This is a genomic window from Pectobacterium jejuense (assembly GCF_026800125.1).
GTDB lineage: Bacteria > Pseudomonadota > Gammaproteobacteria > Enterobacterales > Enterobacteriaceae > Pectobacterium > Pectobacterium jejuense.
In genome coordinates, this window is sequence record NZ_JAPQKX010000002.1 from 57,672 (window position 1) to 115,342 (window position 57,671).

General features: G+C 49.8%; 53 protein-coding genes and 1 pseudogene (2 of these 54 cut by a window edge). 21 read left to right on the forward strand and 33 right to left on the reverse strand.

All coding sequences use genetic code 11. The annotated features are described in order from the left end of the window. From NXT09_RS03830 to NXT09_RS03840, 3 genes are all read left to right on the forward strand, one after another. Positions 1-421 carry the 3' portion of a hypothetical protein gene (locus tag NXT09_RS03830; RefSeq protein ID WP_268578929.1) on the forward strand. It extends 308 nt beyond the left edge of the window, so only the last 421 of its 729 coding nucleotides appear in the window; the start codon falls outside the window, past its left edge; its stop codon occupies positions 419-421. A gap of 384 nt (positions 422-805) precedes the next feature. Beyond that, positions 806-1,009 carry an Arm DNA-binding domain-containing protein gene (locus NXT09_RS03835; RefSeq protein WP_268578930.1) on the forward strand — a complete coding sequence of 68 codons (204 nt, stop codon included), beginning with the start codon at positions 806-808 and terminating at the stop codon, positions 1,007-1,009. 28 nt (positions 1,010-1,037) lie between these two features. Then, complete coding sequence (locus tag NXT09_RS03840) at positions 1,038-1,403, forward strand: WYL domain-containing protein (RefSeq protein ID WP_240346323.1); 366 nt, start codon at positions 1,038-1,040, stop codon at positions 1,401-1,403. A gap of 452 nt (positions 1,404-1,855) precedes the next feature. On the opposite strand, the gene NXT09_RS03845 is transcribed toward NXT09_RS03840, so the two are convergent. The 6 genes from NXT09_RS03845 to hisN form a co-directional block, all read right to left on the reverse strand. Further along, a complete protein-coding gene (locus NXT09_RS03845; protein ID WP_268578931.1) occupies positions 1,856-3,232 on the reverse strand; it encodes a phospholipase D-like domain-containing protein in 1,377 nt (458 codons plus the stop codon). Then, positions 3,232-3,969 carry an AAA domain-containing protein gene (locus NXT09_RS03850; protein ID WP_370690902.1) on the reverse strand — a complete coding sequence of 246 codons (738 nt, stop codon included), beginning with the start codon at positions 3,967-3,969 and terminating at the stop codon, positions 3,232-3,234. Before NXT09_RS03850 ends, NXT09_RS03845 begins: the two co-directional genes overlap by 1 nt. Then, the gene (locus NXT09_RS03855; RefSeq protein WP_268578932.1) at positions 3,942-6,674 is read right to left on the reverse strand and encodes an AAA domain-containing protein; all 2,733 of its coding nucleotides are present in this window, start codon (positions 6,672-6,674) and stop codon (positions 3,942-3,944) included. Before NXT09_RS03855 ends, NXT09_RS03850 begins: the two co-directional genes overlap by 28 nt. 311 nt (positions 6,675-6,985) lie before the next feature. Next, on the reverse strand, positions 6,986-7,270 hold the full coding sequence (locus NXT09_RS03860; RefSeq protein WP_268578933.1) for a hypothetical protein: 285 nt from the start codon (positions 7,268-7,270) through the stop codon (positions 6,986-6,988). 16 nt (positions 7,271-7,286) lie between these two features. Continuing rightward, positions 7,287-7,673, reverse strand: coding sequence for a VOC family protein (locus NXT09_RS03865; RefSeq protein WP_014915486.1), 387 nt, complete (start codon positions 7,671-7,673; stop codon positions 7,287-7,289). 49 nt (positions 7,674-7,722) lie between these two features. Next, entirely contained in the window at positions 7,723-8,523 is an 801-nt protein-coding gene (hisN, locus tag NXT09_RS03870) for a histidinol-phosphatase (RefSeq protein ID WP_268578934.1), read from the reverse strand. Between the two features lie 251 nt (positions 8,524-8,774). On the opposite strand from hisN, the gene NXT09_RS03875 reads away from it, so the two are divergent. From NXT09_RS03875 to NXT09_RS03885, 3 genes are all read left to right on the forward strand, one after another. After that, positions 8,775-9,740 carry a threonine/serine dehydratase gene (locus NXT09_RS03875; RefSeq protein WP_268578935.1) on the forward strand — a complete coding sequence of 322 codons (966 nt, stop codon included), beginning with the start codon at positions 8,775-8,777 and terminating at the stop codon, positions 9,738-9,740. Then, a complete protein-coding gene (locus tag NXT09_RS03880; protein ID WP_268578936.1) occupies positions 9,737-10,678 on the forward strand; it encodes a Rossmann-fold NAD(P)-binding domain-containing protein in 942 nt (313 codons plus the stop codon). The genes NXT09_RS03875 and NXT09_RS03880 overlap by 4 nt, the downstream gene beginning before the upstream one ends. Positions 10,679-10,808: 130 nt before the next feature. After that, positions 10,809-11,432, forward strand: a complete 624-nt coding sequence (locus NXT09_RS03885; protein ID WP_205550326.1) for a helix-turn-helix transcriptional regulator — start codon at positions 10,809-10,811, stop codon at positions 11,430-11,432. Between the two features lie 87 nt (positions 11,433-11,519). On the opposite strand, the gene NXT09_RS03890 is transcribed toward NXT09_RS03885, so the two are convergent. Continuing rightward, positions 11,520-12,950 (reverse strand): 6-phospho-beta-glucosidase, encoded by a 1,431-nt coding sequence (locus NXT09_RS03890; RefSeq protein ID WP_268578937.1) that lies wholly within the window; start codon positions 12,948-12,950, stop codon positions 11,520-11,522. A gap of 34 nt (positions 12,951-12,984) precedes the next feature. Then, a complete protein-coding gene (gene ascF, locus NXT09_RS03895; protein ID WP_268578938.1) occupies positions 12,985-14,445 on the reverse strand; it encodes a PTS cellobiose/arbutin/salicin transporter subunit IIBC in 1,461 nt (486 codons plus the stop codon). A gap of 494 nt (positions 14,446-14,939) precedes the next feature. Here ascF and NXT09_RS03900 point away from each other — a divergent pair, with 494 nt between their 5' ends. From NXT09_RS03900 to NXT09_RS03915, 4 genes are all read left to right on the forward strand, one after another. Further along, complete coding sequence (locus tag NXT09_RS03900) at positions 14,940-15,965, forward strand: LacI family DNA-binding transcriptional regulator (protein WP_268578939.1); 1,026 nt, start codon at positions 14,940-14,942, stop codon at positions 15,963-15,965. A gap of 577 nt (positions 15,966-16,542) precedes the next feature. After that, complete coding sequence (locus NXT09_RS03905) at positions 16,543-16,731, forward strand: hypothetical protein (RefSeq protein WP_217451063.1); 189 nt, start codon at positions 16,543-16,545, stop codon at positions 16,729-16,731. Between the two features lie 80 nt (positions 16,732-16,811). Continuing rightward, entirely contained in the window at positions 16,812-19,352 is a 2,541-nt protein-coding gene (locus tag NXT09_RS03910) for an N-6 DNA methylase (protein WP_268578940.1), read from the forward strand. After that, positions 19,336-20,124 carry a retron system putative HNH endonuclease gene (locus NXT09_RS03915; RefSeq protein WP_268578941.1) on the forward strand — a complete coding sequence of 263 codons (789 nt, stop codon included), beginning with the start codon at positions 19,336-19,338 and terminating at the stop codon, positions 20,122-20,124. Before NXT09_RS03910 ends, NXT09_RS03915 begins: the two co-directional genes overlap by 17 nt. 232 nt (positions 20,125-20,356) lie before the next feature. Here NXT09_RS03915 and NXT09_RS03920 read toward each other — a convergent pair whose 3' ends face one another. The 4 genes from NXT09_RS03920 to NXT09_RS03935 form a co-directional block, all read right to left on the reverse strand. Then, positions 20,357-21,139 (reverse strand): N-formylglutamate amidohydrolase, encoded by a 783-nt coding sequence (locus NXT09_RS03920; protein WP_268578942.1) that lies wholly within the window; start codon positions 21,137-21,139, stop codon positions 20,357-20,359. Between the two features lie 249 nt (positions 21,140-21,388). Further along, the gene (locus tag NXT09_RS03925) at positions 21,389-21,574 is read right to left on the reverse strand and encodes a hypothetical protein (protein ID WP_226300792.1); all 186 of its coding nucleotides are present in this window, start codon (positions 21,572-21,574) and stop codon (positions 21,389-21,391) included. A gap of 223 nt (positions 21,575-21,797) precedes the next feature. After that, the gene (locus tag NXT09_RS03930; protein WP_268579184.1) at positions 21,798-22,304 is read right to left on the reverse strand and encodes a ClbS/DfsB family four-helix bundle protein; all 507 of its coding nucleotides are present in this window, start codon (positions 22,302-22,304) and stop codon (positions 21,798-21,800) included. 205 nt (positions 22,305-22,509) lie between these two features. Continuing rightward, on the reverse strand, positions 22,510-23,490 hold the full coding sequence (locus tag NXT09_RS03935) for an LLM class flavin-dependent oxidoreductase (protein ID WP_268578943.1): 981 nt from the start codon (positions 23,488-23,490) through the stop codon (positions 22,510-22,512). Positions 23,491-23,821: 331 nt separating this feature from the next. Between NXT09_RS03935 and NXT09_RS03940 the strand changes: the two genes are divergently transcribed. Further along, on the forward strand, positions 23,822-25,018 hold the full coding sequence (locus NXT09_RS03940; RefSeq protein WP_268578944.1) for a M20 peptidase aminoacylase family protein: 1,197 nt from the start codon (positions 23,822-23,824) through the stop codon (positions 25,016-25,018). A gap of 335 nt (positions 25,019-25,353) precedes the next feature. On the opposite strand, the gene NXT09_RS03945 is transcribed toward NXT09_RS03940, so the two are convergent. Next, positions 25,354-25,899, reverse strand: a complete 546-nt coding sequence (locus tag NXT09_RS03945) for a flavin reductase (protein WP_119889282.1) — start codon at positions 25,897-25,899, stop codon at positions 25,354-25,356. A gap of 319 nt (positions 25,900-26,218) precedes the next feature. Here NXT09_RS03945 and NXT09_RS03950 point away from each other — a divergent pair, with 319 nt between their 5' ends. The 6 genes from NXT09_RS03950 (at position 26,219) to NXT09_RS03975 (ending at position 32,057) form a co-directional block, all read left to right on the forward strand. Beyond that, positions 26,219-27,547: an LLM class flavin-dependent oxidoreductase gene (locus NXT09_RS03950; RefSeq protein WP_240585417.1), complete on the forward strand. Its 1,329-nt coding sequence runs from the start codon at positions 26,219-26,221 to the stop codon at positions 27,545-27,547. A gap of 22 nt (positions 27,548-27,569) precedes the next feature. Continuing rightward, entirely contained in the window at positions 27,570-28,505 is a 936-nt protein-coding gene (locus tag NXT09_RS03955; protein ID WP_268578945.1) for an ABC transporter substrate-binding protein, read from the forward strand. Between the two features lie 73 nt (positions 28,506-28,578). Next, positions 28,579-29,550, forward strand: coding sequence for an ABC transporter substrate-binding protein (locus NXT09_RS03960; RefSeq protein WP_039529279.1), 972 nt, complete (start codon positions 28,579-28,581; stop codon positions 29,548-29,550). A 76-nt stretch (positions 29,551-29,626) separates the two neighbouring features. Continuing rightward, on the forward strand, positions 29,627-30,181 hold the full coding sequence (locus NXT09_RS03965) for a GNAT family N-acetyltransferase (protein WP_268578946.1): 555 nt from the start codon (positions 29,627-29,629) through the stop codon (positions 30,179-30,181). A gap of 82 nt (positions 30,182-30,263) precedes the next feature. Further along, positions 30,264-31,208 (forward strand): amino acid ABC transporter permease, encoded by a 945-nt coding sequence (locus tag NXT09_RS03970; protein ID WP_268578947.1) that lies wholly within the window; start codon positions 30,264-30,266, stop codon positions 31,206-31,208. Positions 31,209-31,232: 24 nt separating this feature from the next. Then, positions 31,233-32,057 (forward strand): amino acid ABC transporter ATP-binding protein, encoded by an 825-nt coding sequence (locus NXT09_RS03975; RefSeq protein WP_010285684.1) that lies wholly within the window; start codon positions 31,233-31,235, stop codon positions 32,055-32,057. A gap of 79 nt (positions 32,058-32,136) precedes the next feature. On the opposite strand, the gene NXT09_RS03980 is transcribed toward NXT09_RS03975, so the two are convergent. The 10 genes from NXT09_RS03980 to NXT09_RS04025 all read right to left on the reverse strand — a co-directional run bounded on the left by NXT09_RS03980 (position 32,137) and on the right by NXT09_RS04025 (position 45,731). Next, positions 32,137-32,586, reverse strand: coding sequence for a hypothetical protein (locus tag NXT09_RS03980; RefSeq protein WP_268578948.1), 450 nt, complete (start codon positions 32,584-32,586; stop codon positions 32,137-32,139). A 128-nt stretch (positions 32,587-32,714) separates the two neighbouring features. Then, entirely contained in the window at positions 32,715-33,413 is a 699-nt protein-coding gene (urtE, locus tag NXT09_RS03985) for an urea ABC transporter ATP-binding subunit UrtE (RefSeq protein ID WP_268578949.1), read from the reverse strand. A gap of 1 nt (position 33,414) precedes the next feature. Next, positions 33,415-34,203 carry an urea ABC transporter ATP-binding protein UrtD gene (gene urtD / locus NXT09_RS03990; RefSeq protein WP_205625206.1) on the reverse strand — a complete coding sequence of 263 codons (789 nt, stop codon included), beginning with the start codon at positions 34,201-34,203 and terminating at the stop codon, positions 33,415-33,417. A 76-nt stretch (positions 34,204-34,279) separates the two neighbouring features. After that, entirely contained in the window at positions 34,280-35,356 is a 1,077-nt protein-coding gene (gene urtC / locus NXT09_RS03995) for an urea ABC transporter permease subunit UrtC (protein WP_268579185.1), read from the reverse strand. Between the two features lie 11 nt (positions 35,357-35,367). Next, positions 35,368-36,957 carry an urea ABC transporter permease subunit UrtB gene (gene urtB / locus NXT09_RS04000; RefSeq protein ID WP_268578950.1) on the reverse strand — a complete coding sequence of 530 codons (1,590 nt, stop codon included), beginning with the start codon at positions 36,955-36,957 and terminating at the stop codon, positions 35,368-35,370. A gap of 56 nt (positions 36,958-37,013) precedes the next feature. After that, positions 37,014-38,282 (reverse strand): urea ABC transporter substrate-binding protein, encoded by a 1,269-nt coding sequence (urtA, locus tag NXT09_RS04005; protein ID WP_268578951.1) that lies wholly within the window; start codon positions 38,280-38,282, stop codon positions 37,014-37,016. Continuing rightward, on the reverse strand, positions 38,279-39,037 hold the full coding sequence (locus NXT09_RS04010; RefSeq protein ID WP_268578952.1) for a GntR family transcriptional regulator: 759 nt from the start codon (positions 39,035-39,037) through the stop codon (positions 38,279-38,281). Before NXT09_RS04010 ends, urtA begins: the two co-directional genes overlap by 4 nt. Before the next feature lie 84 nt (positions 39,038-39,121). Next, the gene (uca, locus tag NXT09_RS04015) at positions 39,122-42,736 is read right to left on the reverse strand and encodes an urea carboxylase (RefSeq protein WP_268578953.1); all 3,615 of its coding nucleotides are present in this window, start codon (positions 42,734-42,736) and stop codon (positions 39,122-39,124) included. Continuing rightward, positions 42,729-44,531 carry an allophanate hydrolase gene (gene atzF, locus NXT09_RS04020; protein WP_268578954.1) on the reverse strand — a complete coding sequence of 601 codons (1,803 nt, stop codon included), beginning with the start codon at positions 44,529-44,531 and terminating at the stop codon, positions 42,729-42,731. The genes uca and atzF overlap by 8 nt, the downstream gene beginning before the upstream one ends. A 192-nt stretch (positions 44,532-44,723) precedes the next feature. Continuing rightward, positions 44,724-45,731: a Gfo/Idh/MocA family protein gene (locus NXT09_RS04025; RefSeq protein WP_268578955.1), complete on the reverse strand. Its 1,008-nt coding sequence runs from the start codon at positions 45,729-45,731 to the stop codon at positions 44,724-44,726. Between the two features lie 145 nt (positions 45,732-45,876). Here NXT09_RS04025 and NXT09_RS04030 point away from each other — a divergent pair, with 145 nt between their 5' ends. Then, positions 45,877-46,053: a hypothetical protein gene (locus tag NXT09_RS04030; protein WP_010285665.1), complete on the forward strand. Its 177-nt coding sequence runs from the start codon at positions 45,877-45,879 to the stop codon at positions 46,051-46,053. A gap of 24 nt (positions 46,054-46,077) precedes the next feature. Here NXT09_RS04030 and NXT09_RS04035 read toward each other — a convergent pair whose 3' ends face one another. Then, positions 46,078-47,841, reverse strand: coding sequence for a type III effector HrpK domain-containing protein (locus NXT09_RS04035; RefSeq protein ID WP_268578956.1), 1,764 nt, complete (start codon positions 47,839-47,841; stop codon positions 46,078-46,080). Positions 47,842-48,603: 762 nt separating this feature from the next. Between NXT09_RS04035 and NXT09_RS04040 the strand changes: the two genes are divergently transcribed. The 3 genes from NXT09_RS04040 to NXT09_RS04050 all read left to right on the forward strand — a co-directional run bounded on the left by NXT09_RS04040 (position 48,604) and on the right by NXT09_RS04050 (position 52,130). Continuing rightward, positions 48,604-49,422, forward strand: coding sequence for an oligogalacturonate-specific porin KdgM family protein (locus NXT09_RS04040; protein ID WP_205550284.1), 819 nt, complete (start codon positions 48,604-48,606; stop codon positions 49,420-49,422). Between the two features lie 131 nt (positions 49,423-49,553). After that, positions 49,554-50,306, forward strand: coding sequence for an oligogalacturonate-specific porin KdgM family protein (locus tag NXT09_RS04045; RefSeq protein WP_268578957.1), 753 nt, complete (start codon positions 49,554-49,556; stop codon positions 50,304-50,306). A gap of 117 nt (positions 50,307-50,423) precedes the next feature. Next, entirely contained in the window at positions 50,424-52,130 is a 1,707-nt protein-coding gene (locus tag NXT09_RS04050) for a pectate lyase (RefSeq protein WP_268578958.1), read from the forward strand. Positions 52,131-52,347: 217 nt separating this feature from the next. On the opposite strand, the gene NXT09_RS04055 is transcribed toward NXT09_RS04050, so the two are convergent. From NXT09_RS04055 to NXT09_RS04095, 9 genes and pseudogenes are all read right to left on the reverse strand, one after another. Continuing rightward, positions 52,348-53,469 carry an ABC transporter substrate-binding protein gene (locus NXT09_RS04055; RefSeq protein ID WP_268578959.1) on the reverse strand — a complete coding sequence of 374 codons (1,122 nt, stop codon included), beginning with the start codon at positions 53,467-53,469 and terminating at the stop codon, positions 52,348-52,350. Between the two features lie 517 nt (positions 53,470-53,986). Then, positions 53,987-54,190: a hypothetical protein gene (locus NXT09_RS04060; protein WP_268578960.1), complete on the reverse strand. Its 204-nt coding sequence runs from the start codon at positions 54,188-54,190 to the stop codon at positions 53,987-53,989. A gap of 113 nt (positions 54,191-54,303) precedes the next feature. After that, complete coding sequence (locus NXT09_RS04065) at positions 54,304-54,855, reverse strand: hypothetical protein (protein ID WP_268578961.1); 552 nt, start codon at positions 54,853-54,855, stop codon at positions 54,304-54,306. A 37-nt stretch (positions 54,856-54,892) separates the two neighbouring features. Beyond that, positions 54,893-55,132 (reverse strand): hypothetical protein, encoded by a 240-nt coding sequence (locus NXT09_RS04070; protein WP_268578962.1) that lies wholly within the window; start codon positions 55,130-55,132, stop codon positions 54,893-54,895. Positions 55,133-55,291: 159 nt separating this feature from the next. Continuing rightward, a pseudogene (locus NXT09_RS04075) lies at positions 55,292-55,522 on the reverse strand (hemolysin); the annotation flags it as partial. Positions 55,523-55,637: 115 nt separating this feature from the next. After that, positions 55,638-55,943, reverse strand: a complete 306-nt coding sequence (locus tag NXT09_RS04080; RefSeq protein ID WP_268578964.1) for a hypothetical protein — start codon at positions 55,941-55,943, stop codon at positions 55,638-55,640. Positions 55,944-56,129: 186 nt separating this feature from the next. Then, the gene (locus NXT09_RS04085; protein ID WP_268578965.1) at positions 56,130-56,504 is read right to left on the reverse strand and encodes a DUF6896 domain-containing protein; all 375 of its coding nucleotides are present in this window, start codon (positions 56,502-56,504) and stop codon (positions 56,130-56,132) included. A gap of 200 nt (positions 56,505-56,704) precedes the next feature. Then, positions 56,705-57,100 carry a barstar family protein gene (locus tag NXT09_RS04090; protein WP_268578966.1) on the reverse strand — a complete coding sequence of 132 codons (396 nt, stop codon included), beginning with the start codon at positions 57,098-57,100 and terminating at the stop codon, positions 56,705-56,707. 497 nt (positions 57,101-57,597) lie between these two features. Next, positions 57,598-57,671 carry the 3' portion of a hypothetical protein gene (locus tag NXT09_RS04095; protein WP_268578967.1) on the reverse strand. It continues 136 nt past the right edge of the window, so 74 of the gene's 210 nt are visible here — the last part of the coding sequence; its start codon lies off the right edge, out of view — the gene reads right to left on this strand; the stop codon is at positions 57,598-57,600.

Sequence of the window (57,671 nt, forward strand, 5' to 3'; positions counted from 1 at the left end):
CTTCATACAGTATCATTTCCGACTGGCTAATGAGTTGAACATTGCCCCTCAGGCAATCGTATACGCCAACCTACTGGCGTGGGATTACGACCGTCTGACTCCACTCACACGTCCTGAGAATGAAGTACAGGAAGTGATATCGGCCTCACTGAAGCTGCTTGCTACACAAATTAGATATCTGGAGCCTGATTTCATTATCTTTGCATCCGGAGCCCGGCGAACAGACTACATCATCAAACAATTGCTTACTGAGTTAGGCGGCTATGAGACTTCATCAGTCATTTCAGGAAAGCTATGGGAGTTTAAAGCAGGGAATGCGATCTGTTTCAGAATAGCTCATCCGAGAGCGATGCGCGGACATCAGGAGTATAGAGAGATGGTGATTAAGCGCATTAAAGAGGTCTGCGACCAAGGCCGATAGTTGCATCAAAGGTTATGAAAATCTGATTCTATGCCACACTCTCCCTGAGGAATGCAGGCAAGGCCGCACAGTTCACTATGCTGGAAGCGACACATCCGGTTTTACATCACTAGGCTGCAGTTTACTTTCGTTTCACCCGTGAGGGGACCTGAACTCGCACAACGCGAACAGCGAGGGATTGAAAATCCCCGTGTCCTTGGTTCGATTCCGAGTCCGGGCACCACCTTTCCTTTTCTATGCTTCCTTATCAATCCCTATGTTGTTGTGATTCAATAAGTTGGCGTAAAAATCTTTTCCGATGCGTTTTGATTTATCCCTTCGTATCGGGGAATTTGTGGGTCAGATTGCGGGTCATTCAGTTCGATGAACGGGAGTGACCCCCACATGTTAACTGACAGCAAAGTCCGATCCGCGAAACCTCTCGCAAAATCTTACAAGCTCACTGACTCGCAAGGCCTGTACCTCACGGTATCTACCAGTGGCGCTAAGCTATGGTATTTCCGTTACCTGCCTGCCTCCGCGCTGACAGCCCTCAGTAATGAAATCCTTGGCCCCGTCGAGGATATCGACCTGTTTACCGCCTTTTGACGGGGAACGCCCCTCACCCTACAGGATTATGCTCCCGGAACCGCGCCAGAAACCCACGCTGTTCGGTGATTTCAGCAGACTGACTCTCTCCATACTTAATCAGACCCAGGTGCTTATCAGAACAGACGAAAACGTCAGTAATACCGTTCACCCCTATCGCCTGCTTTGCAGTCGTGCGGAGTGGTATCTTGCCGTATGTGCTTTATCTGGCGTGTTCGTTATCTCCCTGTCCCGAATCAGGCTTGTTGAGGTATTACCAGATACAACATTTAAAATCGATAACGCACTCATTTCGCTGATTGAACAGTCTGACTTTATGGAAGCGTTACCCCACATGAACATTATTCATCAGATAATGCATTACGGGAGCAAACAGACGAATAATCGTAATTAAATTCACAACATATTATTAGTGATGATTAAATCACATTAACATGATAAGTGAAGAAATTATGATTATTGAAAGAGAATATGCACTAGCAGATACAACAGCAAGACTTAACACTGACCTGCGAGACTATGAAAGAGAAATAAACAGAGCCGCCAGTGTAACATTCGGCAATGTTCTGACTGACATAACCGTATATCAGTTCAGTTTTACCATCAGCGTCAGGACAGACAGCGAAAAGATAAAGCACGGTCTTCTTGTTAACTTCGGGAAAAACATAGCAAGGTAGGTTTCATCGCTTTGTACATCCGCAATGCGATTCAACCCGAATGAAAAACACAAGCCGAGCCGTCAGCTTTCAGGTGCACAAACATAAGTACAGAACAAAAGAGGTAACAAACATCAAATGATGTATATGCCGCAATCAGTATCATTAAAACTAATTGCGGCAATAATTACTACTGAGTCACCCAACCTTTATAGCCATTCTTAAGAAGATTAATATCGTCCTCAAATTGTCTGTCCACATAGCGCTTTTTATTTACTAATTGGCCTCTTTCATCTCTAGGCTTTCCTTTATCGCCTCTAAATGACAACCAATTGAAACTAGTTGTCACAGCAAAGACATCATCACATACCAGAGATTTTCTATGAGTATTACCCACATATACGAAATTGAAGTTATTATATTTCCTATCAAGCCTGTCCAATTCACTTTTCGCTTGATTTGTTATGGGTAACTTTTGATCTTTTTTGTTTCCACCACCTCCATTTTCATCTATACCGTATCCAATATATACATCAACACCTCTTCGTAATGCTTCATCAAGCAATCGGATAAATTCAGAATCAACTACTTGATGCCTTATCCAAGGTGAAATAATCAGTAATCTATCATTAGAGGTTTGTAGAGCTCTTTTCAAAAGCGCAGGATGTTCATGGCACAAAACAGACTGAATTGTATCAGCATCACTGCTTTTAGAATCAAGAACATCTTTTAAGCAATCATTTTCAGAAGAATCAGAATCGATACAAGACAAATCCACGGGATATACAGGTGAAGAACCAGATAAAAACTCCGCACCAATAAGAGCTGGCCCTCCCAACTCTCTAAATATACTTTCATGCTGGATAGATGCACCTTCCTCATTCCAAAATGAAACATCTATCTCGCTTCGTTTTGATGAGTTTCGATAAAAAATCGCCACATAAGGGAGATATCTTATCTCGCGCCTTTCTATAACTTTAATTGCGAGCAGTTCCTGATTATCATCTTCAGTAGTTCGATTCCTACTGATTAAACGATCAAATTCATCGAGAGGTATATCCTCAATTTCAGGGCGCTTAGTACTACAATTAGGTATTTCTTGAAAACCGAACTCCCGCATTTCACTTGGTTTGTATAGGAAGTCTGGGTTAATTAACATCAATCTTTTAGTCAGTGCGTCCATGCAAACTTTTACAACTCTTTCTACCGGACGTACAACTAAACACTCTTGTAATACAGTATGTCCTTTGGTAGTAAGGGTTATTCTGGCGACTTTATCACTAATGCTCCTAGAGTAATTTATTAATTCATCTTTATTTAGGTTAGCAAAAACACTTTTTATTACCGAATTCGGAAGCCCCAAAAAATCATAAATATCCTCAGGCGAAGAAAGTCCTGCTTTAATCGCTCTTAGAATAGCTTCATCTATCGGGCCAATAGTCTTTTTATCTAACACTAATATTTTAATAGTTAGAACATAAACCGGTATCCCGGCCTCCTTAAAATATGATATTTCATACCCTGACCTTGCTTTTGAGGCATCATTAAGAATATTTTCTAAATTCATTATTGTATCTCCTCAAGAGTACAAGAAGAACTATTTGATGTTATATAACCTAGAACATCTCTAAGTGGGTTTTTTTGACCACCTATTTTTTGGCAGTACAAATGATCTCCAACAATAATCAATAATTCTTTTCCGCGAGAAAGAGCAACGTTAATTCGCTCCATTTCACTTAAAAAACCCAGTGTTTTTTCTTCAGATCTCGTAACGGAAAAAATAACAATGTCAGCTTCACGTCCTTGAAAAGCATCAACTACGTTAATGAAAACCTCAGAAAAACTATTCCAATTGTGACGTTTTGTTTCAACAGCAGTTTGCAATCGTTCTCTCTGTTCACTATATCCTGTCAGGATAGCAACGCTTGATGTCTGGTTTTTGAACTTACCTTTCTGAACATAAAAATTAATTCTCTCCAACAACTTTACGATATATTTAACCTCTGTATCATTATAATAAGTTTTGCCTATTTTTTTTGATTCGTGTTCAGTCGCCCGACTAGTTGAATACCATACAACTGGATTAGGAAAAATATTTTTTAAATGTGGTGCGGGCTCGCGATCAACACTAAATAATTTATTTGGATAGAAGCATTCAGCAACTAAATCTCCAATCTGAGGCAGCATTCTGTGTTGTGTTGTTAATGCCTTACATAATTGTGATGGTAAATTATCACTTAAATGTTTAAAGAGAGTTTCTTTTTGAGAATCACTATTCAGATTATATTTTTTAAAAGTCCAGATTTTTTTAACTCAGGATCCTGAAAGGGAGATAATTGCTTATTATCACCTACAAGTATTGTCCTTCTTGCTCTGGACATCGGTACCAAAACCTGGGTAGGTGTTGCAATAGAAGCTTCATCAACTATACATAAATCATAAATAATTTCATTACGACCAGGAATATTTCCGACCCCAAGACATGTCCCTGCAACTATCTGCGAGGATGCGATTACAGCAGATCTAAATTCTCTACTACGACCTAATCTGGCTTCCCAGTCAGCATGTGTTAATAAAATTTCCTTTAGTTGCTTGGCTAATGTAGTATTAACAGAGAATGCTTCTGCCCAACCTCTAAGATCCTCAACAGAACATTTAGAAAACTCTTCAAGCTCGTCTTCAGAATCAACATATTCCTTTAAATTGAGAAAAGCAACTTTCAGCTCTTTAGATAATTCCCCACGCTCTTTACTCAGTTCCTGATATACCTCATCAAATTCCTCACGCGCGGTGATCTCAAGCTTATTTCGGTATTCATCAGAAACTTTTTCTGATAATTCCATTAACTTATTAACGACTATTTCCAATCGCTGCTTTAAACCAGCGAACCTTTCAAGAGCCATTGCCCTCTGAATTTCTTTGACATTAATATTATTCAAATCAGCCCAGCGCTCAATAAAAGCTCGCCCTGAAGAAAGTGCTGTCTTTCTCATCTCAGGTAATTTAGCATCTAGCAGATATTTTTTTGTACTATCCGATATTCGTGGATCTGAATCGTTCCCTATACGCACTGCATTCAAACCACCATTTGCACTTTTCATGATACGCTCTAGTGAGTTATCTAATGCAACATGAGTTTGAGAAGTTAACAAAACCCTCGCATGCGGATTTGATATAAAAGTTTGCAAAACCAATTCTGTAATAAATGTAGTCTTCCCTGTCCCTGGTGGTCCTTCTACGATCATTAATTCGGGCCCTGACAATGCTGTTAATACAGCATCCTTTTTATCTTCATCAATTTCTTTTTGTATAAATTCGACTTCTTTTATTTCTGGTACAATAACATCATTTGGATTAACAATATTCTTTCTTAAATTAGGATTTACAGATCGATCATATCTTACTGCATCAAGAGCTAATCGCTGTCGATCCAATGACAGATCAGTTTTTTTAGTATCCGTTTCAACTATACCTTCCTCTAATATAGAGGACGAGGAGATTCTATTTGTATCACTCGGTCGAATTAATATTTCTCTATCGGAGGCAGAAACAACTGTCCCACAAAAATGGCCTGAGCGTTTAGCCTCAATAATAATATCTTGATGTAGCAATGCTGTTGCACCAGAGTTTTTCTTTGGAGTGAGTTTAAGTAATTCTCCGGAAACAGAAAAATCTGTATAATGAACTCTAATTTTACGACTTTTTTCAAGATCCCCCATAGCATTTAAAAGATTTAGCCAGTTCTTAAAGATCAACTGTTCCTTCTCTTGCAATTTTAGTATTTTTTGTTCGCTATCGAATTTTAAAAGGTTTTCCCTAATAGAAATAATGGCATCGCCTGAAGACTCATTAGAACTCCCAAAAAATGCAAATTTTGCATTGATCGAAGAGGCTTTTTGTCTACACCACTCCAATTCAGATGAAGTAAAAGAAAGAGCATCAACCAATTTCAATCTTGTACCATCTCCATCAGGAACCAGTGTATATCTATATTTGACTCCATATATTTTTATAGCCCAAGAGGTATATTGAGGCGATGCCGGTATATTTTCTCCAATTGGATTTGATAGATCTTTTTCTAAAAAACCATGAATTGCTCCGCCAGTTATACCTAAGTCTGACTCAATAACGCTCAAAACCTTATTGGTTGCTATCAATAATATAATTGGTTCTAATTCCTTTCGCAGTGGTAGCAGTGCCTTTTCTAAAGCCGCTTGTAACATAACAGCATTTTGAGGGCGTAAATCCGGTTCGTCAATGATAAGGCAACTTCTCAAAACCCTCTTTATCGACTCATCTATTGATAGTTTTTCCAACCCAGACATCACCTCTTCATAGGTTGAAGGATTCGAGCCTGTCATCAAATAAATTGTCAAAACTGCAAATCCGAAAACATCTCTGCTATAACTATAACTACCATCATCCATTTCTGGTGGCGCAAAAGGAAGTGAAGCATATTGCGCTAATGTAACACCAGGCATGAGAAAATTTCTGATTTTTGAAATTCCAAAATCACAAACCTTTATCTTTCCTTCATTACTTATAAGTATATTGGTAGGTTTTATATCTCTGTGTGCAGTTGAATGAGAATGCGCAAATGATAAAGCATCAAGAATAGGCCGACCGATAATATTAAAAAAATCGTCCCAACTTGAGAACTTATGATTTTCACAGTACTGTAGCAGATTATTTTCTACCCATTCGATTACAATAAAATAATCACCAGAGTCTTCATCACAACCAGAGTCAAGGATCTGTACAATGTTCTGATGCTGGAGATCCGCTAATGCCGTAACTTCTCGATGAAAAGACTCATAGATTATTTCATCAACCATTTTTCCTGTGTTTAATATTTTAACAGCAACTGTATTTCCGGTATCAGTATCAGTAGCTTTGTAAATGGAGGCCCATCCTCCATTTATCGGCGTTCCTCGAGTTACATATCGCCCATCGGCAAGGATACGCTTAGCCTCTCGCTTAAGACTCAAAGTTTTATTTTGGTTTGTCATAAATATAGTTTACACCATTTTTATTTAATTGATTATAGTAACTATTGGTTACTATGTACTTTCCCTATGAATGATCACGAAACATTTCTGTTTAAACTTACTCACATCTGCTTAAGCTACAACTACTGGGATAGTATTCCAATTATACATAGCAATATGAGTTTAAGTTCACAGGTAGAAATCTGGTAGAGAATCGCAGGTCAATTTTCAACCTAATCTGTTGAGTTAGTTACTCAAATCCCAATGGTTTTTAATCAGAGAAGCACACATTCCCCTAGCTGTTAGTATCACCTCTAAAATTTTAAAGGGATTTAAAATCCCCCCGCAGCCTGAGAAACCTGACACTGCCTTTCTTCTAGCACATCAATACAGAGTAAAGCCGTTTGCGGGCCGTCGCGCTCCGTCGTGGAGAGCCACTCTTGCACTGCCAGATAACGCGAATCTGGCGACCACAGCATGTCCTTGCCGAAAACGCGATCGTCTAGTGCTTTCCCGTCGATGGAGAGCGAAAAATAAGGCGGACCGAACCGAATTTCACCAGCGTAAATCAGCATCGCAGTATGTTGTCGATCGAATGAAGGCAGTTTGTGCAGCATATGAAAGCGTTCCGAATCAGTCTGAGGTTATCTCAATCAGATTACCATCTGGGTCGCTGACGATCGCTTCGTAAAATCCGTCCCCTGTCATTCGAGGCTGGGCAACCAGAATGCCGCGTTCTGCTGCTTTGCTGGCTAACGCTTCCACATCCGCTTTGCTCCCGACCGAAATCGCGACGTGCGCCCAGCCGCAGCCTTCTTTATTAGTTAAGGCTTCTGCCAACACCGGCAGCGTCATCAGCTCAATAGATGCGCCTTCACTCAGTTGAACGAAATGCGATTCAAAACCGGGGCGATTCCGGCTCACATACTTTTCCCCCACCTGAGCAGAGAAGAACTCTTGCCAAAATGCCGCCTGCGCGGCCAGATCGGCTGTCCATAACGCCACGTGTGCCACTTTCATCATAATTCCTTCTTAGCCGTTGTCTTTTGCTGGTTTTACAAACCAGCGGTTATGACCGCGTTCCATTCAGAATGGCTAACACCTGTTGGTGCAGCTCGGGATTACCGGTCGCGACTACCGTGCCGCCCGCTTCCGCTCGTTGTCCGTTGAGATCGGTAATGATGCCGCCCGCCTGCTCAATAATCGGGATCAGCGCAACAATGTCGTAGGGCTGCAATGCAAATTCCACGCAGATATCAATCTGGCCTGCTGCCAGCATCGCCATCGCGTAACATTCACCGCCATAGCGCGTCATGAGCGTGCTTTCTGCTAGATCGGCGAAGCGAACTGTCGGGTGCATCGCCAGCGGTTCCGGGGCGGTGGTGTGAAGAATCGCCTGTTCGAGCGACACGCCTTTGCGCGTGTTTAAGCGTATTTCCCCATGCCGATCGCTGCGCCACGCCTGTGAACCATCGGCCCAGAAGCACTCACCAGTAAACGGCTGGTTCATCATCCCCATCACGGCACGTTCATGGTGCAGCAGGCCGATGAGCGTTCCCCACACCGGTAATCCGCATAAAAAAGGCCGGGTTCCATCGACGGGATCTAAAACCCAACGCACCGGACCTTCCCCGCTCAGGCCAAATTCTTCGCCCATAATCGCGTGAGTGGGGTAATGGCGCATGATGTGCTCACGGATGACCCGCTCAGCCTCTCGGTCGGCTTCCGTGACCGGATCAAAGCGAAAGCCCTCTTTGGGCTTCGTCTCAATTTGGTTTGCGGTAAGAGCACGAAAACGCGGTAACGTTTCCTGGCTGGCCAGCGTGGCAAGCTCATGAAAAAAGGCAATATCGGGAAGCGACTGACTCATGGTGTTTTACCTTCCTATCGTGTTGGCATGACGGCATTGTTGAACATTGACGATGATAAATCGCAATGCTCACCACAGCTCGATTATGCGTTATTTTGCATAGTTAATTCGCTCGATTATGCACAAATCAGTAAACCACCACAATTCACGTTCTTCGCATTTGAGTAACACTTCATCTTATTTCATTAAGAAATAGACAATATGTACAATTTGTCTATATTAGACTTTTATTCTCTTATGGATGATAAGTAATGACCACACCCGTCGACATATTGAAGGGCAGCCAACAGGCACATATCGCGCTTCGCCCTCAGGTAAAAGTGACACCTCTAGATCGTAGCCACTCTTTATCCTCTCTCTATGAGTGCGATCTGTTTTTCAAAGCAGAGCACTTGCAGCACACTGGTTCATTCAAATTTCGTGGGGCGAGTAATAAAATCCGTTTGCTTACGACTGAACAAAAAAAACAAGGGATTATCACCGCATCTTCTGGAAATCACGGTCACGGTATGGCGCTTGCCGGAGCAACAACCGATGTGCCGGTAACGGTCTATGCATCTTCAACGGCATCGCAGCTAAAACTCGACGCCATCAAAGCATACGGGGCAACGGTCATTACGTTGGATCAAGATGGGCTAGGCGTCGAACTTGCTGCTGCCGAAGTAGCCGCTAGCACGGGAACGACCTGGGTCTCACCATATAATGATGTAGATGTCATCGCTGGTCAGGGAACTATCGCGCTTGAAATGCTCGAACAGGAAGAGGCGTTTGATGCGATTTTCATTGCCGTCGGCGGCGGTGGCCTGATTTCTGGTGTCGGTTCAGTAATGAAACAACTGTCACAACATACTCGCATCATTGCCTGCTGGCCGACCGCCTCCGTAGCAATGTACGAATCGCTGAAAGCTGGCAAAATCGTTGAACCAGAGGAACATGATACGCTCTCTGATGGGACGGCTGGCGGTCTTGAACCGGGTACGGTAACTTTCCCGCTCTGTCAGCAGGTTGTGGATGATTGTGTTCTGGTCAGCGAAGAAGAAATTAAGTCAGCCATTAAAACCGTTGCCCGTTATGAGCGCTGGATGATTGAAGGTGCTGCGGGGGTAGCAATGGCAGCCTTTATGCAGCAGGCCGATAAATGGCGTGGCAAGCGGGTCGCTGTGGTTTTATGCGGCCGAAATATTGCGCTTGATAAATTTGTCGGGGCCATAAAGTGAAAATTTTAAATCTGGATGAAATCCGCGCCCTGTTCCATGAAGAAACTGCACTGAATAAATTGCGCGCTGGTTTTCAGGCATTTTCGGCTAATAAAGTGCAGATGCCACCGGTACAGCAATTTCTTTTTAAGGATGTACAGGGTGACTGTTGTATCAAATCTGCCTGGATGGGAGGCTCAAACAGTTTTTGCGTGAAGGTATCCAGTGGTTTTTATCAAAATCCCTCGTCGGGCCTGCCAAGTAATGATGGCCTTAACCTCCTTTTTTCAGCCATAACAGGACAACCTCTGGTTTTATTGGACGATCATGGCTGGTTAACCGGTATGCGTACCGCGCTTGCTGGTCGCATTGCAGCGGAACTGCTGCTTCCAGAAAAAATTGAGCGCATCGCTATTTTCGGTACGGGTCTTCAGGCAGAACTGCAACTCCGGCAGCTATGTAATCTGACAGATTGTCGCGATGCCATTATATGGGGAAGAAGTGAGAAATCGCTGCAGCACATGAAAGAAAGGCTTTCCGATCTTAATGCCAACATCGTGTTAACGCAAAATGAGGAAGAAGCAGCCCGCTTATCTTCGATCATCGTCACCGCGACACCTTCAACGACCCCGCTTATCCAGCATGAATGGGTTAGCTCTGGGACGCATATTACTGCTGTAGGCGCTGACGCTCCCGGCAAACAGGAACTGGATGCCGCGCTGGTTGGCGCAGCAGATATGGTTCTTGTCGATGCCTTACCACAATGCCGTGCCTATGGGGAACTGAGTCACTGTCAGGGGCAATATCAGGAAAATCAGTTGATCGTGGAAATAGGCACCTTGCTGACAACTCCTTCATTGTATCAACGAGATCCGTCACATATCACGATTGCCGATCTCACTGGATTGGGTATTCAGGATGCGCAGATTTCTGCCAGCATTCTGTCAACGCTGGGCTGAAAAAGTATTCAGGAACGGCTGTACATACCCGGCTCTGTATGCTTTTAACCTGATGCAGGGAGCAAGGAAACGTAGCGACACTTTTCAGAACATTCGGTAAAGTGTCGCGGTTTGCATCGGAGGAAGGCATATGGCACCGCAACACAATGATAAGCAGCTTAGTTTTAACACCCTGAAGTCGATGGCCGACGGCATTGCCGCTTTATTTTTTCCGGCCGTGGAAGTCGCCATTCATGATGTAAAAAAGGGGAAGGTGGCTTATCTGGCAAACAACCTTTCCAGACGGCAGATTGGAGATGATGCAGGGCTCGAGCAGCTCGAGCTGGGAGAGTTAAGTACGCTGACAGGGCCGTACGAAAAACTCAACTGGGATGGAAGAAAAATGCGCTCAGTCAGCATCCTTATTCCACAACAAGATAGCCTGGGATACGTTTTCTGCATCAATTTCAGTACCGCGCGCTTTGAAGATGCCCGCAACGCGCTTGATCTTTTCTTATCCGTAAACCGCTTGCAGCCACAGCCGACACAGCTTTTTGAACATGACTGGCAGGAAAAAATTAATACTTACCTTCATACCTGGCTGGCCGAGAATAATACCTCTCTCACCACGTTGACTCGGAGCCAGAAAAAGGCTGTTGTCGTTTCGCTTTATAATCAGGGTGCCTTCAATGTCCGGAACTCGGCAGATTATATTGCTAAGGTTTTGTCCATGGGACGGGCTACTGTTTATAAACATATCAAGGAAATACGATAATGGTTCAGCAGGTACACGACAAAAAATAGCCCCCGGACGTCTCCGTCAGGGGGCTAGAGCAGAAATTGCTGAGTAACCTTATTGCCTTTAGCTCAGGTCAGCACCGTTGCTGGCAATCACCTTCTTATACCAGTAGAACGATTTCTTTTTCTTTCTGGCTAATGTGCCTTCGCCTCGGTCATCGCGATCGACATAGATGAAGCCGTAGCGTTTGCTCATTTCACCGGTGGAGGCAGAGACCAGATCGATACAGCCCCATGAGGTATAGCCGATGACCGGAATACCGTCACCAATGGCGTCCGCCATCGCGCTGATGTGCTCGCGCAGGTAGCTGATGCGATAGTCATCATCAATCTCGCCCTGCTCGTTAATCTCGTCCTTCGCGCCCAGCCCGTTCTCGACCAAAAACAGCGGCTTCTGATAGCGGTCATACATCATGTTCATGGTGATGCGCAGGCCCAGCGGATCGATTCCCCAGCCCCATTCGCTCGCCTTGATGTGCGGGTTCTTTAACGACTTCACGATGTTCGCCGCGCTGCTGTTGTGCTCGTTCATATCCGCCGAGGCGCAGCGGGAGGCGTAATAGCTGAAGGACACAAAATCTACCGTGTTCTTGAGAATCTCGTCATCGCCCGGCTCTGACGCAATCGTGATGCCCTTCTCTTTAAACAAACGGCCGGTATACGCCGGATAGGTGCCGCGCGCCTGTACATCAATAAAGAACAGGTTTTCCCGATCTTTATTCAGCGCCGCCCAGACATCTTCCGGTTTGCACGACCACGGATAGAAATTGCCACCGGCCAGCATACAGCCGACCTGATTTTCCGGGTTAACCTCATGCGCAATCTTCGTCGCCAGCGCGCTCGCGACCAGTTCATGGTGTGCGGCCTGATATTTCACCTGCTCCTGATTTTCCCCTTCGGCAAAGACCAACCCCGCGCCGGAAAACGGGCTATGCAGCAAAATATTGATTTCATTGAACGTCAGCCAGTATTTCACCAGCCCGTCAAAGGCTTCAAAACAGGTGCGAGCATAGCGGGCGAAGAACTCCACCATTTTCCGGTTACGCCATGAACCGTACTCGGTGACCAGATGCATCGGCACATCGAAATGGCACAGCGTCACCAGCGGCTCGATGTTGTACTTCTTGCACTCGGCAAACATATCGCGATAAAAGGCGATGCCGTCCGCGTTGGGCGTCAGCTCATCGCCGTTCGGATAGAGCCGGCTCCAGGCGATGGAGGTACGGAACACCGTGAACCCCATTTCCGCCATCAGTGCGATATCTTCTTTATAGCGATGATAGAAATCGATCGCCTGATGGCTGGGATAAAACTCATCCTCACGCAGCGCGAAACGAGGTTCTTGCCCCAGTTTCACCGGCAGACGATTCACGCCGTGGGGAATCATGTCCACCGTCGTCAGCCCTTTACCGCCTTCAAGGTACGCGCCTTCTGCCTGATTGGCCGCAATCGCGCCCCCCCATAAGAACCCATTGGGAAATGTTGATGCAGACATACGCTCTTCTCCTTCGTACTAATTAGTGCTTCATTTAATTCGTGTTCGCTGCGTGCTGCGGCGCGGAAACCTCATCACTCTGTACGCGTTTCTCTTCCGGTTTTTCTTCGACTGGGATGTCTTCAAAGCCCAGCAGTAAGGTGACGAAGAAGGAAATCACGACGGACAGAAGCATGACGCCGAATACCCAGGCAATGCTCATCGGGTTGGTCGGATCAAAGAACTGCACGCTGGTAAACAGCCCCGGCGACGCCATTGAATGGCTTGCCAACCCACCGATACCCGCAACGGCACCACAGATAAAACCGGTAATTAAACAGGCGATCAGCGGACGCTTCAGACGTAAAGCCACACCGTACAGCGCCGGTTCAGAGATCCCGGCAACAATGGCCGAGGCTGCCGCCGCCAGTGCCGTCTGGCGCAGTTCCGGGTTTTTGGTGCGCCAGGCAACCGCCAGTGAAGAACCGCCAAGCGACAGGTTCGCACCGATTTCAGACGGCATTACCATGCCTTCTTTGCCCGTTTCAGCGATGGTTTGAATGATTGTCGGGGTAAACACGCGGTGCATACCGGTCATCACCAGCAGTGGCCAAATAGCGCCCATGATGGCAACGGACAGCCAGCCAAGATAGTCATGTACCGTGTACACCACCGCAGAAATACCGCTACCGATCCAGATCCCAATCGGGCCGATCAACATAATGGCAATCGGGGAGGCAATCAGCACGATTAACATCGGCTTCAGGAAGTTTTTGGTCACCGCTGGCGTAATGCGGTCTACCCATTTTTCAATGTAAGACAGAATCCAGGTCATACACAGCGCCGGAATCACGGTGTAGGTATACTTCACCGCCGTGACGGTCAGCCCCATAAACACCACCTGCTGACCCTGCGCCGCTTTTGCCATCAGATCGATAAACGTCGGATGAACCAGCACCCCGGCGATAGCAATCGCCAGCGACATATTGGTTTTGAATTTTATCGCCGCAGACGCCGCCACCATGATCGGCAGGAAGAAGAACGCGCCGTCACCAATCACGTTCAGAATTGTTATCGTCGATGCGCCCTTCTCAAACAGCCCGGTCATATCGAGGATCATGGCAAGCAGTTTCACCATCGATCCGCCGATAATCGCGGGAATGAGCGGTGACATCGTGCCAATCAGCGCATCCAGAATCCCCGCGCCGATGCGTCGCAGCGTAATTTTATTGTTCACCGGTACGGTTTTTTCAGCTTCCACGCCTTCTGGCAGCAGTTTCACCACCTCGGCGTAGGCCTGAGAAACGGTGTTGCCGATGATGACCTGACACTGGTTATCATTTTTCACGACGCCCAACACGCCGCTTATGGCTTTCAATTCGGCCACATTCGCCGCATCGTTATCTTTCAGCACAAAGCGCAGACGAGTCATACAGTGCGTCACGGCGGCGATGTTATCAGCCCCACCGATGGCATCGACGATCGAACGGGATACAGCCGCATAATTCTTTGACATGGATAGACAATCTCTCGTAATCGCGCACGCTACACCCAATTCAACACACCGTTCAACGCGTCCAAAACGGGAATATCACTTGATGCACGCACATTTATTATTCAATTTCATACAGTTATGAAAGTATTCATGCCGGTATCCCTGCTCCATGCAACGTAATGAAACGCCGATGGGTAACCGGTTCCACATGATAGTGTTTATATATGAATACGATTTCAATAATTTTGTTATGAATATTTTTCTTATGTGATCGTGATCGTCATGAATAGCGTGTTACTCCCTTCGGTCGCTTCGGTTTTGCACTCATCATCCTGCTACCGGTCCATATCCTAAATAATTCGAGTTTCAGGCAGGCGGCAAGCGAAGGCATCCCGATGAGCTTACTCAAGTAAGTGATTCGGGTGACTGAACGCAGCCAACACACATGCAACTTGAAGTATGACGGATATAAAGTGTGTAAAATGACGGGAGTATTCAACGTCTCAGGATGTCCCATGTCGACAATGCAGGAAGTGGCGAAGAAAGCAGGCGTATCGAAAGCGACAGTGTCGCGCGTGCTATCGGGCAAAGGCTATACCAGTGAAGAAACCAAAACGCTGGTCTATCAGGCCATTGAGGAGACGGGATATCGGCCAAATTTACTGGCGCGGAATCTGGCGACCAGCAAATCAGCCTGTATTGGTTTGGTGGTGACCAACACGCTCTATAACGGCAGCTATTTTAACGAGTTGCTGTCCCAGGCCGCCAAGAAATTGGAAGACAACGGGCGTCAGTTGATTCTGGTCGATGGCAAACACAGCGCCGATGAAGAGCGCGCCGCGATTCAATTCCTGCTGGGGTTACGCTGTGATGCGATCATCATCTATCCCCGTTTTCTCACCGTGGATGAAATGGACGACATCATCGAGAAGCACAAACAGCCGATCATGGTGGTTAACCGTAAACTGCGTAAACACCAGAGCCACTGTATTTGCTGTGATCACAAGGGTTCCAGCTATAACGCCACGCAGCATCTGATCGCGCGCGGCCACAGAGATATCGCTTTTATCACCGGTTCACTGGATTCGCCGACCGCTATCGAACGCCTTTCCGGCTATAAAGATGCCCTGACGGCGGCCAATATCGCGGTACGGGATGAACTGATTGTGAAAGGAAAATGGACGCCGCGCAGCGGTTCGCTCGCCATTAACGCCCTGCGCGATAACCGAGTATCGTTCAGCGCCGTTCTCGCCAGCAATGACGATATGGCGATTGGCGCGATAAAAGCGTTGGATGACGCTGGCGTTGCCGTGCCGCACGACGTTTCTGTCGTCGGGTTCGACGATATTCCCACCGCCCCGTTTTTGAAGCCGTCACTCTCCAGCGTCAAAGATCCGGTGAGCGATATGATCAACGAAGTGATTAACCGCCTGATCGCGATGCTGGACGGCGGCTATTTCTCGAAAGAGAACCTGTTCTTATCGGAGCTGCAGGTCAGAGATTCCATTCAGAACGGACCGTACGGTAATCAGCCTGTTTGAATTTGCTACGGGGTCATTTCAGACCCCGTTTTTCACGGCAACAAAAAAAGCCCACCAGCAGATTGTAGATAAACTGCATTAGTTTAGACGTGAACTGACCGTTTTCGCGGACAGAACACAATCAAATCTGACAGGCTGTATTGAGTGAGGAGCGGACCTTACATTGTGTTGCGCTGGGTAATGAGAGCAGGTCACGGTGTACGCTGGTACTTACAAGGCTATCTGAGCTTACCTGGCCCCTAAATAACGTGACAGATTTAGAGACCTTAATGGGACTTATCCATCAGCCCCATATAAAATCAGGGTCACGTCAGTCGACGGAGCTTAATGTGTGGCCTGATGATTCTGGACACTTACCAAGAGCGATAAACTTCACTAATACAAATGTGGTATTCAATGAAAAATAGACGAGATTTTACCCTGAGTTTAAACGCGAAACATCTACCCTCGTGGTTGATCGTGGTTATTTCGTTGCTCAGGCATGTGAGTATATGGGGTGGGTGAAACGGATATGCAGCGCTGGGTAAATCAGCTCATCAGTTAACGGCGCGGCGCGGCACCTGTTGGCGGCACAGCTGTGATACCACAAAATCTGATCGTGGTTGAACAAGTGGAAAAGCATGGGAAGTATATTGCTCTCAAAGGTGACTTGCTAGAAACTATGAAGCAAGCCGTCGTGCAGGCAGTGCGAAAAGAAGGCGATATCGCCAAAACGTTACTGAAAAAAACCGCAGGTGATGGCAAGTTGCGCTGGGCTGATTTTTGATATGATTAATAAAAATAAAACATGAATGTCTAAAGGATGTTTTGGCTATAGACTTTTTACGCTTAAAAATGAGATAAAAAATGGCATATAATGATGAAGACGTAGAATTCGCTAAGGCTCAGGCAAGAGAAATATGGAAGATACTTGATTATGTTCGAGGGGCATCCCCTATATCTAACTATCGTTCATTAGCGTATTCAATCTTCTTCATACGCTATCTTCAATCCAATACAGGCCAGCATTTTGAGGCAGCAAGGTTCGATTCTTTTAATGTTATTGCCAGTTATTCTTACGAGCTGATAAATTTTGCTGTTCAACTTGGATTAATTCATGATGAAGTATCTGGTTTCCTATGTAATTACTTGGAAAACACACTGCGTTTGTTTGATAACATTGATGAATCTTTTGTTCGCCATGCAATAAAAGATGGGCTAATAAATAAAAACCCTTCCATAGCATCGCTTTCTCTGTCTGAACTAGATTTACTGTTTGCAGAGAATGAAGGTAAATCAGGTAGTGAATTTTATACTCCTAGAGACATAAACCACTTGGTCACAGTAATTGGATTGAGTTATCAACCAAAGTCGATATGTGACCCGTTCGCAGGTGCTGGAAATACCGCATTTTCTTTTTCCGATATAGGTTCGGAGAAAGTTAGAATTGACACTCAAGAAATTAACAAAGATGCTTACTTTAAGCTAATTATAAGCAGAATCGTTAGGAATATAGAAGGTCGTGACTATTTTGGCGACTCTTTATCGCAACCAGTCTATCAGGAAAATAAATACGATCTAATCGTTTCTTTTCCACCTTTTGGCATGAAAATCCCGAAAGCCACTCGGGATAATATCTACTATAAAGCGCGTAATGAGTGGCTAGATATAGCCGGAAATTTGCCAGAAAGTAGAAGTGACTGGTTTATAACTTTATCAATGCTGCCAGCCCTTTCTGCGGGAGGTAAACTATTGGTCGGTATGTCCCTTGGGGCTTTAACAAGAACAGGTTCGGAGGCCAGAGTTCGCCAGTATTTAGTCTCTAATGGGATTATCGAACAAGTAATTCTACTACCTAAAAATATCCATTACTCGACGTCTATCTCAACCGTTCTTCTTGTTCTCAATTCAGGATCAAGCAATATAAAAAACAGTGGAATTAAATTTGTAGATGCCTCGCTGTTTTATGAGCCTACTAGAGGTCGAAATGTTCTCACGCCAGACAATATTAATGAGATCGTGGAGGCTTGTCATAACGATGGCAGATTTAGCATTAGCTCATATCGTAGCCAGATTGCAGATAGAGATTTTAATTTAGATCCTTCATTGTATGTACGTAAAGATCTAAAAATTAGTGAAATTACTGTGAAGAATTTTAGAGGTTACTCTGACTTTAAAGTTCCAATGCATCCCTGCTTGAATGTATTAGTTGGGGAGAATGGCGCAGGGAAAACCTCAATATTAGAAGCCGTAGCATGTGGACTTGGTCCTTTTCTTACCGCTATGCCTGACGCAAAAGGAAAACTGATAAAAAAATCAGATATTCATATAAATTCAAAAGGAATAGCTAACTATGCTCGCATATCTATTGAAACAACATCAAGTCTGAGCTGGGATCTCGTGGCAAAGGGGACTGATGTTTCCGAGCCCCCTAAAATCGGAACAACGGCCCTCACTAGTTATGCTAGTCATCTTGTAGATAGTCAGTCTGAATTTCCACTGATTGCTTATTATGGGACTAACCGCGCTCTTTCTTCTACAAATTCTAAAGTCGCAATAAATCCATTCGAGAAAGAAATTCGTGGAGAGGGTTACGACTCTGCTCTGGATGCTAAGGTGAACTACGGCATCATAAAGAACTGGTTTTCAAAAATTGAAGTTGATGAGCTTCGAAAACGCGATGAGCTGAAAGACCACAAATTTATTCACCCAGCTAAGAGACTTGTTTCCGAGACTGTTTACCAGATCGTAGATCGAGCTACGAGCTTAGAGTTCGACAAAAATAGCAACGATGTTGTGGTGCATTGGAAAAATGAAAAGAATGAATCCGTAAAACTTACCTTGGAGCAATTGAGCGAAGGCTATAGAAATATGGTTGCTCTTACCATTGACTTAGTGAGACGCGCCTATTTGCTTAATCCTACTAGTTCTAGCCCATTAGCAGTTAACGGAATAGTCTTAATTGATGAAATTGAGCTTCACTTGCACCCGAGATGGCAACAAAAGATTCTGAATGATCTTACTCACTTGTTTAAGAGAATTCAGTTTATTGTTACAACACATAGTCCTCAGGTCCTAACAACCGTAAAAGCCGATTCTATCCGCATTGTTTCTGCCGATGCTATCGAAGCAAAGTTAGTAAAAGGGACTAGTACTTACGGATCTGAAAGCTCAAGAATGTTGGAAGATGTTTTAGGTGGCAGCATTCGACCTCAACATCTTGAAATTGTAAAAAAATTAAATCGTTATACGAAATTAGTAGAAGCCGGCCAATGGGATACAGATGAGGCGTTAGAGCTCAAAAAAGTGTTATACCAATGGGGTGGGCAGACAGAAGCGGAGCTACAAAGACTAGAAACAGATATTCGTATTCGTGAATTCGAGCGTGACAATGAAAACGATCAATAAAAGAGGAGAGCCCAACCGATTTGGTGCATTCAGAGCTGCGCACCCTGATGCTTTGTGGGAGAGAGATAAAGACTCAATTGGAGAAGCTTTCCGTTGTTGCAGTGCAAGATATCAGGAGACTCAGCAACAATTGCGGACGGATCAAGGTAATTTATGTGCATATTGTGAACAGGATTTATTATCTGGAACTAATGGGGCACTAGATGACTGTCGCATTGAGCATTTTCATCCAAAATCGAAACGAGAACCAGGAGAGCCTAATTGGGGGCTAGAGTGGAGCAATTTACTAGCAGTTTGTTGTGGCGGAAATCAAAGTAGAGTTGTTAATCCTGAAGAGAGATTTGATACTGAGCCAGAAAATTATTCTTGCGATGTACCGAAGGGTGACAAAATTTTGGATGAAATTATCTTAAATCCTTTACATTTACCTAACTTAAATATTTGGAGGTTTCGTCGTTCTACAGGAGAAATTTCTGTAAATGAGGACTTATGTTTATCACTAGAACTAGACGTCGAAATGGCACGCAAAACAATTGAGGAATTAAATTTAAATTCCCCGCGGTTAATGAGATTTCGAAAAACTGTTATCGATAACCTCAATAATCGAATTACAGAAAGTTTGAAGTGTGGAGAAACGGTAGAGCAAGCAATTAGCTCTATTGCCATATCAATATTCAGAAAAAATAGAGCAGGTGATTGGCCATCTTTTTTTAGTGCTGCAAGATTTTATCTAGGTCAGCAGGCTGAGCTTGTTTTGGCTAAGCCAATTTAAATTATTTTTAACTGTTTAGCTTCCGGGAGGCTAACTTTGGTGGCCTCTTCTATATGTTTACACTATGCCTACTGAACAGCCGTATTTAAAATAAGAGTTCAGCAACTTCCGCCCCTGGCACAGAGCCGCCCGTCAGATCACGTTTAGCTCTGTGCAGCAAGATTGCCAGATCAGGTCTGAGCTAATACAGATAACCCGCTCTGCGGGTGATTCAACCGTACGTGCTCGACTGTCATTTTACGCTATTGACGTAACGAACCATGCCCTGGAGCAATTGCGCAAACCGATGTGATTCATAATTACCCTCACTTGGCACCATCCAAACGCTGTTAACTTCCAGTTGGATCGTTGGTACGCCATGTGCTGCGCCGAACTTTGTGACGGTTTCATTCTTGGAGGCGGCAAAATAGTTGTTTGAGTAATTGGAAATCCCTTCATTTCGCAATGAGGCGATGAGTTGGGTCACCAGTTCGTCTTTACCCAGCAGAGATTTTCCCTTCATGGTTCCGATATCGACATCATAGGGTCGGTAAGGGTGGCTGCCGTGGATATCAATAATGAGTTTCGGCTTTTGTGATTTTATTAATTCGGCTAGCCTCGCTTTATAATCATTATTATCGTAGTAGTTGGGGTCTGAAGGAGAGGCTTTTGTTGTATAGATGACCGTCGAACCCGTCAGTTTTCCCAACATGATTGCCAGCGCTGCCGTTCCCCCTCCGTCAGAGAAACGATATTTTCCATCCCGAAACGGTTCGGTAGCATGAGGGGCGCTAATGATAATGGGCTCCTGCCCTAAGATGACGTTAAACCATTTTTCCCCCTCTTTCGGTTTAACATCTCTATTTTTATCTGCATCCTTTTGATAAACGATTGCTTCGTTGATCTGTTCAGGCGTGAGCAATGCTTTTTCGAAATGGCTAGTACCCTGATTCAATGAGCATGCCGATGCTGAAAAAACAAACAGTGCAATAACAGTAAATCTTCTTATTAATGCAATATTAAGTAATTTCTTCATCTGTTATCTCTCATAGAAATATTTGCCATTCCAATGCTCATGGAAACACAAAAGCGACGCAGTTTAGGAAGCCGACACGCTAAAAAATACGCGATTAAACCGACTATCCCTAGCGTAATGACTACTATAGAAGAAGATGTTTTTTAGGAGGGTTTGATGCAAATAAAGTGAAAAAAAGAGGGCAACCTAACGCACCGAAACGATCGTTTGCAGCACGCGATTGCCCATTTTTATCTGTCTGATACTGTCTTAAACGTAAACGTTAAGCTGGTTATTTTCCGTTGGGCGATTAACCCCATCGGCTATCGGTGGCTTAAAGACCGACGCGCTATTGTCGTACGTTGTGCGGGTTCGGGTAGAAGCGTCCTGATTAGGGTAACCAGACAGCTGCGACGAGCGGGAAATGCCCTGAACATGATCAGGTTTGTCAGGCATGGCACTATATGACACTGGAGAAACTAGGTTAAGACCAATCATTTTTCTTCCCCCTATTCATCTCATCTGTCAGTAAAACTTATCTTGCTTACTACTGAGTATAGAACAATCAAGCAGGGGGAATATGTAAGGTTTTGTCTGAAAAAAAACCGCTAGTGCGCCACTGACGAAGGGAAAGAGAAGACAAACAATCAGCACTGTTTTTTTATTTTCTATCAGTGAGTTATGCGTTCTTCTCCCTCGCGCGCAGCCGCCCTGCCGCATTTTTATAAGGCGAGGCGGTATTGAACTGAATCATCCGACCACGCGTCCACTTACCGTACCAGCATTCACCGTAGAGCTGTGCATCGGTATAGCGCTCAACCAGCGCGATAAGCGCCAGTTTATTCGCGGTAAGCAACGCGACCAGTTCAGACCAATCGGTAATGTGAGCGAAGTCCTGATAGAATTTTTGCGCGAGTAAACCAAGCTGATTCCACTGGTAGCCCGTCTCTGGGAAATCGATGGGGTTACCCTGCTCTTCCTGCTGATGCCATTTCAGCACCAGATTGCCCCAGCCCAGCAAATACGCCACCAGATTTGCCGCACTCATCTGTGTTCCCTGCGCATGTCCTGCCATTTCCGGCGAGAATGCGCGATCGGCGGGAACGGCCTCGATTCGCTTCATTAACAGCGCAAACTGACTGTTGATTGCCTTGATCAAGGCTTCCTTGCTGTCTGGCACCGCCATCATCTCCCCCGACTATTCTGCTATCCCCGTCATACTTCAAGTTGCATGTGCGTTGGCTGCGTTTAGTCACCCGAATCACTTACCAGTGTAAGCTCATCGGGATTCCCTCACTTGCCGCCTTCCTGAAACTCGAATTATTTAGGGTAGATGTACAGAATCAGGTTACTGATCAAACGGCGGCACCGCTTTGTCATCGCTCACGTTTTCAGCGCTGTGCCAGCAGCCGAATCGACGCCTCACGCTCGCGGGGTGACGTCACGGGCGTATGGATGATGAACTCATCCACGCCAAAACGTTGATGGTAACTTTCCAGACGCTGATGGATATGCTCCGGCGTACCGTAAAGCACATTGCGCGGCTCCTGCACGATACGGAAATCCGTCGCGCCCGCCTGCCGAACGAAGTTATCAGCCTGTTCCTGACTGCCTACCGTCAGCGGCGGCTTGTTCTCAATGTAAACTTTATAGTTATGCTGCGTGCTGGCCAGCGCCTCCGCATCCTCATGACGTTCGGCGGCAATCACCGACAGCGACAGCAGCGTCTGGGCATTGGCGGGTTTCAACTCCCGATAGCTCAAGAGAGATTCCGTCAGCAGCGCTTCACTGGCATTGATGAACCCGGCGAACACAAAACTCCAGCCCAGCGAAGCAGCTAACCGCGCACTCTCCTGACTGGCTCCCAGCAGAAAGCGCTGCGGCGTATGTTCAGGTAATGGCGTCGCATTCAGGCGCTCGCCCGTCTCGTCATGACTGTCGAGAAAGCGGTTTAGCTGATGTAGCTTTTCCGTAAAGGCAACCCGCTGCGTCTCACCGATTTCCTGCTGTAGCGCCCGCGTCGCCAGCGGCAGTCCGCCCGGTGCTTTGCCGATCCCCAAGTCCACACGCCCGCCGGCCAGAGCGCTGATCACATGAAAATTCTCCGCAACCTTATACGGACTGTAGTGCTGTAACATCACGCCACCGGAGCCAATGCGCAGCGTTGTCGTGTGTGCCAGCAGCCAGGTGATCAAGACCTCGGGAGACGATCCCGCCAACTCATCGGAATTATGATGCTCGGAAACCCAAAAGCGGTGATAGCCGAGCGCCTCTGCCGCTTTCGCCAGCGACACGGTTTGCGCCAACGCCTGCGCCGCACTCATTCCTTCGGCGATCGGACTTTGATCTAATAAACTGAGCTTATATCCCACGATGTTTCCTTATTTTCAGCGACTATCCGTTAGCGCTATTTATTGCAAGGCTATGCATTTAAAAACCCGTCATTTCAAAACGTCGTTTAAATAAATGGGGCAATAAAATCAGCCAGTGCAAACGCAGAATAAGAAGGATGTTGCATAATAGTGTGAAATATAAATATCAATAATGGATTTTGTTAGCAGATATTTTAATAACGGCGACATGCGGGAAGTCTGAAATACGCCGGGATAAAAAGATATGAAATATAACCAGACGGTATTTATCCATTGAGTGGCTATCAGCTACCTTTATCGTGTTTACGTTTTGTTAAGGAGGTGTATTGATATGGCTGACTCTATCCCCTGTTGTGATACGTCATTCGAGCAGCAGTTAATTAACTGGCGACGGCACTTGCATCAGTACCCAGAACTGTCCAATCAGGAACACCAAACCACCGCGCACATTACCCGCTGGCTACAAGAGAAAGACATCCGCCTGTTGCCCCTTGCCTTAACCACGGGCGTCGTTGCCGAGATCGGTCACGGCAGCGGCCCGACGATTGCGTTGCGGGCCGATATTGATGCGCTGCCGATTGAAGAGCTGGTCGATGTGCCGTTTCGCTCTCAGCACGCGGGCGTCATGCATGCCTGCGGACACGATTTTCACACCGCTGTGATGCTCGGTGCCGCCTGTTTGCTGAAAAAACGCGAATCTGTCTTACCGGGTAAAATCAGGCTGTTCTTCCAACCCGCAGAAGAAGTTTCTACCGGTGCCAAACAGCTCATCCGCGCCGGCGCACTCGCCGATGTCACCGCCGTTTTCGGCCTGCACAATGCACCTGAACTTCCCGCTGGCACCTTCGCAACACGCAGCGGTCCGTTTTATGCCAATGTGGATCGCTTCGCTATTCACATTACCGGCAAAGGTGCACACGCGGCCAAACCCGAACAGGGCATCGACAGCATCGTCACCGCCTGCAATATCGTCAATGCGCTGCAAACACTGCCGAGCCGCAGCTTCAGCTCGCTGGAATCGCTGGTCATCAGCGTTACGCGTATTCAGGGCGGCAACACCTGGAACGTCCTGCCGCAAACAGTAGAACTGGAAGGTACGGTACGCACCTACAATGCCGCGATTCGCGCGGAAATTCCGGAACGCATTGAACAGTTGATTGGTGGTATTGCCCTTGCGCTGGGCGCAAAAGCGGAGCTGAAATGGTATCCCGGTCCGCCCGCGGTTGTGAACACCAGCGAATGGGCCGATTTCAGCAAGCAAATTGCCCGAGACGCGGGCTATCAGGTAGAAAACGCCGAACTGCAAATGAGCGGCGAGGACTTTGCCCTTTATCTTCAGGACGTGCCGGGCACGTTCGTCAGCATTGGATCAAACAGCGAATTTGGCTTGCATCATCCTCAGTTCAACCCAGATGAAAGCGCGATTGCGCCAGCCTCACGCTATTTCGCTCAATTGGCGGAGGCCGCACTGCATCGTCTGCGTACCACGAAAGTCACCCCGCCACAGGCGGTACTGTCTCCATCGTAATGCGTTGATCTACCCATATCCCTCCTCAGCCCGCTCAATCCGGCGGAGGGGGATATTCCCTAAATCATTCGTGCTGGCAAATTGATGAAAAACCTATTTTCAGAACGAGAACGGGGGGAATGGAATAGAGGAGTAAAGCGTCCGCGCCAGGGACAAAGGCGTTAGGAACGCCTTTGAACGTCGCTTGCGACGGCCCTGAAAGGGTGAATCTCAGGGATGAGATTCATATCCGCGCGGCTCGAGCTTACAGGGAGGTACTTGCAGCGTCTTTACGATCTATCCATTACCACCGCTCAACGCGCATATATGGACTAACGTATAGTTAGTGTATTCCATTAACCCCGAACCGCATGATAACGGCGGGAAAAATACACCAGCCCATCGGTGCTTTCGCCCTGCTTAATCGCTAACACCCGGCAAATAAAGATATCGTGCGTCGCCGCGCTCACCACCTCTTCAACAAGGCAGTCAAACGCCACCAGCGCATCCCGCAACACCGGTGAGCCCGTGTGCAGCACATCCCACTCCGCCGCCGCAAACCGTTCTTCGGTAGACGAGCGGCTGCCAAACAGCGTCGACAGCGCCTCATGATGGGCGGCCAGCGTATTGATGCACAAATGCGTATTCGCCTGAAACGTGGGATACACCGACGACCCGCGATTCAGACACACCAGCAGCGTACCGGGCGTATCACTGACGCTGGACACGGCGGATGCCGTAAATCCGGCCTTACCTGCCGGGCCATCCGTCGTAACGACATTGACCGCCGCGCTCAGCTTTGCCATCGCATCGCGAAACGCCTGCTGGTCAACGCTGGCAACCGCCGCAGAGAGAGCCGCGTCATTCGCGGTAACGAGTCGTTCAGCAACAAGATCAGACATTACATGCTTCCTTTAAATACGGCGAGAGACACAATCATTAACATTATACTAACAAAATAAGCCGCGTCATCATCTGAAATTTTCGAATTTCATTATCCATTTTTGTTGTTTTACATCATGCCTCACCTCATCAATAGTGAAAACACGCCGTTAACGCCCTATTAACCTTTCATTGAATACGTGAATACCTATTGATGGCTTGTTAATTGATAGCCGGTTTATTGATGAACTGTTTTCACTTTCATGGAAGTACAACCAATTAAGAATAAACATATTCAACGAATAACAAGCACATTCAATTAATAAAAGGTTCTTGATAATGAGTAAACAACAAACATCTTCAAACCGACAATTAAGACTGGGTTTAATATTACAAGGTGCAGCAGGAAATATGTCCGCGTGGCGACATAAAAACGTCGTACCCGACGCCAGCATTAATTTTGGTTTTGTTCTGGATGCGGTAAAAAAAGCCGAACAAGGGAAATTTGATTTTGTCTTCGTGGCCGACGGTCTGTATATCAATGAAAAATCGATCCCCCACTTTCTCAATCGCTTTGAACCCCTGACGCTACTGTCCGCGCTGGCTACTGTCACCACCCATATTGGTCTGGTCGGTACGCTCTCGACGTCGTATTCCGAACCCTTCACCACTGCCCGGCAATTCGCCAGCCTTGACCATCTGAGCAACGGCCGCGCAGGCTGGAACGTGGTGACATCGCCGCTGGAAGGATCGGCGAAAAACTTTTCCCGTGCACAGCACCCGGAACATGCGCTGCGCTACCGCATTGCCGATGAATTCCTTCAGGTAGCGAAAGGCCTGTGGGATTCCTGGGAAGACGATGCCTTTATTCGTGACAAAACCAGCGGACAGTTCTTCGATCCCGAAAAGCTGCACACGCTGAACCATAAAGGGGAATTCTTCTCGGTACAGGGGCCGCTGAATATTGGCCGATCCGCGCAGGGCCGCCCTATTGTGTTTCAGGCCGGCGCGTCTGAAGACGGCCAAAAACTGGCCGCCAAACACGCCGATGCCATCTTCACCCATCAACACACGCTGGAAGAGTCGCAGCGCTATTACCGCGAGGTAAAACAGAAGCTGGAAGAAAACGGTCGCCGGGCCGATCAGCTGCATGTCTTTCAGGGCGTCAGCGTGATTGTCGGCAACGACGCGGAGGACGTAGAGCGCCAGTATCAGGAAACCGCACAGCTGGTCACCATTGAAGACGCCCTCAATTATCTGGGACGCTACTTTGAGCACTACGACTTCTCACAGCATCCGCTGGATGAACCTTTCCCTGATATCGGCGATCTGGGGAAAAACAGCTTCCGCAGCACCACCGATGAAATCAAACGCAACGCGCAGGAAAAAGGCTTAACGCTGCGGCAGGTTGCGCTGGAAGCCGCGTCACCGCGCCCCGTCTTCAGCGGCACGCCCGAACAGGTGGCGGATGGCTTGCAGCGTTGGTTTGAAAACGGTGCCGCCGACGGTTTCATCATTCAGGGCGGCACGCCGGATACGCTCAACCACTTTGTCGATCGCGTCGTTCCCCTACTGCAACAGCGCGGCCTGTTCCGTCAGGAATATCCCGGCTACACGCTGCGGGAAAATCTGGCTCTGGATTATCCGGTGAATCAATTCACGCGTTAATTCGCGCAACAGGAGATTCACCGTGAAGCGTTCCCCTTTTATCACCGTAACCGGTCTGGCGACATTATTGAGTACCGCGCTGGTAACTCATGCGCAGGCGCAAGATGCGGGATTCGTTAGCCGTATCGACCTGAAAGCCAACCAAACGCCTATTCGTATCGGGAAGAACGCTGAGGCTATCGCGCAGATCCCGGCTAATTTCAAATTCGTGACGCCGGGAAAGCTGACGATTGCCGTCTCGGCCCTCAGTTCACCGCCGCTGTCGCTGTTGGCTGACGATAACAAAACGCTTATCGGCAGCGATGCCGATATCGCGCGACTGGTCGCCGACGGCCTCGGACTAGAGCTGAAGCTGGTTCCCGCCTCCTGGGAAGATTGGCCGCTGGGCATCACCGCGGGGAAATATGACGCCGCCATTTTTAATATCGCGGTGACAAAACTCCGCAAAGAGAAATTCGACTTCGCCACGTATCGCATTGATACGCTCGGTTTCTACGTGAAATCGACCAGCAAGATTACGTCGATTAACAAACCGGAGGATGTGGCCGGTCTGAAAGTGATTGTCGGTTCCGGCACCAATCAGGAAAACATTCTGCTGGGCTGGGATCGGCAAAACCGCGCCAGCGGCCTTCCTCCCGTACAACCTGTTTACGTTACCGATGATGCCGCCGCCAACCTAAGCATTCAGTCCGGGCGCGTCGATGCGTTTTTCGGCCCGCACTCCATCGGGGCGTATAAAGCGGCGCTGACGGGCAAGACGCGCATGGTGGGCAAAGGCCCGACGGTCGCTTACGTCGCGGTCACCACGCAGAAAGGTAACGGCCTGGCACAGCCAATCAGCACCGCCATCAATGGCGCGATCCACAACGGCAGCTATGCGCAAGTGCTGGATCGCTGGGGTGAAGACGATGAAAAAATCACTCAATCCGTCGTGAATCCGCCGGGTATCGGTGATTAAGTAAAAACAGCACATCGTAAAGTGACGGCGTCACGAAAACCATTATAAATAGTCACCTGCAAGGGAAAAACAAATGCAAAAAGAGATCGCCTATTCATCCAAGACACACCGTTTACGCCCATCACTGCTGACAAGGCTACTGACGGGATCGCTGCTGCTCGGCTCACTGTCCGTCACGACTGGCGCACAGGCCGCCATCGATTTGAAAGCCAACCAGCAGCCGATCCATGCGCCGAAGAATGCAGAAGCTATCGCACAGATTCCGGCTGACTTTACCTTCGTCACGCCGGGTAAATTCACCGTGGCGATTGCCGCTCTGGGGTCGTCACCGCCGCTGGCGTTTCTGGCCGACGACAACAAAACTGTGGTAGGCAGCGAGCCGGATATCGCCCGATTGGTGGCCGACAGCCTCGGACTGGAACTAAACATCGTTCCAACCTCCTGGGAAGACTGGCCGCTCGGCGTCGCTTCCGGCAAGTACGATGCCGCCATCATCAACATTACCGTCACCAAAGCGCGCAAGGAAAAGTTCGATTTCGCCACCTACCGCATCGATTCGCTCGGCTTCTATGTGAAATCCACCAGTAAGATTCAGTCCATCAAGGAAGCGAAGGACATCGCTGGGCTGAAGATTATTGTCGGCTCCGGCACCAATCAGGAAGCCGTGCTGCTGGCGTGGGATAAGCAGAATCGTGCTAACGGCCTGCCCGCCTTTCAGCCGATTTATGTCACGGACGATGCGGCGGCCAACCTGAGTCTGCAATCCGGTCGTTCCGATGCCTATTTCGGCCCCAACGTGATCGGTGCGTACAAAGCGGAGCTGACTGGCAAGGTTAAGCATGTCGGTACGGTCAACGGCGGCTACCCCAACGTCGCACATATCGCGGTTACCACGCGCAAAGGCAGCGGACTGGTGCAACCGATTAATACCGCGCTGAACGGCGTAATTAAAAGCGGTGAATACGACAAGGTGCTGAACCGCTGGGGAGAAAGCATCGAACGTATTGACCGCTCAGAAATCAATCCGCCGGGACTGGGCGACTAATACCGCCCGATGGCTATCGGGACGCCACGCAATGGTTACCGATAGCTCGAATACGCTAACGAACCAGGAGCATCCCATGTCCGACGACATCTTCATTGTGACTCAGCCCGAGGACCCTATCGTGGCCCCAATTATCGACGGCCTGTTTGCGGAATATGCACAGCGCTATGGCGACTTTTTTGGTGAGCGGGAAAGCGATCCACCAGGAATCTACCAGCAGCCGCACGGCATCTTCATTGCGCTGCTGCGTCGGGGCGTACCGATTGCCACCGGCGCGTTTAAACGCTACGACAGCACCACTGCCGAAATTAAGCGGGTATGGACGGATCATTCGCTGCGCCGTCAGGGGCTGGCAGGAAAAGTGATGCAGGAGCTGGAGCAGCACGCCCGTCGGTTAGGCTATCAGCACTTTTTCCTGACCACGGGTTTCCGCCAACCAGAAGCGATGAACCTCTATCTGAGCCACGGCTATACGCCTCAGTTCGATATCAGCGTCGATCCCGCAACCTACAGTATTCCGCCTTACGATGGACGGCTGCCATTTAAGAAAGCGCTGTTTGACGTCGCAGCGCCTCAGGCTGCCCGCCAAACGGAAGTCGATCTTATCGCTCGCCATTTGAAAGTGTGTTGACCCACGCACACCGAGACTCACCCTGTGCGGTGATTAAAAGCAAAAGGACGTTTTTCAGAATCACCTTCAAAGGGTATCGATTATGACGCAATCTCTACACACGTCTTCTCAGCAAGCGCCGCTGGGTCAGACGCAGGAACCGCCGTTGCACGTTGTGCCCGCGCGCTATCCCTTTCGTATTGCCGGGGCACTATTTTCCCTGTTTATTTTTGCCGGGATTATTCAGTCAATCGCACTGAATCCGCGCTGGGAATGGGCGGTCTTTGCCGAGTGGTTTTTCAATCCGGTCATTCTCGCCGGTCTGGGGCAAACGCTGCTGTTGACCGCGCTGGGCACGTTATTCAGCATTATTTTCGGCACCGCATTGGCGCTGGCCCGGCTTTCGCCGTCTTATCTGCTGTCCACCCTGTCGTGGCTCTATATCTGGCTATTCCGATCGCTGCCGCTGATTCTGGTGCTGATCATTCTCTACAATTTCTCGTATCTCTATGACGAGCTGGCGCTGGGAATTCCGTTTACCTCCGTTGTATTCCTACGCTATCCGACCATCGATTTACTGGATCAGTTTTCCGTCGCGGTACTTGGCCTGACGCTGGTGCAGTCCGCCTACACGGCAGAGATTATTCGCGGCGGTATTCTTGGCGTAGATGCTGGGCAGTTTGAAGCCTCCGCTGCACTCGGTCTGCCCGGCGGTCGCCGTACGGTACGCATCATTCTGCCACAGGCGCTGCGTTCGATTCTTCCGACCGGTTTCAACGAGATCATCAGTCTGGCAAAAGGTACGTCGATCGTTTACGTGCTGGCGCTGCCGGAGCTGTTTTACACCGTTCAGGTCATTTACAACCGTACGCAGCAGGTTATTCCGCTGCTGATGGTCGCCACCATCTGGTATCTGCTGATCACCACGGTGTTATCCGTCATCCAATATTACGTGGAACGCTATGTGTCCCGCGGTGCCGTGCGTGAAATGCCGCCAACGCCGCGCCAGAGACTCGTCCGTTTCCTCACGCGCAAGCGCGCACGTTAATCTACCCAATTCTGGAGAGTCACTATGTCTGAAGCTATCGACTACTTTGCTCACGCGCGCACCACCGCACAGCCACAGGTAGAAAGCGCTCGTGGGCTGATTGAGATCCGCAACGTGGCGAAACATTTTGGTCAGCACAAAGCGCTGGAGGATATCAATCTGACGCTGGCACCCGGTTCTGTCACGGTGATTCTGGGGCCGTCCGGCTCGGGAAAATCCACGCTGCTGCGTACCATTAATCACCTTGAGCGCGTGGATGAAGGTTTTATCCGCATCGACGGCGACTACATCGGCTATCGGCGCAAAGGGAATACGCTCTATGAATTGAAAGAAAAGGAAGTGCTACGCCAGCGCATCAACGTCGGGTATGTGTTCCAGAATTTCAATCTGTTCCCGCACCTTTCCGTGTTGGAAAACATCATTGAAGCCCCGTTGGCGCATAAGCTTTATTCACGTCAGGAAGCCGAAGACATCGCCTTTACCCTGCTGGAAAGCGTCGGCCTGCGCCATAAAGCACAGTCTTATCCCCGCCACCTGTCTGGCGGCCAGCAGCAGCGCGTCGCCATCGCTCGCGCGCTTGCGCTTAAGCCGAAAGTGATGCTGTTTGATGAACCGACGTCCGCGCTCGATCCCGAGCTGGTTGGGGAAGTGCTGGACGTGATCAAGTCGCTCGCCCGCTCCGGCGTAACGCTGGTCGTCGTCACACATGAAATCGGCTTTGCGCGTGAAGTGGCCGACCGCGTGGTGTTCATGGTGGACGGGAAAATCGTCGAAAGCGGCGATTCCTGGCAGGTGCTGAACCACCCTCGCCACCCGAGAACGATCAACTTTTTGAATAAGGTGCTGTGAGGAAAAGAGAAGGCTATTCATCGATGACATACGCATTAGGCTCGCTACGAGTGAGCCTAATGAGATCGCGCGTAAATGATTACTTTGCTGGCAATGGCTCAGTATACGGACTGCTGTAAACCTGAACCATCACGCTTTTATCTGTATCAAACGTCGCCACCGTCACAACATCATGCGTGCCCGCCGATCGCCAACCTTCAGCCTCAACATCGCAACGATCCTGCTTCTCATAACCCATCGACGTCAGATACGAATGAACCTTGCTGGTATCTTCAGTACCATAGAAGTTCACCGTCCAGACTTTAGCTTCCGGCCCCGTTACGTTCGAAAAAGTGAAGTCATAGCGATCGGTAATACGCGGCATGTTTTTCAGAATATCGGGGGTGTAGAACGCATATTCCCTTTTATCCAGTTCGGTATAATGCGCGCTACTGGCAAAATCCATTTTGATATACGGCCATAGAGAACCACCCACAACAGCAATAATGATGATGCCTATCGCCGCAAAAATCTTTAGCAGTTTACTCATCCTTAAGTTCCCTTCCCTTTTTAACTGAAGATAAACAATGAATTATCTCCTTAAGGCGATATTTTACACAATTTGATCGTTCGGCCTGAAATATTTGTCCTAGCAGCGTGGGGTTAAGGTTACCACATTCAAATCGCGACCAGCCCCCGCACGCCGTCCTGTTCCATCGTGTCTCCCCGTCCGCGCTGTATGATTTCCCCACGTGACATCACCAGATAGCTGTCGGCCAGTTCGGCGGCGAAGTCGTAAAACTGCTCAACCAGCAGAATCGCCATGTCGCCACGCTGTGCCAGTTGGCGTATGACTGCGCCGATCTCTTTGATTACCGACGGCTGTATGCCTTCTGTCGGTTCATCCAGAATCAGCAACTGCGGTTTGCAGGCCAGCGCACGTCCAATCGCCAGCTGTTGCTGTTGCCCACCGGACAAATCGCCGCCGCGCCGCTGTTTCATTTCATCCAGTACCGGGAAAGGCTGGTAGATCTCATCCGGCACCTGCCGCGCCTGTTTACCCGGAAAGCGCGACAGCCCCATCAGCAGATTCTCTTCTACCGTCAACCGAGGAAAAATCTCCCGCCCTTGCGGAACGTAGGCAATGCCAGACTGCACACGCTGATAGGGTTTACGCGAGTTAATCGCTTCACCCTGCCAGCGAATCGTGCCGGATTTCGCCGGAATCAGCCCCATCAGGCATTTCAGCAGCGTGGTTTTTCCCACGCCGTTGCGCCCTAACAGACAGGTAATCTCTCCGGGTTTTACCTCAAACGACAGGCCGCGCAGAATGTGGCTGCCGCCGTAATATTGATTCAGTTCAGCAATTTCTAACATGTTAGCGCCCCAGATAAACGTCAATCACCTGTTCATTCGCCTGCACCTCGCGCAGCGATCCCTCCGCCAGTACCTGCCCCTGATGCAGCACGGTCACGCGGTCAGCGATGCTCTCGACAAAGCCCATATCGTGCTCCACTACCATCAGCGAGTGCTTGCCAGCCAGACTGCGGAACAGCTCAGCGGTATAGGCGGTTTCAGCGTCCGTCATCCCCGCCGCGGGTTCATCGAGCAGCAGTAGATGCGGCTCCTGTACCAACAGCATACCGATCTCCAGAAACTGCTTTTGCCCGTGCGACAGCAGACCAGCAGGCCGCTGCCGTTCATGACCGAGCCGCAACAGCGTCAGTGTTTCGTCAATCCGGTCACGCTGCTCGCTGTTCAGTCTGGCACGCAAGCTCGCCCACACCGATTTGTCGGTTTTCAGCGCGATGTCGAGGTTTTCAAACACCGTCAGTGCTTCAAACACGGTCGGCTTTTGGAATTTCCGCCCAATCCCCGCACGAGCGATGTCTACCGGCGACAGCGTCGTCAGATCGGTGTATTGATCGTAAAATGCCTTGCCGTTATCCGGTCGCGTTTTACCGGTGATGACATCCATCAACGTCGTTTTCCCCGCGCCGTTTGGGCCGATGATGCAGCGCAGTTCCCCCACGCCAATCTGCAACGACAGATCGGTAAGCGCACGGAAGCCGTCAAAACTCACGTTAATCTTGTCAAGTTGCAGCACCGGGTCGGTCTGATGCCGATGGCGATCCGACGGATGCGGTTGCGCGAACTTTGGCTCCATTAATGCGGGCTTAGCCGCAACAGTTTGTGAAGGCGCGGTTTGTGAAGACATAGGAACCGATGGCACAGATAAAGACTCAGTCATGTTTCTTCCTCGTCAGCAATCCAATCACGCCACGCGGCAGAAACAGCGTGACGAGAATAAACATCAGCCCCAAAAAGAACAGCCAGTACTCGGGAAAGGCGACGGTAAACCAGCTTTTCGCCCCGTTGACGATACCCGCACCAAGCAGCGGCCCGATCAGCGTCCCGCGCCCACCCAGCGCCACCCAAATGGCGGCTTCGATGGAGTTGGTCGGCGACATTTCGCCAGGATTGATAATGCCGACCTGCGGCACATAGAGCGCGCCAGCCAGCCCGCACAGCACGGCGGAAAGTGTCCAGACAAACAGCTTGAAGCCTTTCGGATCGTAACCGCAGAACATCAGGCGATTTTCCGCGTCACGCACCGCTGTGAGTACGCGGCCAAATTTACTGCGCGCCAGCGCAAATCCCACCAGCAGACTGGTAATCAACAGCAGCACGGTAGCAACAAATAGCCCAATGCGCGTACCAGTGGCCGTAATGGGGAAACCGAGCAGCGTCGTAAAGCCGGTAAACCCGTTATTGCCGCCAAAGCCGGTTTCGTTACGGAAAAACAGCAGCATGCCGGCGTAGGTCAGCGCCTGCGTCATGATTGAGAAATACACGCCTTTGATTTTGGATCGGAACGCGAACCAGCCGAACACAAACGCCAGCACACCCGGCACCAGCACGATCAGGCACAGCGCCCAGGCAAAATACTGGGTCCCCGCCCAGAACCACGGTAGTTCCGCCCACGACAGAAATGACATAAACGCTGGCATTCCTTCACCAGCGGCCTGACGCATCAGGTACATGCCCATCGCGTAGCCGCCCAGCGCGAAAAACAGGCCGTGACCGAGCGACAGCAGACCGGCGTAGCCCCACACTAGATCTAGCGCGACGGCGACAATCGCATAGCACAGAATTTTGCCGATCAGCGTCAGCGTATAGGTCGAGATCGCTAGCGGATTCTCTGCGGGCAACAGCGCGAGAAACGGCAGGATCAGCAAAGCCAGAAACGCGATCGAACCAAGGCCAAGCATGAGCCGCGGCGCGCGCTGCGTCAGGGTTATCGTCATGGGTTGAGTAATAGGTTGCGTCATCAGTCAATCACCCGTCCTTTGAATGCAAACAGCCCCTGTGGCCGTTTCTGAATAAACAGCACGATCAATATCAGAATGACGATTTTTCCCAACACGGCACCAATCTGCGGTTCGAGCACTTTGTTGAGAATGCCGAGGCTGAAGGCGGCGACCACCGTCCCCGCCAGTTGCCCGACGCCGCCCAGCACGACGACGAGGAATGAATCGATGATGTAGCCCTGACCCAGCTCTGGCCCAACATTGCCCAGTTGTGACAGCGCTACACCGCCCAGCCCGGCGATGCCGGAGCCCAGCCCAAAGGCCAGCATATCGACACGTCCGGTCGGCACACCGCAGCAGTCCGCCATCGCGCGGTTTTGTGTCACCGCACGTACATTCATGCCAAGACGGGTTTTATTGAGAATGAGCCAGGTGAGCAGCAGCACGCCAAGGACGAACACAATCACCGCGATGCGGTTATACGGCAGCACCAGATTTGGCAATAGGCGCAGCCCACCAGACAGCCACGCGGGGTTTGCGACTTCCAGATTTTGCGTGCCGAACAGCATCCGCACCAGTTGAATCAGCATCAGACTGATCCCCCAGGTCGCCAGCAGCGTTTCCAGCGGTCGACCGTACAAATGACGAATCACCGTACGCTCCAGTACCATACCGACGCCAGCGGTGATAAAGAAGGCAACAGGCAGCGCCAACAGCGGATAATACGCCAGCCAGCTCGGCGCAAACTGCTGACACAGCGACTGTACCAGCCAGGTCGCGTACGCGCCCAGCATCAGCATTTCGCCGTGAGCCATGTTGATGACGCCCAGCAGCCCGTACGTGATAGCAAGCCCCAGCGCCGCCAGCAGCAGGATAGAGCCGAGCGATAGCCCGGTAAACGCCTGTCCCAGCAGATCGCCAACGATCAAGCTTTGTTTAATCTGCTCCAGACTCTCCTGCGCCGCCGCCCGCACGCCGGTATCCGGTTCGTTCTGCACCTGCGTCAACGGCTGTAAGCGCGCCTGCATCTGCGGGTCGCCGGTCTGTCCTAAGCGTTTGACCGCCTCAAGGCGCACCATCGGATTGGGATCGTCTAACTGCCGGGTCGCAATAGCGGTATTCAGCGCCTCATGCACCTGCGCATCTTTTTCTACCCCAAGACGCTGTACCAACAGCGGCAGTTGTTCCGCACTGCTGTCGCTCTGTAGCTGTCGTACGGCATTCAGGCGAGTAGTCGCGTCATCGCTGACGAGCTGATGCGAAGCCAGCGCGGTGGCAACCAGCCCGCGCAGACGGTTATTCATAAACAGTTTTTTGGTCGTGCCAACCGGTTCCGCATTCCCTTCCAGCGGCGTTAACGTGCCCTGCACGTCCATAAACGGCTGCTGGTTCCGATCGAGTACGACCGACTCGTCACGCAATGCCTGTAAGAGCGGCAAACGTGCGGGTTCCGGTGCGGCGGCCCATTGTTGCAGCAGTTCGGCCTGCTGCGTGCGGTTAGCCTCAGTAAAATCGGCCGCTGGCCCGGCCAGTGCCAACAGGGGAAACATCAGACACAGCGACAGCACAAACGTAGATAATCGATGACTCATCATCGCAATGTCCGCCATATAAAAGAGGGCGTATCCCCGTCCGACATGCTGGACGGGGCGTGTAGGAACGATGCTTACTGCGCGGCTTTGATTGGATGATCGGGCTTCTTATCATTGCCGGCGATATATGGGCTCCACGGCTGGGCGCGAACTGGCTGTTCGGTTTGCCAGACCACGTTGAACTGACCGTTTTCCTCAATCTCACCAATCATCACCGGCTTGTGCAGGTGGTGGTTGGTCTTGTCCATCGTCAGCGTAAAGCCATCCGGTGCGGCAAAGGTCTGGCCAGCCATCGCAGCGCGGACTTTATCCACGTCCGTGGTGCCCGCTTTCTCTACCGCCTGCGCCCACATATGAATGCCGACATACGTGGCTTCCATCGGATCGTTAGTCACCACCGTGCCCGCGTTCGGCAGGTTTTTCGCTTTGGCATAGGCTTTGTAGGCTTCCACAAAGTCGGCATTGGTTGGGTTATCGACCGACTCAAAGTAATTCCACGCGGCTAAATGGCCAACTAGCGGTTTGGTATCGATGCCGCGCAGTTCCTCTTCACCGACCGAGAACGCGATAACCGGTACATCGGTCGCTTTGATTCCCTGATTCGCCAGCTCTTTATAGAACGGCACGTTGGAATCACCGTTGATGGTAGAAACCACTGCGGTTTTACCGCCCGTCGAGAACTTCTTGATATTGGAAACGATGGTCTGATAATCGCTGTGGCCAAACGGCGTATAGACTTCTTCAATATCCTTGTCCTGCACGCCTTTGGAATGCAGGAATGCGCGCAGGATCTTGTTGGTGGTGCGCGGATACACATAGTCCGTACCCAGCAGGAAGAAACGCTTCGCCGCCCCGCCGTCTTCACTCATCAGATATTCCACCGCCGGGATTGCCTGCTGATTCGGGGCCGCACCGGTATAGAACACGTTCGGCGACATCTCTTCGCCTTCATACTGCACCGGGTAGAACAGCAGCCCGTTCAGTTCCTCAAACACTGGCAGGACCGACTTGCGCGACACCGATGTCCAGCAGCCGAACACCACCGCCGCTTTGTCCTGCGTCAGCAACTGACGCGCCTTTTCAGCAAACAACGGCCAGTTTGACGCCGGATCGACCACCACCGGCTCCAGTTTTTTACCCAACACGCCGCCTTTGGCGTTGATTTCATCAATAGCCATCAGCGCCACATCCTTCAGCGGCGTTTCCGAAATCGCCATCGTGCCAGACAGCGAATGCATAATGCCGACCTTGATGGTTTCCGCCGCCTGAACGCTCCAGGTCAACCCCATACCAATCACTGTCGCAGAAAGCGCAAAAACTTTTAGCAATGAACGTCTTTTCATTTATTAGCCCTTAAGTCGTGTTGAGTGAGAATGGAATCGTGTGAGGCGTCAGGTGAAACAGATTGAGGCCGCGCCTGCTGTAGCATGTGTAAGGTGATCTTCCTGACTTCGGCCTTACTGACGGCAATGTGATCGGTCAGAATGCGCTGCGCCTCCTCGGTGTGCTGTTGCAATATCGCCAGCAGAATGCGGGCATGTTCTTTATAGGTCGCGTCGATGCGATCCTCGCGGGTGAAATCGAGACGGCGAATAATGCGGATTTTCTCTGTCAGTTCGCCGTGAACACGCGCCATTTCGCTGTTGCCTGCCGCCGTCACCAGCCCACGGTGGAACCCTTCGTCGTAGCGCGAGACGATCTTGCCGTCGTCCAGACGCGGATCCTCAATCCAGAAACGTTTCAGGTCCGCCAATAGCTCGGCGCAGCGCCCCGGCGGCATCCCGCACAGCCGCCGAATGGCTTCGCGCTCCAGCACGATGCGAAAGTCATACAGTTCTTCGAAATATTCGAAATCAAACGGACGAACCTGCCAGCCGCTGCGAAAATAGACTTCGACATAGCCTTCCCGCTCCAGCCAGAACAACGCCTGACGCACTGGCGTGCGGCTGACAGACATCCGTTCGGCAATCTCATTTTCACTAAAGCGGTCACCCGGCATCAGGCGAAAGTCGAAAATGTCGTTTTTCAGCGTTTGATACACCCGCTCTGCCAGCGCTTCCGGGCGATCTTTACTGCTCTTTTGTGTGCCTGTTCGCATCGTGTTCTCCGCCTCGCCGTTTATTCAGGTTCGTGCCTTATTCCAGCCTGTCCTTTTGTTCTAACCGCTTGTTCCAACCGCTGCCTACTCCAACCACAGCAAGGCATCGCCGGGACTGACCGGCCGTCCCGGCTGGCAGCCGATGCGTTTCACCCGACCAGACTGCGGCGCGCTAATCGTCAGCTCCATCTTCATCGCTTCGACGATAATCAGCGGCTGTCCGGTTTCGATGACATCCCCCACGTTCACCAGCACTTTCCAGATGTTGCCGTTCATATCTGCGCTGACCTGAAACGCGCTCTCGTCGTTCTCCACAGGAGCGGCCGAAACCACGTCCTGCGGCGTGCTGTCATCCTCCTGCTGCCACAGCGCCACTTCCGTTTCAAACGCCGTGGCCTGACGCTGGCGGAACGCGGCAATATCGTCGGCCTGCGTCGTCAGAAAGCGTGAGTGCTCGGCAAAATCAAATTCGGTTTCTTCGATGCGGATCGCCGCGCGTCCTTCGCGGAAGTCATCGCGCAGCGCCGTGAGTTCGGCTTCGCTGACCGGGTAAAATCGCACCTGATCGAAGAAGCGCAGCAGCCACGGTTCACCCGCAATGAACTGATCGTTTTTGAGAAATTTGTTCCAGATAGGCAGCGTGCGCCCCACCAACTGATAGCCGCCCGGCGAGTCCATGCCATAGATGCACATGTACATCCCGCCGATACCGACGGTGCCTTCGGCAGTGAAGGTACGCGCCGGATTGTATTTGGAACTCAGCAGACGATGGCGTGGATCGACCGGCACCGCACAGGGCGCGCCGAGATAAACGTCACCTAATCCCAGAATCAGGTAGCTAGCATCGAAAATGATGTCGCGCACGTCATTACGGCTCGGCAAGCCGTTAATGCGTTGAATGAAATCAACGTTATTCGGCAGCCAGGGCGCGCTGGCGCGTACGGTTTCACGGTAGCGATCCACCGCGCCGAGCGTAGCACTGTCTTCAAACGCCATCGGCAAATAGACGATACGCGACGGCACTTTCATCTGGCTCACGTCGCCAAGCTGACGTTCCAGATGCAGTAGCACCTCCAGCAGCGCACGCTGGCGGATAACCCGACTGTCATAGCGCACCTGTAGCGACCGTACGCCGGGCGATAGCTCTTCTATCCCCGCCGTTTCTGAGGCGCGGATCGCCGCCATTAACAGATGAACGCGTAGGCGCAACGCCAGATCCAGCACGTTGTCGCCGTATTCGATCAGAACGTAATTATCTCCCGCCTGACGATACACAGCAGTGGGTGTCGTCGCGGTAGCGGATACCGCAGCCAGCACCGTGGCGGAACCTAGTTCGGTTGTTGCCAACGACGGCACGTCAAACGCGGGTGAATGCGCCGTACCCAGCGTGGACACGCAGGTAGACTGCGCCTGTTCCAGCGCCAGCGCTTCATCCGCGCTAATGGGATGAAAACGGATACGATCGCCGGGCTTAACCTGACCAACTTTCCACAGTTCCGCTTTGGCGATGGTGACCGGACAAACAAACCCGCCCAGACTCGGCCCGTCTCGCGTGAGGATCACCGGGAAATCGCCGGTAAAATTCACGGCGCCAATCGCGTATTCACAGTCGTGAACGTTGGAAGGATGCAGGCCAGCCTCACCGCCGTTCGCCCGCGTCCAGGTGGGTTTTGGCCCGACCAGACGCACGCCCAGCCGGTTCGAGTTGTAGTGCACCTGCCATTCTGCTGCGAAGAATTCATCAATCGCCGCGTGGGTAAAGAAGTCCGGCGCACCGTGCGGGCCATAGAGCACGCCAATGCGCCACTCATCGCCGTACTGCGGAATCAGTGCGGCGTCCACGGCCTGCGGTGCGCTCACCGGCGCGGGCGTGGTGCAGGCAGGCAAGTCGGGTTGAGAAATCGCTAGCATATCCGCCACGCGCAGCGTTCGTCCGGCGTGGCCGCCAAATTCCCCCAGCGCGAAAGTCGATCGGCTGCCGAGATACTGCGGCACATCGATACCGTTACGCACCGCCAGATAGGTGCGACAGCCGGACTGCGCGCGCCCCAGCGTCAGCGTTTGCCCCGCCGTTACCGTCACCGGCTGCCAGTACGGTACCATTTCCCCATCCAGCGTCGCCGGACAGTCTGCTCCCGTCAGCGCAATTACCGCCTCGCGGTGAAAACGCAGCGTCGGGCCTTGAAGCGTAAACTCCAGCCCTGCCGCTTCTTCATCGTTGCCGACAATACGATTAGCCAGACGGAACGCGAAATCGTCCATCGGGCCGGACGGCGGTACGCCGATATCCCAATAGCCAAGGCGTCCGGGGTAGTCCTGCACGCTGCTCCAGGTGCCTGGTTGAATCACTTCAATCACCGACGCGGACGGCGTAAAGCTGTCGAGCATCCGTGTCCATACCGTTCCGTTGCGGAACGCCTCGGTAGCGATAATCTGGCGCAGGTAATCCAGATTGGTGGCAATACCGTGCAAACGCGTGGCATTCAGCGCCTGCTGCATCTTCTCCAATGCCAGTTCACGGGTTTCCGCGTGAACGATCAGTTTGGCGATCATCGGATCGTAATACGCCGACACCTCGGTGCCGGTGCTCACCCAGCCGTCAACCCGCACGTCATCGGGAAACGCCACTTCGGTCAGCACGCCGGGGCTAGGCTGGAAGTTTTTCAGCGGATCTTCCGCATAAATGCGTACCTCAATCGCGGCCCCACGCGGTGCCTGTGTCAGTTGTGCCCAGTCCAATGGTTCATCCGCTGCGACGCGCAGCATACATTCGACCAAATCCAGCCCGGTGACGCACTCCGTCACCGGATGTTCCACCTGCAAACGGGTATTCACTTCGAGGAAAAAGAACGCATCGCGCTCGGCGTCGTAGATATATTCCACCGTTCCCGCGCTGCGATAGTTAACCAGCTCACCCAGTTTCACCGCCGAGGCCAGCAGCGCGGCTCGTGTAGCGTCTGGCAAATGCGGTGCGGGGGTTTCTTCCACGACCTTCTGGTTACGGCGTTGCAGTGAGCAGTCGCGTTCGCCCAGCGCGACCACGCGGCCTTTGCCATCGCCAAAAATCTGTACTTCGACGTGACGCGCCCGATCGATGCAGCGTTCAAGAAAGACGCCAGCATCGCTAAAGAACTGTTCGCCCAAACGGCGCACGCTTTCCCACGCAGCCTGTAGCGCCACGGCATCCGCACAGCGCGTCAGGCCAATACCGCCGCCACCAGCGGTACTTTTCAGCATCACCGGATAGCCGATGTCTTCGGCGGCGACCAGTGCGTCCTCCAACGAGGCCAGCAGCGGCGTTCCCGGCGTCATTGGCACACCAGCGGCGGCAGCCAATTCACGGGCGCGGTGTTTCAGGCCAAACTCGCCAATTTGCTGCGCGGTTGGCCCGACAAACACAATGCCGGCCTTTTCACACGCGGCGGCAAACGGCAGGCTTTCTGACAGAAAACCGTAGCCCGGCCAGACCGCCTCTGCCCTCGTCTGCTGTGCGGCGGCCAGTACCTTATCGATACACAGATAGCTGTCGCTGGCCTTCTCGCCGCCAATCGGTACGGCGATGTCTGCGTCTTTCACATGCTGTGCGTTTTTATCCGCATCGGAATACATCGCCACGCTGGTTATTCCCAGACGTTTCAGCGTGCGTATGGCGCGACAGGCAATTTCACCCCGGTTAGCGATCAATACCGTCTTAAACATGGGATGCCTCCTGACGGGCAAGCCAGTGACGCCAGCCGCCGAATTCGGTGATATCCACGGCATCGCTCAGCGCAGCTGGTTCGCAGATAAAACCTTTAACCTGTCGCCCGTCGATTAACGTCAGCGTACCAATGCCCAGCGGCGCAGGAATTTCTGCGACAAACTCACCAAAGCGCGCCAGCGGGATGTCCCACAGCTCGACGATAATCGCCGCGCCGTCGGTGCTTTTCGCTAAACCGGGCTTGGCCGGTTGCGTGTTCGCCAGTGCATAAAGGCGATAGTTTTCCGCCGTGCGCGTCTCTTCTACCCACACGGCATCGCGGCTGGTGAGTTGGTGATTGAGCGGCATGCCCGTCAGGTGCGCGCCAACAACGGCAAGGCGAACGTGCAATGCCGAAGGCGGCAAGGTGGCTGATACGGCGGGCAGCGCGTTTCCTGTTGCCCCTAACGTGAGCGCCAGTTGTGCCTGCCAGCGCAGACCAAAACTCGCCAATGCACGGTCGTGCCAGGCAGGCGCAATCAGCGTGATACCCGCCGGTAAACCATCGATACGGAAAGGTGCGGGCAGCGCCAGCGCCGAGAGATCGGCCAGATTGGTAAAATTGGTGTAGGTGCCCAATTGTGAGTTGTAACGCACTGGCTCTTGCTTCATCGCCTCGATCGTATGGATCGTCGGTGAGGTCGGCACGACTAGCGCATCGAACGACGCCAGCGTCTGCTGAATCTGACGCGCCAGTTCGGCACGCAGATACTCTGCTTTAAAGGCCTCTACCGCGCTGAAACGCTCGCCACTCGCCACAATACCGTGCACCACCGGATCCATGTTTTTTGGCTGTTGCAGCATGTCACCCACCGCGACGGTGCGTTCCGCCACCCAAGGGCCTTGATAAAGCTGATCCGCTAGCTGCGTGAAAATGCTGAAATCGATGGGATGCAGCGTCGCGCCCGCCGTTTCCAATTCGACTAGAGCGTGCTGCCATGCCGCCTGTGCAACGGCATCAGCAAAGAAAGTGGGATCGCTGGGAATCGCAAAGCGCGGCTTCGCTGGCAGCGCCGCCGGCGTACTGGCGGGATGGCGGCGCGAGTAGGCATCCGCCGCATCGTACCCGCCAGCCAGTTCGGCAACGGTAAACGCATCGTCGACAGTCAGCGCAAACACGGAAATCGTGTCATTCAGGCGACAGGCCGGTACGACACCGCTTGCCGATAGCCACCCTTTCGTCGGCTTCAGGCCGACAATATTGTTAAACCCGGCGGGAACGCGCCCCGATCCGGCGGTATCGGTGCCTAATGAAAACGCAACCAGCCCGCGCGCCAGCACCGACGCCGAACCGGAACTGGATCCGCCGCTGATGTATTCCGCATTAAAAGTGTTAGGCACCGCACCGAACGGCGAGCGCGTGCCGACCAGACCGGTAGCAAACTGGTCGAGGTTGGTTTTGCCAATGACAATCGCCCCCGCCGCTTTCAGTTTGGCAACGGCCGTCGCGTCCTTATCAGCCAGATAGGTAAATGCCGGACACGCCGCGCTCGTCGGCCAGCCCGCGACATCAATATTGTCTTTGACGGCAAAAGGAACGCCGAACAGCGGCAGCGCGTCTGGATTTTCACGATACCGAGGCAATAGCGCCGCAATCTGTGCCTGAAGCAATTCAGGTGTCGCAAGCGAGATCCACGCAGGATCGTCCGGCGACAAACTGGCGAGCAGCGCGCCTAGCGTTTCACCAACGCGTTCGGCCTGCTGTTGATAATGCTGTTTCCATTCCTGAAGCGTGAGCCCTGTCATTCTTGGCATGATGTGAATCCCATCTGGTATACAAGATTGAATTCACTAAAGCGAAAACCATGCCAGCTTTTACTCTGTTGATTTTTATGAAATTAGATTGATACGCTCAATTTTCATGCACAAAAAAGGAACAACCGTGCGCCATCGCGGAGCACGGTTATAAAAAAGGGTTGGTCATTGATACACAGGTAACGCCTTCTCTCAGGCGATCCTCTTAGCGGCCTGCTGCGCCAGAATTGACAGCGCTGTCGCCTTGAAGATATGCGCTTGCGACATCGCCAGTTCGGTGCGCTCACGGCAGTCACGAAGAAAATTGGGGAAAAAAGTGCGTTCGACGCTGCCTGCGGGGGTAAAGCGCTGTTCGCCCTTGCCATTCACCAGATAAACGACGTTGCTTTCACCACGCGTCAAATCGACATATTTCCTGATTTCGATATAGCCTTCCGTCCCCAGTATCGTCAGGCGGCCGTCGCCCCAGACGCTCAGCCCATCCGGCGTAAACCAGTCACAGCGGAAATAGCCTGTTGCCCCATTGTCGCCCAGCAGAATGGCATCGCCAAAATCCTCAAACTCCGGCTGGTGCGGGTGGTGATAATTCGCCGTCTGGCTGGTCACCACTCGTGCGTCGGTATTGCCGGTAAAATAGAGAAACTGTTCGATCTGGTGGATACCAATATCGCAGAGGATCCCGCCATACTGACGTTTTTGGTAAAACCAGTCAGGCCGCGCGCCGCGTTCACGATGTGGACCAACGCCGATCGTCTGAATCACTCGACCGATCTCACCCCGTTGCACCAGTTCACCGGCAAACAGCGCGCTATCCACATTGATACGCTCATTAAAGTACACGGCAAATTTGCGGCCGGTTTCGGCAACCCGACGCTGGACGGCATCCAACTGCTCCAGCGTGGTCAGCGGCGGTTTAGCGGTGAAGAAATCTTTACCGGCATCCAGCGTGCGCAGCGCCAGTTCGGCTCGGTCACAGGGAATAACCGCACAGGCAATAAGATCGATAGACGCGTCGGCAATCAGCTGTTCCGCAGAATCGGCAAAAGGAACGGCGGGGAACAGTGAGATAAATTTTTCTCGATTATGCGGATCGGACTCGAACACGCCGACCAGTTCCGCGCCCGCATCAACCAGTTGCCGACACATGTCATAAATGTGGTTGTGCGCTAACCCAATCGCCGCAAATCGAATCTTTTTCATCTTCACCTCTGCCGATATCGTCATGCCGAGCCACTACAATAAGGCGGAAACCGAGCGGGCTAAAGACAAAAGCCGTGTAACGCGTTAGAATTTTTCCTGTTTTTTTAACATATCCACATTTTCCGCAACGCAACTAAAGATAACCATGAAAAGAAAACGTATTCTGATCCCCCTCATCATTCTGATCCTGTTTGTACTTTATCTGAATCGTGATGCGCTGAATCCTTTTGCGCCGGACTGTAAAAACCTCCCGGCAAATCAACCAAAGCCCGAAGAGTGTAAAAAGCCGGTGAAAGAAGTCGCCCCCGGTTTTGAAATTTAAGCCTTCGAGATTTAAGCTGGCGTATTAGCGCGGCTTGGGAATATTGAACTGTTCCAGCGCGGGATTAACTGTTTTGGCAAAATCTTCTCGCCGGTTCTTGAGCTTGCTTTTGGCATTGAAGAAATTCACCAACTCCGCAATCCCCATACCGATGCTGAGCGCCCCGCTTACCGCCCAACCCACTGGCCCTGCGGCCGCGCCAACAGCAGAGGCGGCAGCCGCACCGGCGGCCTCACCCGCAATGGCACCCACCACCTTTCCGGCAATCGCTGCGCCAGCTTTGCCAGCCAGCCCAATGGCCGTTTTGCTCCCCGCCGCCTTGGTTAAATCCTCTGCGTGTAGCGACGATTTGGCAAAACTCATTATGCTGCGGCCGGCCTCTTTCACCGCCTGCGCATCGCTTTTTGCTCCAGCCCCCGCGTGTGACTCAGCCGAAAGCGAGTCATCCAGCCCAACCGTTCGCGGCGCGACAGGTGATGTCGTAGAGAAAGGTTGGCGCATCGCCGCCTGCGCCAGCAGCGGATCGGACCGTAAAATGGTGTTCATCTCACGCGGTACCGCCTGCTCAAAATGCTGAATCACATCCCCGTCTTTCTGCAGCGCTTCAATCCGTTGATTCAGCACCTTTTCCGTTTCTTCGGTATTCCGATATTCGCGCCCCGCTATCACCTGTTCCAACGTCTGTTGCAGTTTGACCAGCGTTGCCGACTTTTGCGCCCCGCTGTACTGCTGCGGTTGGGTGAAAACCGCCTCATTCAGCTTGCTGATATCAGTTTTCGTTGCCAGCCCCAATGCCGCCGCATTGTGCAGCATATCCGCCGCGTCCTGACGGTTCACTGGTGCCTGTTCGCGAATCCAGCTTTTCATGTCCTTCATCATCAGCTTGCCATCATGTGGGACTCGCGCCAGTTTCTCCCCTTTGACATCCGCATGTTCCAGAATCCCGAATAACCCAGGGTGCGACCACAGTTGGACCGCCGCTTTTAGCTGTGGCGACAGCGTCGGGTTATCGGTCATGATCGCGCTCAGATCGGTCAGGGTACTGGTACGATCGTTCTTTTGCGGAGGAGAATGCGTGTAGGATTTTTTGGCATCGGCGGCATTCAGCAGCGGCTCGTTAGCCAGCAACAGCGCGGAAGATTGCACTAACCGCAGCGACTGCGCATCGGCTGCCGGATTTTTCTCCCTATATTCCTTCACGGCGTGGCTGGCATCGCTGGCGCGTCGCTCCATACTTTTAATAAAGGATTTAGTATCGCGATTCGAGATATGTCCGTCGGCTCTGCCACCGTCTTTTGCTGTATCCATCGCCGTATAGATCGCGGGATTGTCACGCAGGTAGATGAGCGCTTTTTCCGCATTCGCTCCGCCATCATGTAGCATTTTCGCCGCCGCCAGCGGGCGATTCAGCGCCTTTGCCGCCTTCTCGCGTTCATTTTCCGATAGATCGCTTAATAGCGGCGACCACTTTTCCAATGCTCTGGCATTACTGTGCTCTGAGCTGTCGATCGCCTGAAGATCGACGGGCGGTTTGGGTTCCGCAATGAGTGAACGGTCTGCAACGTTCGGCACCGCGGGTAAAATGCGAGTAGGTGCCGTCGTAGTCCGTTCAGTGGAAAGCTGCGGTACGTTCGGCGACACATCGCCAAAATCGATGGAACGTGCACCCGACGGCGTAACTGGCGATGCCGTCTGTTGCCCACTCGGCCTGCGAGTCTCAGTATCATGCTGCGCAGGCAAAGACGCGGCACTTCCCCAACGGCTTCCGCCCTCAATACGATTGACCATTCACGTCCTCATTCTGCTGTCGTCAGGCTTAACAAACGGATCTCCCGCGTCATGCAAACACAGACAGGCCTGCAAACGTGCCGATCGCAGCATGACGGAGATAACTAGGCGTTGAGTGGTGTAAAACGACGATAAGTTCCTGACGATATTCAGAGGCGCTTGATGGCTATTGGCGGCTTATTCATTTTATGGAAATCGCTTTCCACAGAATATTCTCGGAGTGATGGCGAGGAAATAAGGACGATCACAGGTTAACTGTTGTTCAATTACATATCACTATCATCATTAACATTCAAGAGATACTGCCGCTTCTCTGATAACCCTTTTCTCCGTTACGCCTATTCCTGACGATTACAATAACCAGACGAAATGATTACAAAAAATTTCAAAGAGTAACTAAATGTGTGATCCACATAAATGAAACAACGTTTCCTTTTCACCATAATGCCACTCACCCTAATTATCAAGTCTGCTGATAATTAGATTAACCGGTAAATGCTGGAAATTATCAACCTTCACTCAGCAGCATAAGTCATTTCGCTGATTGAAATACTCATAAGCCACGTCGTATATAAGGAGTCATCGATGCATTGATAGCAACCTGATTTACCAGGGAGAAAGCCCTGTCCGACATTATAAATGGCGTCATCATCATTCCTGGTGATTCTATTTTTACGCCCAAAAAATGATATCAACTGTCTGGTTTTAAAGATAGAGACTGCGCTCGCCAATAATATTGTTTACCCAAAAGAGAAAGATAAAATGAAAATAAATACACGTAACCTACTCATTGTTTGTGCCGGATTCACGCCGTTCCTCACTCAGGCAGAAACCGATGGCAAAACCACCTTCCAATATGAACATAACTGGAAGACGGAAGATCGCCGCCACTCAGACTCCATTAAGCTCATTCATAAGAAAACCAACGGCTGGTCGTACGAAGTCAAATTCAGTACGTCAGCGGGCGGGAACAGCAACTACGACGTTGCCTATGATGACATGCAGGGCGGCTCTGGCGGCATGGTGATCGGTAAGGATTTCAAGCTAAGCAAGGCCGCAACCTTAACGCCTAGCTTTGAATTCTCCATCGGCAATTCAACCATGATGTACCAGCCGGGGCTGAAATATAACTACCGAATTAACAGCGACTGGTCCACTTATGGCCGCTACCGCTATGAATATAAAAAGCCCACTCGCAGCTCACGCTATTCAACCATTTCCACGTCTGACAAATATGGTTACGCAGGGGAGTCTTATTTGTCGAAATCCGACACTGGTCGCCATCGTCTAGATGCGGGCGTGACGTATTCTGGTTTGGATAATATTAATCTGACTTACGTCTTTAACTACTACATCGGTGATAACACCACAAAATCGTATAAATATAGCAAGGGTGAATTCACGGAAAGAGAATACGCGGTTTACGATAATGGGAAAACGGATTATGAACATCAGTTCAAAGTTCAATATAAGTTAAACAAACAGCTAACTCCTTACATTGAGTATGATGATATTAGCCAATCCAGCACATCATCAAGCCGTCAGGGGAAAATCAAAGTTGGTTTCAACTACGTTTTCTAAGAAATGCAGAATTTTATAAGGGAAATACGCCGTATTTCCTGCCGTGTTGATGAAAAAATAAATTCATGAATGAATTTTGTCTATCAGCGCACAGTTTTCATAATTAACGATCAATATTAATGGTGCCCATAATGAAAAAACGCTACCTTGTGGCCGGTATTCTTTTTGCCCAAATTTATGCTGTTTCCGTGTCTGCCTCTGATACTAAACTCAGCTATGAACATAGCTGGGGAACAATGAATCGCTATCACGGTGATGAAATCGGCATGCGGCACTTTATGGATAATGGCCTGTACGTCGGCGTTGAGCTGAGTTTTTATAATAAGAATAAAGATCTGACCATCGATGATGTCGTCTCGAATTCTTATGCTTTTTATACTGGCTATGCCTACAGCTTAACGCCTGAATTAACCCTGACGCCGAATCTGGAAGCGCGCTTCTATTCCGGCGGCACCAGCGGTGAAGGCACCGTGGGCGATATCGGCGCTAGCCAGAGTTCCGGCGCACGCTATACGCCAGGTTTGAAACTGACCTGGGCTGTGACTGATAAGACGGATCTTCATGCGCAATATCGCTATGACCTCAGAAAAATCACCCGCAGCAAACGCACCAGCACGGATGATGACACTCACCGTCACCGCTATGAAGCGGGCGTGGCCTACAAAGGTTTCGACAATTTCACGCTGGCGTACACCGCTTACTACTATCACGCGGATTACGTGCTGCAAAACAACAAAAAGCATGACTACCAACAGGATTTCGACGTGTCTTACACCATCAACGACAACTGGACCGCACACGTTGGCGTTGAAGATGTCGCCAGCGGGCGCGATGTGAAATCGCGTGAAGGGAAAGGGAAAGTCGGCTTCACCTATACGTTCTAACAACGGCTTACCTTTTTAAAACAGCTTACTGCTACGCCATATTTCTCGGGGATCCTGTTCATCAAGCGGGATCCCTTTATTACAGCTCTGGATGAATCATCGTTACAGGTAGACAAAATGAAAAAATTTGCGCTGTCGCTCCTTGCGGGTCTGGTCGCTTTACAAGCCAGCGCCGCTACGCCTGACCGTCTCACCATCGTCAATCAGTATGTGGATAACGTGCTGACCAAAGCTGGTGACCACTATCATGGTCAATCGCCTACGCCATTACTTGCTGATGGTGTCGATCCTCGCACGGGCAAACAAATGGAGTGGATCTTCCCCGATGGTCGCCACGCCGTGTTATCCAATTTCTCCGCTCAGCAGAACCTGATGCGCGTGCTGGTCGGGCTCAGTAATCTGAGCGGCAACCCTAGCTATAAGCAGCGTGCCGAAGCGATTGTGAAGTATAACTTTCAGCACTACCAAGATGAGAGCGGCCTGCTGATTTGGGGCGGCCACCGTTTTGTGGATCTAAAAACGCTGCAACCGGAAGGCCCGAGCGAAAAAGAGATGGTGCATGAGCTGAAAAATGCCTATCCCTACTACGATTTGATGTTCAGCGTCGATAAAGACGCAACCGCACGCTTTATCCGCGGTTTCTGGAATGCGCACGTTTATGACTGGAAGATTATGGAAACCAGTCGCCACGGTAAATACGGGCAAAAAATGGGCGCGCTATGGCAAAGCCCGTTTGAGCAACAGCCGCCCTTCTTCGCCACCAAAGGCCTCAGCTTCCTGAATGCGGGTAACGATCTGATCTATTCCGCCTCGCTGCTGTACAAATACAATAAGGAAGACGGCGCGCTGGTCTGGGCAAAACGTTTGGCACAGCAGTACGTGCTGCCACGGGATAAAGCGACTGGACTCGGTGTGTATCAGTTTACGCAGGCGCTGAAGCGTGATGAAACGACTGACGATGCCGATACGCATTCCAAATATGGCGACCGCGCCCAGCGTCAGTTCGGCCCAGAGTTCGGCCCCACTGCGCTGGAAGGCAATATGATGCTGAAAGGACGCACCAGCACGATCTATTCCGAAAATGCGCTCATGCAGCTCCAGTTGGGTAAAGACTTGGGGGCTGAAGGCAAGGAACTTCTGACGTGGACAACCGATGGCCTGAAAGCTTTTGCCAAGTATGCCTACAACGAGTCCGATAACACGTTCCGCCCGATGCTCGCTAACGGCAAAGATCTTTCCAACTACGTTCTGCCACGTGATGGCTACTACGGCAAAAAAGGCACCGTGCTCAAGCCTTATCCTGCGGATAATTCATTCCTGCTCTCGTACGCTCGCGCCTATACCGTTTCACCGGACGCCGAGCTGTGGCGTGTCGCACGCGGCATCGCTCACGCACAGGGGCTGGGTGAGTTAGGTTCAGCGCCGGGTAAAGACGTCAAAGTGGATCTTGCTACCAAGAACAACGATCCTTACGCCCTGTTCGCGCTGCTGGATCTGTATCAGGCGAGCAAAGTGAAAGACTACCTGTCGCTGGCGGAAAAAGTGGGCGATAACATTATCAGCACGCGTTATCAAAACGGCTTCTTTATGGCCGATCCCAACAGACAATATGCCGATGTTGATACCATCGAACCTTATGCCCTGTTAGCGCTGGAAGCGGCGGTACGCAACAAACCACAGTCCGTTGCACCGTTCCTGAATGGAGCAGGCTTCACTGAAGGCGGCTACCGTATGGAAGATGGTTCAACTCGCGTGTCCACTCGCGATAACGAGATCTTCCTGTTGAACGTAGGCGAAACCTTGAAACCCAACAATAAGAAGTAAGCGTTAATCCTCAACACGCCAATGGTGGTTCGCTGCCATTGGCAATTCCCTTCTTGTGACCCTGCTCAGCCCTTCACAGAACAAGACCGCCACTATCGGATGTGATTCTTAATCGCGTGATACTTAATCGAGAAGTGCTTAACATGTGGAACTGACAGGACGTAATGCTGGCCACGATTAACGTGACCAGCATGAAGTAACGCAATAATTTCAAGCGTTAGTTAACCAGAGGCACCTCTGGATTCACACCAAGCCAGCCCGGCGTGGGTTCGCCTTTCGCTTCACCCACATACAAACTCAGCTGTGCACGGAAGCGCTCGACCTCACCGCGATCGTACATGAAATCAGCAAATGCCTGAGGGCGAGTGTTACGGTATTCCCAGATATGTTTGTAGCCCACTGGCGGCTCAACATCGGTACGCACCGACCACATACGTGAAACCTGAGTTTGCGTTTGCGGATCCAGCACCCAGCTCAGGTAGAGCTTGGCGCTTTCTGGGTGTTTAGCCTGTTTGAAGATAGCGGCACGTTGCGCCCAGGAGACAAAAGGATCGGACTTCGGCAGGACAAAGCGGGTCACAGCATCGGCTGCCGGAACGAGCGCACCGGAGCTGGTAAATGTCGCGCTATATTTTCCCGTCGCGATCTCAGCACCGGGTACGTTGGTGCCGCGCACATAGACGGGATCCTGCTCCTGCAATTTTTTAACAAAATCCCAGCCGTATTTATCCACGGCCAGCTTGTACCAGAACAGTACTGCATCGTCGTCGTTCGGATACGCCAGAATCAAATTACCTCTTAGATTGGGACGAAGGTAATCATTAACCTCACGCGGCCAGGATTTTTCATCCAGAAGCTGGGTGTTGACCAAATTACTGAATGCGATGACATAGGCACCAGTCCAGGCACCATCTGCATCACGAAATTCCGGATATATTTTGTCCCAACCACGCGCTTTGTAATTCAGCAGCACGCCTTCTTTTTTCCAGCGCGGGAAATTCTGCACCGTTTGCAGTTGCACCACATCAGGAATCAGGGTGCCGGTCGCCAATTGGTTATCGATACGAGCATCATGGTATTTGCTGTAATCGACAATCACATTCAGTTTCATGCCAGGAAAACGTGTCTCAAATGCCCGCTTGAAACCAGCCTGCTGTGACTGCACATCGCCACCGGCATAGACGGTGACCGTACCGCCTTCTCTCAACGCACTCTGATAGATTTGATCCAGCGAACGCGTCTCAATTTCGACGCCCGCCTGACTTTGCCCGACGCTGAGCCCAGCAATCATGGCCAGCATCAGCACTGTTTTCTTCAGGTACTTCCCAGTGTATTGCATTGTGATTTCCTTCACTTAATGAATAAAACCCGTACCGACAAACGACAGATAGCAGCCGTTAAAACGGCAACGGTCTAACCAGCGGATCGCAAGCCAGCGACACGCAGGATCGGATCGACGAAGTGGAATCGTCAAAAATAAATCAGAATAGAAAGCGAATGGTCCTTCATTAATATATCTCCCGTCCGAGGATAATCTCCCCGTTTCCATTGGGGTATTTAGCCCTGAGTTTACAGCATTAAATAAAAACACATACGAAGAAAAAGCGAACAATATAGTTAAAAATATTGAATAGCTAAAATGAGATTACGCTTTCATGCGGGATGGGTGCAATATAATAAAAAGATAGGATGGGATTAATTATCTTATGAAATGATTTGATTTTTAATGATATTAATTAATACCATGCCAAAATGATAATATTAGGGTTGAAATTTATTTTTACACAGAGGGAAAAACATCACCGGAGAATACATTTTCTGGCATAACGTCAAGATAATCCGGGAGCAGACCATATTCATCCAGAAACACCCGATGCTGCGCAATAATTGCGAACGCTTGCTGCACCGGCAATCCACTGCTGGTTATACCGTAAAAACTCCGCCGTTTTTTCCAGTTCCGCTAACGACCATTGATCGACGGGATCGTAAGCCAGTTCAAGCTCGGCGATATAGGTTCGAAGCTCAGATAAATAACGCTGAAACAGATCAAAATCAGCCACGGAGGCGCAGGCAGCTCGATTAAAAAAGCGTTAAATGCCTGCTGAACCAATCCCCTATTCATATAATGCACATCCCTAACCTGTCTGATTTTCGCCACGTATTCTATATCAACTTATTGCGCGTCCGGCACCGAATACACCGCAAATATTCTACAAGGCCCCGGCTCACAGCCGTGAAAAACACCACTTTCCAGATGTTTTTTCGCATCATCAAAAGACGCCAGCAGGCAGTGCTCATTGGCCTCCAGCTCCTGCGCCATATGGTTACAGGATAAATAGGAACACTCTGGTGATTGCTCAAGGTGGAAAGAGACAATATCAAAACCCTGTAACACTTTTTGCTGTGGTATCTTCACATCAGTATCAAAAGATGCTTCCGGCTCGAACAGGCTCCATTCTAATGCCTCTTCATCATACTGATACTCGTATGCTTCGTAATAAAACATCATAGTTTCGGCCAGATCAATTCCTTGTTCTTTCGCCAGAGAATAAATTACCTCCGGCGAATCAAACAACCAGTAGCCGTTATGACGCCAAAACTGTATATATTCACAAAAGGCATCAGAGAAACAACAGCTCACCGAGTAAATGTCTTTTACCTGCTCGGCGTTAAGCCAGTCAGGTTTTAGTGCGACTCTTTTAGCTAAATATCCGATGGGGATCATATTATTTCCATCCTTCGACTGAAATTGTTATATAAAATTACCTATCCAATATTTCAGGATCATACAAAGGTGATGTCTGCATTTTTGGTTTTATTTCTTCATACCAAGCTTTAAGTAACCAGTCTTGTGGACGATTTTTTATCATAGGATTGGCTTTAAGATCGATTTCTGTTGCCTTTTCTATATTTCTATAACATTGCATATAGTCAGGTTTCGATAGCTTGGAGAAATCTAAGGTTTGATCGTATAAATCATATGTTTCATAGATTTCCTCCATAGTCTCTTTGCTTACCTGCTGATGTAGGAGCATAAATATTCAGCAATAACATCAATTGCTGAAGACCACAATGACACACCGTTATTTTTTGAAAAATACAAAAATCCAGCCATTTTTACCTCATAACAACAATCTTTGCCTTATCTGCCTGAGACAAGCTTCACCTTCCGTGCGCACGATATCCATCATCTGCGCGCCGATTTCACCAATCAGCTGCGCCTGTTTCAGGCGTTTTTGCTCTTTCTCTTTGTTAAAGATCGGGCTGAGCGCGTTATTCGCGTGCTCAACGTCACGGCTCAGCGTAGCGATATCCTGCACCTGCTTCGCCGTATCCCGCAACAACAGACTAAGACTACCGTCGCTCACCGCAGCATAGGAGTGGCTGGAAGAACGGACAACCGGTTATCGCCACCGTGGAACGCTGTAAACTGGTGATTGAGACTGAGTTGCGGTTCTGAACGGTAAAGGTAAAAATCCCGGCCTTTTTAGGAACCGAGGTTACTCACTAAAATGGCGAAAATAAAATACTTTGACTATCACTATCAGCTTGATCGATTAATGCAATTACAGATAATAAATAATCCTGCGCATCTTGCCCTGATAACTCATATTTCATTAGATTACTCATCTCTTCGCGAAGCTCCCCAATCTGTTCATCACTAAAAAGTTCCATATCGCAATTAGATAGCTCAGATAACAATGGGTATCTACAGCGATCATTCCTTATTAAAAAGCTTTCATTCCCTGGAAAGTCTTCCAATGCGGTAATACTCTCGCCTACGACTTTATCCCATAAATGTACTATAAACATATAGTTACCTAATCACCTTTTTGCTAGGGCAACGTATTAACCAAATTGCCTTTTTTGTCAGTTATGACTGTCATAAGATCCCCAGTAGTCATAACCGTTGAGCACCGCCAACTGCTGATACGCATTGTGGCTGAATGGCAGACAAGAAAATCCAGGCCTTTTTAGGGGCGAGACCCGCTGACTATTTCATCTCATTAGTTCATATTGCTTTTCTGATATTTTTTGTAAAATCCCAGAATCAACCATTCCATCTAACACTCCCTTTATTTCATGATCATTATATGATGAAAAGTATTGAGATAAGCGCCATATATCTATCAACTTGGGGTTTTTGATATTATTAATATCTATCACCATCTCTTTTTGATCGTTGCTTATTAAAAATTTAATACCTATACCATGTTTAATAAAAACCCATTCATCATCATTAACAAAAAAAGTCCCTTTTTTAGGGAAGTCCAGCAAGAAGTCGAAATCCTTTAAACTTGGATAAGCGATAAAGAAAGCCTTCATTAACATCTCTTGAAGATTGATAAAATTGATAATTTCTTTTTCGTTCATTATATCAATACCTTACCCTTACCTCAGTAGTTTCACGAAAAAGTTGATCGCTTTGTTCTTTCGTAATCTCATGTATTATAATCGGCATGTCTTTAATTCAAGATTTTTCTGCTGCTTCAACTCTATGATGACCATCAATAATAATATCTTTACCATTTACTATAGTAACATCGACAGGTTAATTGGCATCAGAGCTATATTTACTTTTCCATAAGGAAATTATCAATTCGTATTCTATCTTTTTCATAAAATACAACATCCAGTTGATGACGTTCATCTCCTTTCCAATCAATAACAGCATCCCTAAGTATTTCAAGATAAATTTTCAATTCAAAATCAGGAATGTTAGGCAATGAGTCATGTTCGATAACTATCTTAGTGTAACTAATCCATTCAAAATCACGAAGGCAATCATATAATGAATTCCAATTGAAACCGAAATATCCAGGAAACCATAACAAGTAATACATTGATTTTAAAAGTTCATCTGCACTTGAAATCAATGGATCAAGCCTTACAAAAAAAACCTCTTCATTGTCATATGACACTGAAGGGGATTTGAATTTAAAAAAAGAGTCTAAATCATTATCAATCATAATTATCGCATCTTATTTTATGCTACCTAGTGATATCAACGTAGACGACACTATCATCGCCTACGTCAAGAACCGATGACCATCAATGGACCGACACTTATTGCATCGAGACAACTGAAGAACACTTTTCTACCAATTTTATTCTCCGGTTTTAGCCGGGAATTTTTTCATCGCATCCTAAATCGAAGCATCAACCAAATTCCTAATGCAGCAATAGGTCCAGTTATGACCCCAAATGTAAAACAATCTATTGCTGTCTCCCATGTGAAATTAAATAATCCATTTTTCAAAAACAAAACGATACTAAACATTAAATTTAACAAAAAAAATAATAAAAGCATTGCCATAATACAAGAAAACATCAGATAGGAAAAAACATTCAAGTTTATCTTCTCATTTTTCATTTCTTATATCCTTTACCTTATTTTCTGTATATTTCCCACCGACTTCAGCACCAATCGCCCCCACCACTGTGTACTCAATCGCGTTTGCTGCGATTATCCGATGTCGTGATTTTGCTTTCGTCCTTCGGTATCGTGACGTCTTTCACCAATTGTGCCAGATACGGCGA

Coding starts and splice junctions, on each gene's coding strand:
- NXT09_RS03835 (WP_268578930.1), top strand. CDS start 806: ATGTTAACTGACAGCAAAGTCCGATCCGCGAAACCTCTCGCAAAATCT.
- NXT09_RS03840 (WP_240346323.1), top strand. CDS start 1,038: ATGCTCCCGGAACCGCGCCAGAAACCCACGCTGTTCGGTGATTTCAGC.
- NXT09_RS03845 (WP_268578931.1), bottom strand. CDS start 3,232: ATGAATTTAGAAAATATTCTTAATGATGCCTCAAAAGCAAGGTCAGGG.
- NXT09_RS03855 (WP_268578932.1), bottom strand. CDS start 6,674: ATGACAAACCAAAATAAAACTTTGAGTCTTAAGCGAGAGGCTAAGCGT.
- NXT09_RS03860 (WP_268578933.1), bottom strand. CDS start 7,270: ATGCTGCACAAACTGCCTTCATTCGATCGACAACATACTGCGATGCTG.
- NXT09_RS03865 (WP_014915486.1), bottom strand. CDS start 7,673: ATGAAAGTGGCACACGTGGCGTTATGGACAGCCGATCTGGCCGCGCAG.
- hisN (WP_268578934.1), bottom strand. CDS start 8,523: ATGAGTCAGTCGCTTCCCGATATTGCCTTTTTTCATGAGCTTGCCACG.
- NXT09_RS03875 (WP_268578935.1), top strand. CDS start 8,775: ATGACCACACCCGTCGACATATTGAAGGGCAGCCAACAGGCACATATC.
- NXT09_RS03885 (WP_205550326.1), top strand. CDS start 10,809: ATGGCACCGCAACACAATGATAAGCAGCTTAGTTTTAACACCCTGAAG.
- NXT09_RS03890 (WP_268578937.1), bottom strand. CDS start 12,950: ATGTCTGCATCAACATTTCCCAATGGGTTCTTATGGGGGGGCGCGATT.
- ascF (WP_268578938.1), bottom strand. CDS start 14,445: ATGTCAAAGAATTATGCGGCTGTATCCCGTTCGATCGTCGATGCCATC.
- NXT09_RS03900 (WP_268578939.1), top strand. CDS start 14,940: ATGTCGACAATGCAGGAAGTGGCGAAGAAAGCAGGCGTATCGAAAGCG.
- NXT09_RS03910 (WP_268578940.1), top strand. CDS start 16,812: ATGGCATATAATGATGAAGACGTAGAATTCGCTAAGGCTCAGGCAAGA.
- NXT09_RS03915 (WP_268578941.1), top strand. CDS start 19,336: ATGAAAACGATCAATAAAAGAGGAGAGCCCAACCGATTTGGTGCATTC.
- NXT09_RS03920 (WP_268578942.1), bottom strand. CDS start 21,139: ATGAAGAAATTACTTAATATTGCATTAATAAGAAGATTTACTGTTATT.
- NXT09_RS03925 (WP_226300792.1), bottom strand. CDS start 21,574: ATGCCTGACAAACCTGATCATGTTCAGGGCATTTCCCGCTCGTCGCAG.
- NXT09_RS03930 (WP_268579184.1), bottom strand. CDS start 22,304: ATGGCGGTGCCAGACAGCAAGGAAGCCTTGATCAAGGCAATCAACAGT.
- NXT09_RS03940 (WP_268578944.1), top strand. CDS start 23,822: ATGGCTGACTCTATCCCCTGTTGTGATACGTCATTCGAGCAGCAGTTA.
- NXT09_RS03945 (WP_119889282.1), bottom strand. CDS start 25,899: ATGTCTGATCTTGTTGCTGAACGACTCGTTACCGCGAATGACGCGGCT.
- NXT09_RS03950 (WP_240585417.1), top strand. CDS start 26,219: ATGAGTAAACAACAAACATCTTCAAACCGACAATTAAGACTGGGTTTA.
- NXT09_RS03960 (WP_039529279.1), top strand. CDS start 28,579: ATGCAAAAAGAGATCGCCTATTCATCCAAGACACACCGTTTACGCCCA.
- NXT09_RS03965 (WP_268578946.1), top strand. CDS start 29,627: ATGTCCGACGACATCTTCATTGTGACTCAGCCCGAGGACCCTATCGTG.
- NXT09_RS03970 (WP_268578947.1), top strand. CDS start 30,264: ATGACGCAATCTCTACACACGTCTTCTCAGCAAGCGCCGCTGGGTCAG.
- NXT09_RS03975 (WP_010285684.1), top strand. CDS start 31,233: ATGTCTGAAGCTATCGACTACTTTGCTCACGCGCGCACCACCGCACAG.
- NXT09_RS03980 (WP_268578948.1), bottom strand. CDS start 32,586: ATGAGTAAACTGCTAAAGATTTTTGCGGCGATAGGCATCATCATTATT.
- urtE (WP_268578949.1), bottom strand. CDS start 33,413: ATGTTAGAAATTGCTGAACTGAATCAATATTACGGCGGCAGCCACATT.
- urtD (WP_205625206.1), bottom strand. CDS start 34,203: ATGGAGCCAAAGTTCGCGCAACCGCATCCGTCGGATCGCCATCGGCAT.
- urtB (WP_268578950.1), bottom strand. CDS start 36,957: ATGGCGGACATTGCGATGATGAGTCATCGATTATCTACGTTTGTGCTG.
- urtA (WP_268578951.1), bottom strand. CDS start 38,282: ATGAAAAGACGTTCATTGCTAAAAGTTTTTGCGCTTTCTGCGACAGTG.
- NXT09_RS04010 (WP_268578952.1), bottom strand. CDS start 39,037: ATGCGAACAGGCACACAAAAGAGCAGTAAAGATCGCCCGGAAGCGCTG.
- uca (WP_268578953.1), bottom strand. CDS start 42,736: ATGTTTAAGACGGTATTGATCGCTAACCGGGGTGAAATTGCCTGTCGC.
- atzF (WP_268578954.1), bottom strand. CDS start 44,531: ATGCCAAGAATGACAGGGCTCACGCTTCAGGAATGGAAACAGCATTAT.
- NXT09_RS04025 (WP_268578955.1), bottom strand. CDS start 45,731: ATGAAAAAGATTCGATTTGCGGCGATTGGGTTAGCGCACAACCACATT.
- NXT09_RS04030 (WP_010285665.1), top strand. CDS start 45,877: ATGAAAAGAAAACGTATTCTGATCCCCCTCATCATTCTGATCCTGTTT.
- NXT09_RS04035 (WP_268578956.1), bottom strand. CDS start 47,841: ATGGTCAATCGTATTGAGGGCGGAAGCCGTTGGGGAAGTGCCGCGTCT.
- NXT09_RS04040 (WP_205550284.1), top strand. CDS start 48,604: ATGAAAATAAATACACGTAACCTACTCATTGTTTGTGCCGGATTCACG.
- NXT09_RS04045 (WP_268578957.1), top strand. CDS start 49,554: ATGAAAAAACGCTACCTTGTGGCCGGTATTCTTTTTGCCCAAATTTAT.
- NXT09_RS04050 (WP_268578958.1), top strand. CDS start 50,424: ATGAAAAAATTTGCGCTGTCGCTCCTTGCGGGTCTGGTCGCTTTACAA.
- NXT09_RS04055 (WP_268578959.1), bottom strand. CDS start 53,469: ATGCAATACACTGGGAAGTACCTGAAGAAAACAGTGCTGATGCTGGCC.
- NXT09_RS04065 (WP_268578961.1), bottom strand. CDS start 54,855: ATGATCCCCATCGGATATTTAGCTAAAAGAGTCGCACTAAAACCTGAC.
- NXT09_RS04070 (WP_268578962.1), bottom strand. CDS start 55,132: ATGGAGGAAATCTATGAAACATATGATTTATACGATCAAACCTTAGAT.
- NXT09_RS04080 (WP_268578964.1), bottom strand. CDS start 55,943: ATGTTTATAGTACATTTATGGGATAAAGTCGTAGGCGAGAGTATTACC.
- NXT09_RS04085 (WP_268578965.1), bottom strand. CDS start 56,504: ATGAACGAAAAAGAAATTATCAATTTTATCAATCTTCAAGAGATGTTA.
- NXT09_RS04090 (WP_268578966.1), bottom strand. CDS start 57,100: ATGATTGATAATGATTTAGACTCTTTTTTTAAATTCAAATCCCCTTCA.